Source organism: Photobacterium piscicola, from assembly GCF_900166965.1.
GTDB classification, from domain to species: Bacteria; Pseudomonadota; Gammaproteobacteria; order Enterobacterales; family Vibrionaceae; genus Photobacterium; species Photobacterium piscicola.
Genome location: NZ_FUZI01000003.1, coordinates 346,029 through 403,699, shown reverse-complemented (window position 1 = coordinate 403,699; position 57,671 = coordinate 346,029). Strand labels below are relative to the sequence as shown.

Here is a 57,671-nt window from a genome sequence, read left to right as displayed (position 1 = left end):
TCGCTTTCACTTCGCCACGGATAGTTGCCTTAAAGACACGCTTGCCCATGTACTCAGTCATTACGCGACCTTTACCAGCTTTCTCTAGCCAGCCGTTAACTTCAACTTTCAGCATGTCGCCTTTACGTTCAAGTACAGTGACTTCAGAAGCGGGTAGTAATTTACCTTCTGACTTACCTTTAGCATCGTCAGTGGCAAAGATATCTTTCTCACCTAGAGAGTAAAGCTTCTCAGCTGTTGCGCCTTGAGAGGTCGCTTCAGCTTCTAGTGCTTGGTAGTCTTTTTGGAAACCGCCAGCCATGTTTGGAAGTTCGTGTGCAATACCTTTGTGACATTCAATACAGTTCATGTCTTTTGCAGCAGCGTCTGTCATTGCAGCTGCGGCTTCAGGTGATTGCTTAGCATGGTCCATCGCTGAATAGTTGTGACAACTCTTACATGTGCTTGAGTTTTGTTTTTCCATGCGCTTCCAAACCATCTGAGCTAATTCTAAACGGTGCTCTTCAAATTTTTCAGGCGTATCGATTTTCTTGGTAATGAACTGGTTATACACATCTTTTGATGCCATTAACTTTGTTTCAATCATACCGACTAAATCTTTTGGCTGGTGACAGTCAACACAGTCAGCGCGAACACCCGATGCATTTTTGAAGTGTACAGATTGAGTGTACTCTTCATAGTTCTGTTTCATGGTATGACAACCAATACAGAATTCATTGGTTGATGCGTGTTCAAAACCTTTGTGTACAGCAAAAATGCCACTCACGGCGATACCAATACCAACAAGCACCAGAGCAAGAATTGAGTACTTGCTACTTGGTTTCGTCAACATCTGCCAAATTTTCTTCATTTTGAAAGATTCCATTTAAAAGAATGCTCACCGTAGGCTACGGTGACGGTTAAAATTTTATGGGGTAATCTTATTGTTACGATATGAATAAGGTTAACGCTACGAATGAATAGCAAAGGCATAGTTATGACAAATTGTGAATGGTCTTAGTTTGTGCTACCGTTCAGCTAGAAAACCAAAAACTAAAAAGAGAACGACATGACCCATCACGTACTTGTTGTAGAAGATGAAATTGTTACCCGTACAAAACTGGTTGGGTATTTTGAAAATGAAGGATACAAGGTAAGCCAAGCAGACAGTGGCGCACAGATGCGCGAAGTAATGGCAACGGAAAAAATTGACCTTGTAATGCTTGATATCAACCTACCTGGCGAAGATGGTTTGATGCTAACGCGAGAGCTTCGTAGCCGCTCTGAAGTTGGTATTATTTTGGTGACTGGACGCACTGATAGTATTGATAGAATCGTCGGTTTAGAAATGGGCGCAGACGACTATGTAACCAAACCTTTTGAACTGCGTGAGCTATTAGTTCGAGTGAAAAACTTGTTGTGGCGCATGACGTTAGTAGAAAAAGCACGCGACGAAACTATGGTTGAAATGCAGGAAGATAACATCATTCGTTTTGGTGAATGGCAGTTTGATATTAACAAACGCGCACTGACTCATAATGGTCTTCCAGTGAAGCTAACTAAAGCAGAATATGAATTGTTAGTTGCCTTCTCATCACACCCTAATGTGGTGTTAAGCCGTGAGCGTATTTTGAACATGTTAAGCCACCGTGTTGAAGCGCCAAATGACCGAACTATTGATGTTTTAATCCGTAGAATGCGTTCTAAAATGGAACTTGATCCGAAGAATCCACAGATTTTTGTCACTGTTCATGGCGAAGGATATATGTTTGCTGGTGACTAATATTGGTCTTGTTTGGGTCAGAAAAACATAGTTTTAATAAAATAGTTATGACATAAATTGACATAAAAATGCCCTATTTGAAAAGAATAGGGCATTTTTTTTAGGCTCCATTTGGGGCTTTTTTTGATTTAAATCATCAATTAAAGATATTTTTTTTGGGTCAAAAAGGAACAAAACGTGGTATTGAGAATCATTATTAATAACAAGGCTATTTTGTAACATTATGAAAACATTTATCATCTTGTTGTGACATTGTTATTCACCGTTTAATAACAATGTCGTTGAAAAATGAAATCTTATGAATGCGTATTTTGCGCTATATTTTCTTGCAAAACCGTTTTTTACGAAAACGGGGCTTTTTACTGCTGCTACTTATGCGTATTAATAACATGAAAAAGGGCTCATTTATGGTGCTATTCACACTACAATCATCCACTGTTCATAGTTAAGTCGCGAGTTATTCATAAAATAGACATATATTGACTAGCGTTTTTGTAATGTTCAAAAACGCAAAATCATCAAAAAATGCGATATATCGTTAAATTTAGAAAAATACCGTATAGATATTTGCGCGTTATGTATTGGTTTCAGTTCTTTTTTCTATTATTTGTCCTGTCAATCTAACGATTTCAGGCAAGCTAATAGTGCTTTTTTGTGCAAGTTGCTGTTGTTCGATGAGTACATTTTCTAGAATTTCAGTGGTTGTCAGAGGGTTTGCGAGTACAACGCGAAACACGGTTGTTGCTTTTCGCTGCCACTTTTCTGGAGTAATACGCGTACGAGATACAAATGATTTACCTGATTCTCGTTGGCGTTTTTGAATAAATTGAGTGAGATCATTAAGCAATTCTAGCAATGTTTCACGCTGATCTGGGGTTGCGTATTGCAATGCTTGCTGTGTATTAGCAGGGACATAACGGTAAGTTAGTAAGCATAATTCAGGCTCTGTGACTAACTCAAAATCAGGATGCTGTTTAATACATTGTGCAAAGTAGGCGGCTTTTTCAATGCTGTTATTGATCAATAATTCATAGCCAGGGCGACTAATAATATTCATACTTGCAAACAACAACATCGCCATACCACTGCGTGATCCTTCCAGAGTATGGCTGCCTAAATCTTTTGAACCTTCTCGAAGAATATATTCAGCATGATGCTCAATTGCGGTCATGAGTTCTGGATTTTTAAATATCACCATGCCAGCACCCATCGGAATATAGAGCTGTTTATGAGCATCAATGGTAATGGAATCTGCGCGCTCAATCCCTTTCAATAAATGGCGATATTTATTCGACATTAAGGTTGCACCGCCCCAAGCTGCATCAACATGGAAGTGACATTGATGTTCTGCGGCAATATCTGCTAGTTGTTCTAGAGGATCGATGTTGCCCGTTTCTGTGGTGCCTGCAATACCAATAATCGCAAAAGGTTTAATATTTTTACGCTTTAGATTCGCGAGTGTTATTTTTAATTCATTGAGATCTATGCGATTGTTGTCATCAGTTTTTATGGCAATCAGGCTATCTCGGCCAATACCTAAAACATCTGCGGCTTTCTTTAAAGAATAGTGTCCACGCTCTGATACCAGAATCGCCAGATCATCATAGCCATAGTGCTTCATCGCCCGCAGTAAACCTTGTTGGCCTACACCAGTGAAGTCACCATCTGGTTGCAAAGCAGCATTACGAGCAACCCATAATGCGGTGATATTGGCGATGGTGCCACCCGAACAAAAAGCCCCTAAAGAATGGTCAGCACTGTGCATCCATTGTTGGTAGAAACTTTCTTCTTGATTAAAAATTAATTTATGCAGCATGCCTAATACTTGGCGCTCAAGTGGCGTAAACGCTTTTGATGTTTCTATTTTTACAAGGTTTTGGTTTAACGCGATCATGATTTTAGATAAAGGCATCATGAAGTAAGGCAGAGCAGAGGTCATATGACCAATAAACGTAGGCGCAGCAGTATGAACAGACTGAGCAACAAGTTTATTCAATAAGAACTGGGTATGTTCAGAGACAAAAGAAGGGACTTCAGGAATATCCGCAGTAGAGAAATCTTTTTCAATTTCAGCTAAGGGTTTTTCGATTGCTGCTATGTGGGTTCGCAGAAACTCGTTAAGGTTTTCTGAAAGCTCTTTTTCGATTAATCCTAATGTTGAATCAGGTGCTTCTGGTATTGTGAATATGCGATGCAAAGATTCTAGGGATGCATCTGCTGTACGATTATTAGCCGCCATAATTTATTTAACGTTTCCATAACGTTGGCAAAGTATAGTCAATTTAATCGATATTTTGAGTGATGTCTCGCATTATTTCGGTGTAGTTAAAATATAACTACCCGAAATAAAATCGAGGGTTTAGAGAGTGTGGCTATTTACTACATTGTTATTAGAATTTGTAATTTAAGCCCGCACTAACAAAGAGATCGTTGCTGTCATAGAAATCAATATTTGATTGGGTTGAGCTATAGCCAATCAAAGACACTAAGCCCCATTTTTTCCAATTAAAGGGTTGGTTATATTCATAGGCGAAGAAAGCACTGTATTTATTATCTTGTTGTTTTTGATTAAATACAGGGTTAGTTAAGTCAAATAGAGCACGTTTATAGTTGACGGTAAAGGCAAAACTAGATTGGGGTAATATCTGAATAATCGTTGCAGCCACACCATAAATATTATTACTCATAGCATTACCGTCAGCATCGATGTTGGTATAGTTAACCGCTGTGCGTAACATCAGACTGCGACTAAACGGTTGTACATAAGTACCTTCTGTAAAAAGAACTGTAGCATTACGATTGAGGGCGGCTTTTTCATTGGGTGTAAGTGCAAGTATAGGATCGTTGCCACTGCGTTCTTGATCAACACTAAACTTACCATAAGCTAACTGGCCTGAAAAACGTGAACCGCGAATATCGTTAAGCTTGACGCTAAATGCATTAATACTGGTTTTTGTTTTGCTGCGCTCTACATTTTTAAGGTAAGGATCTTGCCATGTTTTCTGGGTCAGCAAACCGGGTATATAGCTCAGGGTTAGCATGGAATTATCAGCAAACTTTTGTCGATAACCTGCTTCAACATGAAATCGACCCAGAGCAATATCAGAACGGTTAGTACCTAAATACAGTTGTTTATCACCTGCATTAAAGGTGTAACTGAGGCTGCCAATAGGAGCAACAAACATTTTATCTTGTTCATCACCATGGCTGTTTAAGTTTGAGGTAGTGTGGTTGTCGCTATTAAACTGTGAGTTTGATCTATTGTAACCAACCATTAATGAAATATCACCGCCAATTCCCGGGGTCCAATCGACGGGTCTAGCTTGTGTCACGGTGGAGATTATTGCAGTAGCAATTAAGCCGACAGTGAGTAGTGGTTTCATTATTTTTCCTATGAAATAATCCGTTTAATCTTATAGATTATAAGCACAAAAAGAAGATAAGTGAGATATTTATATTCATATTGTAGCATTGGAAAATAAGATGTTTATTGTTGAAAATTAATGGTGCTAAACGGTAACAGGATGTGCTTGATAGCATATGAGGTATCTTGCAATTTAACGATAGTATTGATCATGAAATAATGCGCTAAATAGTGTGATAGCTGTTGTAATTATCGCGATGAAGATTGATTTTATTGATAATCTGACCATAAACTTAAGTTAACATTATGTTATATATGGAGGTCGTGATGAATATTGAATTCAAATTTACACTGATGACGGTAACCGTCATACTCTTTACATTAGTAATTTATGGATTGATTGCTATACATGCATAGTTATTGAAAGAGTAATGTTAGAGAAATTAGGGTGATATTTTCTAACATTATTTCCCATTGGTATGTACAAATTGTATATTCGACTCTCTTAGATATATAAATATATGTTTTGTGCATATTTAACAGGGAGAAGAAATGAATTATCTTCCGTTTAGCTTACGTGACGTTAATGATAAATCCATTGATGATTTTTCTTCGGTTATTCATACCGCATCCACTAAAAAAATAGCCTTAATAGTTCAAGGTGGCGGCCAGCGCGGTATATTTTCTGCGGGTGTGCTTGATAGCTTCCTTGAACATCAATTTGATCCGTTTGAGTTGTATATTGGTACCTCTGCCGGTGCGCTTAATTTATCTTCTTTTATTAGCCGTCAACCACGATTTGGGTATCATTTTATTCGTAATGTTTCGATGGATGATCAATTCTTTAATTTATATAAATATCTCAGTAAACAACAGCCGATGAACTTGGAATGGGCATTACAGCAAGTGTCAGCTTCTGGTTTATACCCGCTTGACATTGCTACCGCTCATAAAACACTGGCCCATAGAACGGCTCTTGCATGTGCTACTCGTAAAGATACCCTACAAGATTATTATTTACCTATGTATCAACAAGACTGGAGTGAAGTCTTGCTGGCAAGCTGTGCGATTCCTCTGCTTTATAACCAGCCCGTTAATATGGATGAACTGCAATGGGTCGATGGTGGTGTGAGTGCAGCTATTCCTGTTAAAGAAGCGTGGCGACGTGGTGCTGACCTCGTGGTTGTTATTCGCACTGAGCCATTAGAAGACAGTGTCGCTGAAATGAACCGTGGTGAGGAGCGGGGGATTTTAGATGATTGGCGAGAAAATATTGAAACACAATTACCGTATTATATTGATAAATTAAGCTTAAATGAGTCGGTTGATAAAATTAAGAATATTCATCAAGAGCTAAGTCAACGGTTTGAACAATGGCGACAACAGCATTGGGACGATAAGGAAGATAATGATCAAAACACAGTCAGTAAAACGAAGACGATATCCAAGAAAAGTTGGTTCTCACCGCTGAATGTTGAACGATTATTAGAGATCACAGGGCAGGGAACAAATTCAGAAATATTAGAAATGTTGGCGCGTTATCATCATACCTATCGTGATGTGAATGATTTTCTTGTCAATCCACCGCAAGGGTTACAGGTTATTCAAATTGCACCAGAAAAAGCATTGAATAGTAGTGCGCTATTAAGTAGCTATGAAGATTTAGAGTTGGATTATCAGCAGGGTAAACAAATTGGAGAACAGTTTGTGACGTCTTTTTCACAGTTATTGAATCAAAAGACTAGTTTGATGCAGCATTTGCGTTAGGCCTAGTATATAAAAAAGCACATAAAATAAAGCCTTGATAACTTGCGTGGTATACACAAGATTATCAAGGCTTTTTGTTAGGCTAGATTATTTATTTAAAAAATCAGCCATATCTTTTTGCATACTCTTTGTTGTTGCTTTAGACGCTTCAATGGTAAAGCTATCATTTGCTGTTGGCATCGTGACATCGAGTAATGATGTATGGCTGCCTGGTGTATATTCTTTCCAACCTTTAGTTGCATTGTTTAATGCTAAATCTAATTGCTTAATCAGTGGTTCAGTACCGGTGAACGGTGAGTAAGGTAGATTGTTTGGTGTAGTAATATTTGGAATCGTACTATCACCTTTAACCATTTGAACATACACGGGAACCGATGCTGGAATGCCGTTAGCTAGGTTAATCGGATCAACGGGATCCATTACTGTTTGTGCCGCATAGGCAAACTTAACGTAAGTCTGCGTCCATGTGGCGAATAGGCTAGGGTTGTTATTTTTAATCGCTGTAATGTTATCAACATAACACTTGTTCAAATCTTTGTGCTTATCATCTTGGGCGATATAACAAGCATTCAACGTTTGCAGAAATTTACCTGTTTCAATGACATCAGGTGTTATTTGTGTTGGATTAGATACAGTACTTTGAAGCACGCCTGCTTTTAGAAGACCACCAAAACTGCCAGAGTTTAATAGTAGGTAAGGGATCTCTGCGCCTGGGTTTGCTAACGCCAGTTTATTAATCGCAAAATATTGTTTATCAAATGCTGGGTTCATCGTTGGACGGTTAGCAATATTACCGACATTGGTACCAACAATCGCACCTAGTGAATGACCCGCAAAACTTACGCCGTTATTAGGATTTAACATCTCTAACGGTGAAACATTGCTTGTCGTTTGATCTTCTTTTTGTTGTTGCTGAATATGAGTAAATAATTTACCAATAGCCGCTCGTAGGTTGACGACATCAATAGTACTTTGACGTAGGTTATCTCGCGCAACGGTTAAGTTTTCAAGATTTAAGTACATTGATGGATCTATTGCGGCATTTTTATATTGGCTATTACCTTGGCTGTCGATGGTATAAATACCACGATCTTCACCGTGTAGTGGTTGGTTTATTGCAAAGATTGCGCGGCATTGATTGCCAATTAACGTTTCAGCTAAAGACGGTAAACCATCGCTGTGCGCTGTTAATACACTCTTATCTGCGGTAATACCGTGTTGGAAAATAGTGACATCATTAGCACCAAGAGTTTGGCATTTTTTACTGTTAGGTAAAACTAATGTGTAATCAATTGTCTGCACTGATTTAAGTTCAGGTACAGCACTGTAGCGGGTAATTAGACGCTTAGGATCGAGTTGATTACCATTCGCTAAATAAAGTGTTTTACCCATTAAGCGAGTGAGCACTTTAATCTGCACTTGTGGGTTTGTCGCCACTTGTGCCATGTCTGCTAATGTAACTTTCACATCCGCCAATTGAGCTAAAATAGTCGCTTTATCCGCCTCACTGCCATTGCTTAATACATATTTAATCTTAGCAAGGCTTGGCATACCACTTTGCCAAGGGGTATTCATGAATTTATTAGCGCGAATATCGAGGTAGTATGGTAATGAAACAGTGCCTTGATAGATTGTGACATTACTTTTATCATCAACTTTATTTGGATCGTCAACTTTTATGGGTTGAGAAAACGTAAATAATGTTGAAAGTTGCTCTGGCGTTACTGTCTTTGCAATAGCAGAGCCTTGCCATACATTATTAGCCCCTAGCGCCATAGCTTCTTCTGTTGCCATCTTCGCTGCAAATAACACATCACCAGATGATAATGTCGTAAACCATGATGAGAAGATAATATCGCGTTGTTGCACAATACCATGGAACGCTTCTTCAGTGGCATGAGTGATCTTTTGTGCTGGTAATAATGCAGGTGCTGGTGGCAGATTATTCGACTTTAATAATGCGTATGAGTTACTCATGCCTACAGCTTGGCCGTTTACATCTTTTAAATCATCAGTAACGGCATACATGTAGTTACTCGCAGGATCTAACGGTTTTAGTAATATCACAATTAAGTTATCACCTGAAACCGTTACCATAAAGTCACCCGCTTGTTGAGTTAAGCGGGTTGGTTTTGTGGTATCTGCAGGGTTAGTCGGATCGCCTGATTTAATTAGATAGAAACCACGCGCAGCTGTCGATGGATCTAAATTCTTACCTGTAAAATTAATTGTGATCGGCTGGGTTGTGCTCCAACCATCGGTTTGCCCCATAGCAACCAAGGGATCTGAAGTATTGGTTTGATCTTGCGCCATTGCTTCTGTTGCAAGGGTACCGTCTTGTACATCCATTGCTAAATATGTGGGTAATATAAGCTTCTTATTAGCAGACAAAAGGTCAAAATTAATTTGAGTTTCAGCCTGTAAACTTGCTGCGATATTCGGATCAATCGGCGCTTGATTTTCTAAGGTACCGTTACCCTTACAGCCAATTAAACTCAGTGCCGAGGTGACTAATAATGCTATTGAACGTATCTTCATTGTTATTCCTAATGATTTTATAGTTTAGTACGCATTAAAAGCGGTAATTAACTTGAGCGGCTGCAAGGTAAGCTTTACCGAATGAAGTAAAACTATCATTTTCACCTGTTGGTGTTTGCTCGATAAAATCAGCTTTCTTACTGTGAATATAAGCAACGCCTAGATCGACAGATAGAGCAGGGTTGTAATGATAAGTCGCACCTGCTGAATACCAATAACGATCAGTATCAGGAATACTCAGTGTTGCTTGTCCTGCATTTTGATCAATGGCAAAACCATAACGCAGTGTCCATGTTGGGTTTAGCGTATAAGTTGTACCTACAGCCCAACGGTAAGTATCTTTGAAGTTTTCTTTTTTAACGAAACAGGTGCCAGTTGCACATTGAGAACTTGTTGCTCTAATTTCTTTAAACTTATTGTATTGCGTCCATTGAACACTATAACTGATAGCCCATTGTTGATTCAGCTGATGGAATCCAGAAAATTCAGCAATGGCAGGCAGCGGAAGGTTAAGCTGTGCTGCAACAGTTTCATTTGGCTTTGAGGTTGCTTGTCCCAAGTAGTCAGTAAAATGGCCATGAAAATTGAGATCGACTTGTGAACGGTAGCTTAGTCCAAAGCGGTTATTATTATCGAGTTCATATAAGGCACCAATATTCCAGCCCCAACTCCAGTCGGTGCCTTCCATATTGATCAAGTTATGGCTAGGCGCGGCATAAGACAAAGAGCCCAAACGACGATTAAATTCTGCTGTGCCATAAACAAGGCTAACACCAGCACCAATACTTAATTGTGGTGTTAGGCGATAAGCAATATTGGGATTGAAGTTAACCGTTTCTAATGATGTTTTACCCGCTAAGCTACCTGCTTGCATTGCTTTAGGGTAATCGGTTGTTACACCATAATTACTGAAAATCGCTAAACCAATGGCAGTTTTATCATTAATCGGCTGAATATAGTAAGCCGCAGGTACAATACTTATTGGCGAAACATCTTTTGCGGTTTCATTATGAGTATGATCATCAATATTAATCGATGGGTTGATGACACTCATTACACCTGAAACTTCAGCATGTTTAAAGCGAGTCATTGCAGCAGGGTTACGCGCTAGTACTGCAGCGGTATCAGCGACGGCAGCTTCACCTGCATATGCACGGCCAAGACCTGCAGCCGAGTGTTCTGATACTTGATAGCCAGCAGCATGTGCTTGGTTTGAAAGTGTGGCTGTAATAATGAAGGCGATATATTTTTTATTTATGGACATTAAACTGTCTCTCTATAATTTCTAGTAGCTTCTTGCTGTCTCACCCTTCAAAGAAGGTTGGATTTAAAAGAGGAAGAATTATAGTTATACCTCAAGAGAATAATAAGCAAATATAGACAAATATCACAATAAAATAGTTTGTTTGGTTATACTTTGTGCATATTGATGCTTTATAGATATATTTCGATTGATAAATAAATTAAAGTATTTGCTCTAATATCGAAAGTGTTGTAATGAATAGTTGACTAAGCGGGGATTATTGAACCGTTGTTGGCGGGATTTTTCAGTGATTAAAACAAAAAAAAGGCTCTAAAAAGAGCCTTTTTTGTTATCAATAATTAGTTGAAATAATTATTTTGCAAGTACTGTTTGTAGCCAAGGCCAGCCTTGTTTTTTACGACTTAGCGTGTTTTCCATCATTAATACACCGTCAGTTGCGTGTGTATCAAGGATGTGATTCCAATCACCAGTGTAAAGTAGGCGAGTTGTACTTGTTGTGATGTCAGTTAGCATTAATGCAGCCATACCTAGGCCTTCTTCGTCGCAACGACGTTGAAGATCAGCTTGAAGCTCTTCAATCATGCTATCTACTTGCTCAAGTGTTGCAAGTTCGATTTGACCAACAACAACATCACGATTGTTGAAAGGGTAACCTTTAAGGTCTTTTTCAACTAATTGTGCAGCGGTTAGACCTTCGATATCAGTCTTAGCAATTAATAGTGCTTTGATGAATGCTTCTAGATCTTGTACGTCAGCGATTTGAGCAAGCTCATGCACTGCATCTTTATCTTTTTGTGTACAAGTTGGAGATGCGAAACCTACAGTATCAGATAGGATAGCTGACATCATTAGAACCGCTAGTTCACGTGTAATTTCGTGACCTTCGATTTTAAATAGGTTAAAGAGTACTGTACAAGTACAACCTACAGGCCAGATCCAAGCTTCCATTGGGTTGATAGTCATCACATCACCTAAACGGTGGTGGTCGACGATACCCACAACTTCTGCTTCAGCTAGGTCATCAGGTGCTTGAGCTAGATCTGAGTAGTCAACTAACCATACTTTCTCACCAGCAACACTTGTACGTAGCTCAGGAGCTGTAACGCCAGCTAGCTCAAGAATGTGTAGAGTTTCACGATTCATTTCGCCTTGACGAATTGCTGTCGCTTCAAGACCACGAGCTTTAAGAAATGCAGTACAAACGAGTGCAGAACAAATACTGTCACTATCTGGGTTTTTGTGACCTACAACTTGGATCATGATATTTCCTTTACTTTATCTGTCACAGCATGTGCTGTGTAACATATATAAGACTAACTTGGTTCTTTACTGATTATACCTAGAAGAGATTGTGTTTTACAGGAATAAGAGTAATCAAGAACTGTGGTGCGGGAAGATTGTAGAGTATTTTGCAGAAATAACAATTATGGATAAAAAATAAAGGCGCAAGTGTCTAATCTTGCGCCTTGTTCGTTATTTGAAGATAAATTTTATTTAGCTACGTAGCTTATGCTTTTTGAGCTTGCTCAATCGCAACAGCAACAGCAACAGTTGCGCCAACCATTGGGTTGTTACCCATACCGATAAGACCCATCATTTCAACGTGAGCTGGTACAGATGAAGAACCTGCAAACTGAGCGTCAGAGTGCATACGACCCATAGTATCAGTAAGACCGTAAGAAGCTGGACCTGCAGCAACGTTATCAGGGTGAAGAGTACGACCAGTACCGCCGCCTGATGCTACTGAGAAGTAAGCTTGGCCTGCTTCTAGACGTTCTTTCTTGTACGTACCAGCAACAGGGTGTTGGAAACGTGTTGGGTTAGTTGAGTTACCAGTGATTGAGATATCAACGTTTTCGCGGTGCATAATTGCAACACCTTCACGTACATCATCAGAACCGTAACAGTTGATGTCACCACGTTGTGTTTTAGAGAAACGACGCTCAGAAACAACGTTTAGTTCGCCAGTAACGTAATCGAATTTAGTTTCAACATAGTTAAAGCCGTTGATACGAGCGATTAGGTAAGCAGCATCTTTACCAAGACCGTTAAGAATAACGCGTAGTGGGTTAGTACGTACTTTGTTAGCGTTTAGGGCAATTTTGATTGCGCCTTCAGCTGCTGCAAATGATTCGTGACCAGCAAGGAATGCGAAACATTGTGTTTCGTTGCTTAGTAGACGAGCGCCTAGACGACCGTGACCAAGACCTACTTGACGTTGGTCTGCAACAGAACCAGGAATACAGAAAGTTTGTAGACCAACACCTAGGTATTCAGCCGCTTCAGCTGCTGTTTTAGCACCTTCTTTAAGTGCGATAGCTGAACCTAAAACATAAGCCCAAGATGCGTTTTCAAACGCGATAGGTTGTGTTTCTTTAACGATGTTGTATGCATCAACACCATGTTCGTTACAGTAATCACGAGCTTCTTCTAGTGAAGCAAAACCATATTGCTCTAGTACTGGAGTGATTTTTTCAATACGACGATCAAAACTTTCAAATAATGCAGCCATGATGGAGTTTCCTCTAATTCGGTAAAAACAATTTCAGTGACGCTGTAACTCTTGAGAGAGTCGAAATAAAAACGTCATTTACTTGTGTGATATAGGTCTATGATTACTCGTGGCGAGGATCAATAGTACGAGCAGCTTCATCAAAGCGACCGTATTGACCAGTAGCTTGTTCCATAGCTTCTGCTGCAGGAACGCCTTTACCAATAGATTCCATCATCTTACCTACGTTTACGAAACGGTAGCCGATGATTTCTTCGTTGTCATCTAATGCAACTTTAGTTACGTAACCTTCAGCCATCTCCATGTAACGAGGGCCTTTTGCACGAGTACCGTAATGTGTACCTACTTGGCTACGTAGACCTTTACCTAGATCTTCTAGACCAGCACCGATTGGTAGACCGTCTAAAGAGAATGCAGTTTGAGTACGACCGTAAACAAATTGAAGGAAGATTTCACGCATTGCAACGTTGATAGCATCACACACAAGGTCAGTGTTTAGTGCTTCAAGGATAGTTTTACCAGTAAGAATTTCTGAAGCCATTGCTGCAGAGTGTGTCATACCAGAACAACCGATAGTTTCGATTAGAGCTTCTTCGATGATGCCATCTTTAACGTTAAGCGTTAGTTTTGCAGCACCTTGTTGAGGCGCACAAGCACCAACACCATGGCTTAAACCAGAAATAGCAATAACGTCTTTAGGGCTAACCCAACGACCTTCTACAGGGATTGGTGCTGACTCGTGTTGTGGACCACGAGAGATAGGACACATGTTTTGAACTTCACTTGAGTATTGCATTGCTCTGCCTCATAGACACCGCATTATAAGCAATAAGATAATACAAATGGTATGTATTAACCTATTACAGTTAGCAGTGTAGAATTGATAATTCGTTATCGTGCAGATAATAAGAAGAGGACGTTATACGCAAACAACGCGACGTGTTTAAAAACAAATATCATCAGATATTAAGTAACAAAATAACACGGTCCTCGACTATTAAAAGCCGAATGTTGTCAGACGTCATTATCCTTAAAGAATCCAATAAGGCGGTTAAAGGAGGAACATCATCTCCCGCTATAAAGATTATTATAATAAGTTATCATTTATAGCAACAAAATAGATTTTATTGCCTATTTTGTGAATGGAATAAATATACGCTTTTTTTTATAAATAAGACTATTTAATTTTTGGAAAAAAGATTTCAAATATGAAATCATTAACTGATAATTATTATTATTAATGTTACTGAATAGCTTTCTGGGAATGGTGAATATTTAACTTATTGATAATTATTGTTTTTATTTATTGATTTTAAAATGAAAGAAAAATACGGAATAATATTATTGTTAAATGTATTATTATTTAGACGATGTTAAATGATAATTGTTTTTATTATGGTAAAGGAGAAAACCATTGCAAGACTTTATTAAGAATAATGAACTTTGCTTTCGAAATATAAATATTAATGTGCCGGTGAATTATGAACAAATAACAGACGGTACCTTGACTATTTTTGCTCGAGAGGTTGTACATAAATCAAACATTGATGCAGATCTTCCGTGGTTGGTTTATTTACAAGGCGGTCCAGGTTTTGCTGCACCACGACCTGAGGCGAACAGTGGTTGGTTAAAAGCCGCATTAAAACATTATCGTGTTTTCTTGCTTGATCAACGAGGCACAGGTGCAAGTAGTGCCATTACTCATCAAACGCTAGCTTCAAAGTCAGCTCAGCAACAAGCTGAATATTTAAGCCATTTTCGTGCAGATAATATTGTTCGTGATGCCGAGCAATTACGTCAACACCTTAATATTAAACAGTGGGCGTTACTTGGACAAAGTTTTGGGGGGTTCTGCGCATTACATTATTTGTCTTTTTATCCGCAAAGTTTATCCAAAGTGTTTATTACTGGCGGAATACCTTCAATTACGGCAACAGCGGATGAGGTATATCAGGCAATGTATAAAAGAGTTGCTGATAAGAACAAGGCATTTTTTAAGCGTTTTGCTGGCGCACAACAACAATGTAATGCCATTGCTGAGTATCTTTCAAATAATCAGACCTATTTGCCAAATGGACAATTGTTCACTGTTGAGCAATTTCAAACATGGGGTATAACATTAGGGGGTACAGGTGGTGATTTAGTCATGTATTACACTATAGAAGGTGCATTTGTTGATATAGAAGGGCAACAAGTGCTGAGTTATGACTTCCTTAATACAATGCTAAATCAACAGAGCTATCAAACAAATCCTCTTTATGCGATTTTACATGAAGCTATTTATTGTCAACAGTGTGCATCTAAATGGGCGGCAGAGCGGGTACGTCAGCACTATCCTCAATACCAATATCAAACAGGTGGTGATGTAAGCTTTACGGGAGAAATGGTTTATCCGTGGATGTTTGATCAAATGACATGCCTGCAACCATTACGTGAAGCGGCACATTTATTAGCAGCAAAAGAGGACTGGTCTCCATTATATTGTGCGCAACAATTAGCTAAAAATACCGTACCTGTTGCAGCAGCTGTGTATGTTGAAGATATGTATGTTGAATATCGTTATAGCTGTGAAACCTTAGCTTTATTGGCAAATGCAAAATCATGGCAAACGAATCAATATGAGCATAATGGCTTACGTGTTGATGGCGAGCATATTTTTGAGCAATTGATGGCCTTAGCCGATAGCATTTAATTATTAGCTTTGCGTGGACATTAAAGATGTATTTGTTTTATCATTTTAACGGTAATACAGTTCATCAGTGAAAATTGTTATAATATAACATTTATATTTAGGGTGCTAAGTGGTAATGTAACGCATTCAGAACTGATAGGATCAATAATCCTGATTGATTTTGTTGTTGTTAGTACCCTAATTTCGGTATTATTTAGTCATAATTAAATATTCCTCTACGACAGGGGTATGAAGAAATGCATAGGAAGAATATGGTAAATGTTAGGGCAAGAGTGCCTTTTAAAGTAGGTCTTAGCAGCAATATCCCCGCTGAATTGCTTTCGTTCAATGGCCTTGAGTCAGGAAAAGAACATGTTGCTATTATTTTTCAAGGTGCAGATAAAACGTTAGCCCCGTTGGTTCGTATGCATTCAGAATGTTTAACGGGTGATGTGTTCCATTCTTCACGTTGTGATTGTGGTGAACAACTTGATGAAACCATCGAAAAAATGGGTAAAGTTGGCGGTATCATTCTTTATTTACGCCAAGAAGGGCGTGGCATTGGTTTATATAATAAAATCGATGCCTATGAATTACAGACTCAAGGTATGAATACCTATGAGGCTAATAATCATCTTGGTTTTGGTGATGATTTGCGTGAGTTCTTTGAAGCTGCGCAGATGTTGCGAGCGCTAGGTATTAATGAAGTACGTTTAGTGACGAACAATCCCAAAAAGATTTGTGACCTAGAAGCAAATGGCATCAACATCGTTGAAGTCGTTGGTACAAAAGCGCATGTTAAAGACGGCAATGAAAATTATTTAAAAGTGAAAGCTTCACATGGTAAGCATCGCTTAAAATTTGACTAATATTTATAAAATAAAATAGCCTCATGATATTTTCTTGTTGTTGAAAGTATTATGAGGCTTTTTTTAACTAAAAATTGCATCTAAAAACCAATATTTGCTATGGATTAGTTTTTCTAATGCACTTCATAATAAACTATCGTGCGTTATCAACAAGATTCACTTGTTAGTTACTGATCAGAAGACTACTATTTGCGCTGATTTTACAGGCATAGATACTATTTAAACGAACCAGCTTCGTCTTCAATAGCAAAGATACTCTATTCTATATTTTTCTTCTTATTTAATATGTTGATTATCAATAATTAACTGACAATATTAATCTTTTTGAGGGTGATGGTTGTGATTAAGCAATCTTCGGCTAGCAACATGGGTAAGTTATTATTCTTACTTATTATTTTAGTTGCTGTGGGACAAATGACACAAACAATGTATGTGCCAGCTATTCCTGACATGGCAACATTTTTCTCGATCAAATCCGCTTATTTACAAGCGGTAATGGCTGTATACCTTATCCCTTACGGGTTGTCACAGTTTATTTATGGCCCATTATCTGATCGTATTGGACGCCGTCCGGTCATTATTTCTGGCATGGTGATCTTTCTTATTGGTAGCCTTGGCGCATTATTGTCATCGAATTTCCATTGGTTCCTTGTTGCTACGTTTATCCAAGGTTGTGGTACCGGTTGTAGTGGTGCAATGTGTCGTACTGTGCCTCGTGATAGTTATGATGGTGATGATTTACACCAAGCAAATAGTTTAATTAGTATGGGGGTTATTTTATCACCACTGATTGCTCCTGTGTTAGGCGGTTATCTTTCTAAGCATTTTGGTTGGGAATCGGTATACGCATTTCTATTAGTCTTTGGTGCTATTGTTACTGTTGCGATGATGAAATACTTTACCGAAACATTGCCACCAGAAAAGCGTCATGCTGAGCGTGTACTTGTAAGCTACCGTTATGTATTAAGTAATCGCCGTTTTCAAGGCTATGTGATTTGTCTTATTGCTACCTTTGCGGGTATTGCGGTATTTGAAGCATCGGCGGGTGTGTTATTGGGTAGTGTATTAAAGCTAGATCCGATCACCGTGAGCTGGTTGTTTATTTTACCTTTACCTGGATATTTAGGTGGGGCATGGTTGTCGGGTCGATTAGTACGACGCCTTGGTATTGATCGAGTGTTGGTTATCGGCATGATTGCACTTGTGCTGGGTGCGGTGACGATTATTATTCCTGGCTTTGCGGGCTTAATTACAATCAAGAGTTTGATTGGTGGTGCGTTCTTGTATTTTGTTGGTACAGGTATGCTATGTCCTGTTGCGACGACAGCTGCAGTACAACCTTTTCCTAATCATGCGGGAACCGCGGGCGCCGTGCTGGGTGGCTTACAAAATGTAGGGGCGGGTGCCGCCACACTAACTGCATCATTTTTAAATGCACAAAGCCAATTTAGCTTAGGTGCTGTTATGACGGTGATGGCGATTATCGTTATCATGAGTTTATGGTGGATCCGTTACAGCAAACAAGACACTACAATTCTTGCTCGTTAATCATATTTACTGGTTATAAAGTTGATTAGCTAATAGCAACGGTTAGATAAATGAAAGGCGCGGAATATGACTTTTTACTAGTTAATATCTAGTTGAAAGTGTATCTCGCGCCTTTTTATAGATAGCGTATTGACTTAGTCACGCTTCCATAAAATATGACAGCCTTTGTTTTCAGGATCGCGGCTGATCAATAAACGAGCAAAAACATCGTCAAGTTCGTCATTTTCTTCGTTAACTAGGCCGACACATACTTCTGCGTAAAGGTCTTTATCGATTTCACACGCTAAATGTTCTTCCCAATCATCACGGGTTTCAACAACCTCAGCAGCGCCGCGATCATCAAATTGCATGGTAAAAAGCAATACATCAGCTGGCTCTAAGTTATCCGCTGCCATTTCTAGAAAAATATCGTATGCAACGTCAATAACATCATCGTATGAAATAAGGTTTTCTGTTTCCATGATACTGATTGATCTCTATCTGTGTTTAGTAGTGTTATTATACCGAAACCCTTGGAATATGCGATATTTAGCGATAATCGTTAGCGAAACTGATGATTGTCATGCTTGAGGTCGATATAGTAGGGGAAAGAGTGGTGTTTATTTAGTAAGTTAATGACCGAGATTGATAATAAAACGTCATTAATATGTGTTAGTTGATGTAATGAGTATGTTTTGTGGCTAAGTTTTTACCTCGGTTGGATAGTCAAACCTCTTTTCAATTAGATTTTATGCCATTGCTTATGGCGGTTGTTACAGATTTACAAGCGCAAGTAACAGCCTTACACAGTATTTATCTGAATGGCAGTATTGCATATCGGCAGGCAACAAGTGGTGTTTCCGATTTGAATCTGACCGTAGTGATCACATCACCGTTAACAGTGGAAGAGCAACATCGTATCGCCTGTGTGTCGCAGACATTAAGTCGTAATTATCCTGTGATCTCAGCGGTTGATATTACATGGGTACTGCTTGATGATGTGTTATCTATTGCATCTATCTTTAAATGGGGTTTTTGGCTAAAACATTGCAGCGTGTGTTTATATGGTACTAATCTCAGTGAACAATTTGGTGATTTTGAACCTTGTTGGGAAATAGCAAAAGCGTTTAATCACGATATTGCCGCGGCTTTAGTTGCTATAGAACAACAGATTAGACGCACTAAAAGTATCACTGAATACCAATATTATTGTCGGTGCGCGGGTAAAAAAATGCTAAGAAGTTGTTTTATGCTGGTGGCTATTGATGTTGATGGTTGGGCATATACTGATCAACAATGTGCGAATTTTTTTCTGGCACGTTATCCAAATAAAGTAACAGAGATTGAACGGCTATTTGTGTTAATTAATGGCCCACAAGTGCCAAAGAAAGCGTCTATTTTTATGCTATCGCAATTTGGGGCATGGATTGTGAGTGAGTTTAATAATATCGAACGAAAAATTGGTTAACACTTATTTTGTCGTATCAAGGTTAGATTGAGGTTTCTTTGCAGTCACATTCAACCGGGTTTGTATTAACTCGTCAAAGTCGAGACATAAAAGGACAAACGGAAATTGTTCTGTGGGTGAAAACCGCCACGGGTCCTTGTCGATTATCTATTATTGGCGACAAACCTGTGCTTTTTATTTGTGCTCATCAGCAACAGCAAGCCATGGATATTATTCGAGCGATTAATATTCAAGTGCAATGGAAGCCATTAACCTTAAAAACATTTCAGCATCAGGATATCGTTGGTTGCTATAGCGATACTATTCGTGATAATTACGCCATTAGTAAAAGCTTACAAGCTGAGGGTATTCAGGCGTTTGAAGCGGATATTCGATTAGCTGATCGTTTTTTGATGGAACGTTTTATTCGCGGTGGGTTGGTTTTTACTGGTGAGGTAAGGCAGCGTAATGGATACCATGATGTATTGTTTACCAAAGCCAAAGCCGCTGATTATATTCCAAATCTGACCTTGGTTTCTCTAGATATTGAGTGTTCAGAAAAAGGTGTTTTATATTCGATTGGTTTTCATAGCCAGATGGACAGTCGCGTCATTATGGTGGGAGATAAGCCCGTTGATTATCAACCTAATTCTGAACTTAATATTGAATGGGTGGCTGACGAAAAAGCATTATTGTTGGCGCTAGAAGCATGGTTTATTGAGTACGATCCAGACATTATTATTGGCTGGAACGTGATTGATTTTGATTTTCGATTACTACTGCATCGCGCGGAATGGAATAAAATTAGCCTTCGTATCGGCCGAGGTAAACAAACCCCGCATTATCGACGTTCGACTCAAAATGCCAATCAAGGCTTTATCAGTATTCCTGGCCGAGTGGTCATGGATGGCATTGATACCTTAAAAACTGCATCTTATAATTTTCGCTCGTGGTCATTAGAAGCGGTGGCGCAAGAGTTATTAGGGGAAGGTAAAGCCATTCATAATGTGCATGATCGTATGGCGGAAATTAACCATATGTTTAAGCACGACAAATTATCACTGGCAACATATAACCTACAAGACTGTAAGTTAGTGACACGCATCTTTAAACTGACACATTTGTTAGAGTTTGCAATTGAGCGAAGTCGTCTTACGGGAGTTGAGCTTGATCGTATTGGCGGTTCAGTGGCCGCGTTTACCAATCTTTATATGCCGCAGTTACATCGTGCAGGCTATATTGCTCCTAATCTTGAAAGTGATAATTGGATCGCTAGTCCTGGCGGTTATGTTATGGACTCTAAGCCTGGATTATATGATTCCGTATTAGTGTTAGATTTTAAGTCACTGTATCCCTCTATTATTCGATCATTTAGGATCGATCCAATGGGGTTAGTGGAAGGATTACTATTAGAAGAAGGTAAGGCTGATCATCAAGCGATTGCTGGTTTTCGTGGTGGTCAATTTCATCGAACACGTCATTTTTTACCTGAGATGATTGAATCGTTATGGGCTGCTCGTGATCGTGCTAAAAAAGAGGGTGATAAAGCTTTCTCACAAGCAATTAAGATCATCATGAACTCGTTTTATGGTGTGTTAGGTTCATCGGGTTGTCGTTTTTTTGATCACCGCTTAGCGTCATCTATTACTATGCGTGGTCATGAAATAATGAAGTTAACCCGTGAGTTAATTGAAGCGAAAGGCTATGAAGTGATTTATGGCGATACCGATTCAACCTTTGTTTCGCTAAAAAAAGCCCATTCTCAGCAAGATGCAAATCATATTGGTAATGCTCTGGTTGAACATATCAACCAATGGTGGCAACAACATTTACAGCAGCAATACGGCTTAGTATCAGCATTAGAAATTGAATATGAAACGCACTATCATAAATTTTTAATGCCAACAATTCGCGGCCAAGAAATGGGCAGTAAAAAGCGTTATGCAGGACTTGTGTGGCGAGGTGATAATGAACAAATGGTATTTAAAGGTTTGGAAACTGTACGCACAGACTGGACACCATTAGCTCAACATTTTCAGCAAACATTATATTCAATGGTCTTTCATGATCTCGATGTTGATGATTATGTGCGTGATTATACCAATCGAACGTTGGCTGGGGAGTTTGACGATCAGTTAATTTATCGTAAGCGTTTACGTCGTAATTTAGATGATTATCAGAAAAACATTCCGCCTCAAGTGCGCGCGGCAAGGTTGGCAGATGAAATGAATACTAAGCTAGGGCGTCCGTTGCAATATCAACATAAAGGTGCGATAGAATATGTGTTTACAACATCAGGTGCTGAGCCTGTTGAATATCGCCAAAACGTGATTGATTATAATCATTATTTAGAAAAGCAATTAAAACCTGTAGCTGACGGCATTCTTATTTTCATAGGAAAATCGTTTGACAACATAACGGCACCACAGTTAGGTTTATTTTAATAAACAAATGAAAACGCGCTATATTGAGTGAGCGCGTTTCTATTTTTAACTATTTCTATTTTGAACTAAAGATATAAAGAAGTTAGTCAAAGTAGGTGACATGTTTTACATTATCACTGCTTGCTAAAATAGGGTCAAAATTAATAACACCACGATTTTGAGTACAAATTTTATAAACATTATCACATTCAAAAATCGCTAAAATTTCGTCATTAGCACGAAAAACTTCAGGTGGTAATTTTCCAATTTCACCAATACATTCAACGCCTTCATGAGTCCAGACTAATTTTTGAATACGTTTATCATTTGTTGGTTTTGGCGCTGATACATGTTCTGCAATTGATGAATAAACAGATTGTGCTTGATCAACATTTTTAGCCAATGGTACGAAAAAATCCATGGTTCCCTCCAGTTAATGTCTTTATTTTCTAATCAATAAATAGAAACATTTAAGTGATAAATAATTATCTGCCGTGATAATGCTAATAACCTTAGCAGAATTAGTGACTAAAAATCAACACACAAAAATAACAATTAATATTAACAATAAACACAATATTACTGCTTTAATAACATTATTTGGTGGTATATACGGTTACGATTTAAATGCGAAGTGATGAGAATGGTTTATGATCAAGAAAGGAGAATAGAGTCATTCAAGAGTGAAGCAACATGGAGCAACTTGATTTTTTTGATGTGCCAAGTCCTTGCGTTGGCTGTTGCCAAGTCAATAATCGAGGTTATTGTAAAGGATGTTATCGAAGTCGGGATGAGCGATTTTATTGGCAACAGATGACTGCAGATCAAAAGATTAACGTTATAAAATTATGCCGACAACGCTATTTACGTATTATGCGTCGTCAGCGAAATACTGATACTCAAGAGAGTAGTATTTCATCACCGCAACAACAATTTATATTTGATGATATTCAAAAATCGAAGCCATAAAAAAAGCACTCCGAAGAGTGCTTTTTTGAAGAGTTTTATGAACACGCAATTAGATGCGTTTAAAGTCCATGTGCTCAACCTTTGGCTTGTACACGTGACGTTGGATGTCTTGAGGCTTAACCTTAACTTCCTGGCCATCGATTACAAGAACAAAACCTTCGTAGAACTCAGGCTTATCCATTTGGTTGATGATATCACTGTGCTTAAGAGTGATAGCTACTGGTGCAGCTTCGCCACCGTAAACGATTGCAGGGAAGTGCTCAGTAAGACGTAGGCGGCGGCTCGCACCTTTACCAAGGTCTGTACGTACAATTGCATTAAATTTCATAATCAATACTCTTTGATTTAATAATTTACTAAGTAATGCGACCTTACTTAGTATCGTAAAACGAGCGCGCATACTAACAACCAATATTGTTATATGCAAGAACATTGGCTGCGATTTTATCAGTTTTTATTGTTTTCGTCTGCGACAAATGGATATGTAATCAGCTGGTTTATTTTCATTCATTCAAATAGTTAATTAGTTTAAGAATCTGCTTATTTTTAATCGATAATACCAATGATAATGATAGTAATTATCATTTAGATATGTATAATCATCGTCGAATTACATTGTTGGATTATTGTTAAAGCAGGGAATTATGAACAAACAACTGACACTTATCGCTAGCTCACTCGTTATGGCATTTTCTTCACCATCACTTTATGCGCAAGATAGCGTTTCTCAATTTGATGAAATTGTTGTTTCTGGTACTCGAACAGAAGAGTCGATAAAAAATATACCCGCCTCTGTTGCTAAAATTACTTCTGAACAAATGAATAAAAATTTAGCGACTGATGTAAAGCAAGCATTGAAATATGAACCCGGGGTTTCAGTCAATGGTCAGGGTCGATTTGGTATGGAAGATATTACTATTCGCGGTATGAAAGGCAGTCGCGTTAAAGTATTAGTTGATGGTGTTGAACAACCAACATCTTATAACCCCGGCGCAAATGCAATGCGTAAAAATAGCAACAATTATGAAATTGATACATTAAAGGCAATTGAAATCAATAAGGGGCCAACATCAACCTTGTATGGCAGTGATGCTTTGGGTGGCACAGTGATCATGCGTACTAAAAATCCTGAAGACTTATTAAACGGTGAATCATCGCATGTAGGTTTAAAGAGTGGTTACGCAAGTGCTGATGATCAATATAAGTTAGGTGTTGAAGTGGCTAAGCAAATTGGTGACTTAGAGACAATGTTCATCTATACCTACCGTAATGGCCATGAGACCGATGCTTATGATACTCATGACAACAGCAAAGGGATAAACCGTAAGTCAGCTGATCCATTGAATATAGAGTCGCATAATGTGTTAGCGAAAGCGTTTTATCAGATTAACAACGCTAACCGCATTGGATTTACGGGTGAGTATTATACGCGTAGTGCTAATGGCGATATTTTGTCTCGTGATGGTTATAGCGTTATGCCTGGGTTTACTTATACTAAAACTCGCGGTGTCGATGAGGATAATCGTAAACGATTTGGTTTTGAGCATGAATGGCTAGCAAATAATGCCGTGTTTGATTCATTAAAATGGCAAGTCAATTGGCAACAACAACATAGCCAACATGATAATTATGATCATACCGATATGTTTGGTAATCGTAACCGTTATCGTGAAGGGGAAGATACCAGTAAGCAATTTGATATTCAGTTTGCTAAAGCCATTGAGTTAACGCAATCACGCCACAAACTGACTTACGGTGCGACGATCGTCAATGATGAGTTTGATTTAAATTACATTGATTATAATGTAGACAATGGTACTTCTAAGCCTGGGCCGACGGAAGTGCCGAAGGCGAAATCTGAAAAACGTGGTGTGTTTATTCAAGATCAGATCTTCATGCTTAATGATAAAGCCGTGGTAACAGCTGGCGCACGTTATGATGAATTTGAAGCTAAGCCCGATTCAAATTCTGGTTTGGAAGATCATAAAAGTGAAGCGTTTACTGCCCGTTTAGGTGCGGTATATCATTGGAACGATAATTTCAGTACTTATGCTCAATACAGTCAAGGATTTAGAGCGCCAACACTGTATGAAATGTATTACGATAAAAATAATATTGCACATGGGTACATTATTAAATCAAACCCTAATCTTAAACCTGAAGAAAGTAATTCTTATGAGTTAGGATTACGTGCAGAAAATCGTATCGGTAATGTAACGGCATCTGTTTACTATAATGATTATTCTAATTTTATTCAGAAAGTGACAACAAACTCTAATAATATCGATATTACGACCAATGAAAATATAGATAAAGCCCGTATTTACGGTGCAGAACTATCGGCAAACGTGTGGTTAGATGAAATTATTAATGCCCCTATGGGTACCTATGCTAAAGCTACTATTGCCTACCAAGATGGTGAAGATAAAGAAACGGGTAAAACACTTGATACAATCACGCCGTTAACATCCGTTGTTGGTGTGGGTTATGATGCACCAAATGAAACGTGGGGTACTGCGGTAGATATTAAGATGGTTGCAGCAAAAGATAATTGGCAAGATAAAAATAATCTAAATGTTGCTGGCTACACCGTAGTTGATTTAACGACGTATTATCATCCAGTAAAAGATATGACTATTCGTGCGGGATTGTTTAATGCGTTAGATAAAGAGTATTGGGAATATCAAGATCTGGCAGGTGCAAGCAAAACGACTGATGGTATCGATCGTCGTAGTCAGCCTGGACGTAACTTTGGTATCAACCTTAACTACGATTTCTAAGCTTTTATGGGCTAAAAAACAATAAGAATAAAGCCGTGTTATGATCTTTTTAATGTAAAGTTCATTAACACGGCTTTTTTGATTTTAACAATTAAAGTGTTATAGATTTTTTAGAAATGCACTGTCTTCGAGAACAATTAATGGTTCAATATCACTGTCTTTTTTGATGACCAATGAATTATCAGAACGCAAACAAACACCACCGTAATTACCATCGACAGTAAAAGTACAGACTTGAATATATTTATTAGCGACTTTTGGTAAACACCATAATTGCTGATAAATGTTCTTCTGGTCGTTAAATTGACCATCGGTTTTATCTAACACAGATTCATTATGGCTGACTAAATCGATATTACTGCCACAACGTCCTGCAATTGGTTTAATCGCATAACCTGTTTGGCTGAGTTCATCAGTGATACTAAAATCGGTATCCAATAAGTAATGATGATGAGGGAATAATGACCACAATACGGGCAGAATCGCTTTATTGCTTGGGATCACCGTCCATAGTGGCTCAAATACTTTGATTTCAGGGCGCAATAACACGTCAATTAAACGTACTTTTGTATCTGGATAGCCAGTATGAATCGGCACTGCTGCATATTCGGTAGAGCTAACTTCACGCACTTGATCTATGGCTGTTTCCCACGCCCATGTTTTCCAGACACATTCAATTAAACGTTCATTATCATCAATTAATTGTCCGGCTGGATTCCAGTGAATACCGTCTAATCCTTTCAGTATTTTGCTATCAATGCCTGCTAAGGTCAGTGCTTTTTGCATGAATAAAGCATGATAATCTTCCTCGTCATCATCGTCTTGCATTATGTGGACGAAGGAATATTGTTGGCTATATTTCCATACACTGGCAAGCTCATTGAGCAAATCTTCTGCTGGGCTATTTTCAGTCAGGTCGCCACCTTGTTCGGCCCACTTTTGAATTATCAAACAAGCTTCAGTATGACAAGAAGCTGAGTCAGCATTGTATTCATAAACTTTTAAGCCATTTTCATCCATACAGAAATCTAAACGACCTGTTAGCATGCTATGGCGGTGTTTTTGCCATGATAAACGTAGCCGTGGCCATAGGATTTCTGGAATATCAAACAGTGCTAATAAATTATCATCTTGCAGCACTTTATCTGTTGCATGTAAGTACATCAGATGCAATTCATTGGTTGCTTTAGCCAGCTCTTGTTCCGCACTTTCTGAAATAGTGAAATAGCGGTAGATATCATCATTGAGTAACTTGTTAGCATTAACGCGCGAGTACGTTTGTTCTAGCTCGTCATTGCTATCTAACCAGTCGTTTGCAAACTGACCGCTATTTAATCGCCAAGCTGCTTGAATGTTAAGTAACTCAGGGGTAGGTGAGGGTTGGGGTAGGCTATAAGTTGCATCTGCATTGTAAGCCATCCAACCTAAAATTTCGGTATCATCAAAGGTATCTTCAATGGTGTAACCACCATCTTCAACATGTAACGTAAGTTCACGGGTCCATTGTTGACCTAGTGGTAAGGGAGCAAAAGTCACATTCTGTTCAGCAATCATTATTTTATTATCTTCAATATGAGTAATAATCGCAACGTGGCCTGTGTCTTGGAATTCCCCTCCTTTTTGCCAAATCAATAATGATCCAACAACTGGTTTTTGACGTGAACCATTTTCAAAAGCATATAAGGGTAAAATTTTATCGTTAACCACTTGGCGTAAGAACCGTAACGAGAAAATTTCATACGCCATTCCTACATCGGTAAACACCAATCCATAGTTGATATATAAAAAACGACGCGCAAACTCAACACACTGCCATTTATATCCCATGTATTCACCATGAACATAACTCCTCATTGCAGAGTCATCAGCATATTCATCTTCATCTATCGTACTGTAATCAGAAGAATAAATAGCGATACCCCCCGCTGCATAGCCGAGTAAAGTACCGAAAGGGGCATTGTTAGGATTATCTATATTCATGTTCTTGGCCTAGTTGATGGTTTAACCTTTTTCGACCGATGATGTGGCTCAGAATAGTGAGCGTTATTGAATGCATACGCATCAGGGGAGTGTTGAAAATAAAGGCTTTTCTATAAGCTAAAACTTTTATGAAGCGTTTTCAATACAGAACATAGGCTTGTAAATATATTTCAATGATATGGACGTTTTACGCAATATGATGGGTGTGTGGAATTGTTAAAAATAGAAGTGTGGTCGCAGTTTATTAGCTTGTTTTTTCTTATGATTCATTAAGGTGATGTGTTGCGTGAAAAATAGACGTGGCGATGCTTATTGTTATTTAACGTTATTGGTTTTGATATAGGTTGAGAGGAGCTAAAAAATGACAGATAAAAAACAAAGAGACATTGAAAAACATTACTCAAATGCTGAGTTTGCGGCCAAATTACGCCGTTTAGCCGATGCTGTAGAAAGTGGTAGCCGGTTTGAAATCCAAATTGCAGGTGAGCGTATTTATGTACCTGTTCGTGCGGAATATAGCGTAGAGCATGAACGTGAAGGTAACGAAGAAGAAATCGAATTTCAAATTAAGTGGTGTAACAAAGATTAAAAGATTAATGGACAGCCATAACCTTGCAAGTTACGTCGTCTTGCTGATGCGGTAGAAAATGGCACTCGCTTTGACATTCAAATTGTAGGTGAGCGTATTTATGTGTCCGATCGTGCGGAATACAGCATTGAGCATGAGGGCGAAGGGATGGAGAAGAATCGCATTCAAAATCAAATGGCGCAACGAGAAGCTATAAATACTCAACCTCAAGGGTTGTGTTTGGAGCGAGTAACCTTTTTAATATCTAGATATTTATCCATGAGCAATAATCAATTTCAAATCCCATTCTCCTATAATTTGATTCAAGTATGGGAGAAATAACATACGCTGTCACTCGTTTTATTGTTGTGTTATTGGTTCGTATATCTCTAATAATGCTTCTAATATTATCCACACTGGCTCTTTTTACTGCGCCTTGTAGATTTAATCTATTTTTTAAAATGTTATCTGGGTTTGACATCACTAGGTCTACTTCAAGTGTATTAACATCGCTCAAATCTTCATCTATTTCTGTCCTTGAAATTATTACATTTTCATCATTAACCTTAGTAAGGTAATAGTTAATATTACTTTCTATTTTATTTTCAGTGAAATCTTCATATGATGATTCTAAAAAGCGTTGATTGTTAATAAGATCACGCTTAGTATCAAATTTTAAATCATCATCGGGTATAACGATTTCGCCACTGTTGATTTTTTTTATTAACTCTCTATTTCTTGCAATATAAGATTTAATTTTTGTTTTCAACATTCGGCGTGATTCATTTTTTTCGTTTGGTTTATCTAATGAAACCTTCTCGCTAATAAATAGCGTGTCTAAAATAATTTTATCACCATTACTATCTAATGTTATCGGGTTGATAGAATGAATACTTTCTTCCGAAACCTTAGTGAGATCTAGAAACAATGAATTGTTTACTGCAAAGCATAGTGAGGGATTAAAAATTAATATTACTAAAAAGTATTTTAAAAATTTGGCCATAATTATTACTCATTTTTATTGATGTGTGTGTGCATGTTCTCTTTACATATTTATAGTCGAGGAATTAATAGTTATCTGTTAGGCGTTTTAATTACAATATAATGATGTCTTAAACCCTATTCTTCTAAAATTGGTGATTTTACATAAGCAGATAAATGTCTAATTGATGGATAATTAGAACGTATATCTCTGGCGATACTTCTGACATTTTCAATACTTGCACGTTTTATTGCTCCAGCACGATTTAGTCTGGTATCAACGATGTTATCAGGATTTGACATAACCAAATCAATATCAAGTGTGTCTAATGTATCTATAGAACGTGTAAGAACAACAGGTTTATTGTTATACTTTGTCGTGTAGTATCTCACTTCAGTGTTAATTTGATCATATTTAAAATCTTCATATGCTGCTTCCATGAGTACTTTATTTGTTTTTAAAGTCGATTTAATTTCATTTTTTAGTGCTATATCTTCTATAAATATTTTTTTCTTTTTTATATTGTTTAATAATGCTTTTGTTCTCTTAATATATGAGCCTAATATGTCTTTTAACTCTTTCCTTGCTGGAGATTCTGCTTCAACACGATTCAAAAAAAACACTTCATTACTGAAGGGTGTTGTTGAAATTACTTTTTCAGCATTGCTATCAATAATAACCGGATACATCAAAGCAATATCATTTTCTGATAAAGAGCTTAGTTTTAAGTTAAGTACTTCATCTATAGCAAAACTTTCTATAGAGAATAAAAGGATTATTAAATATAAAAATATTTTATAGTTGTATCTTAACATTTGATCACCAAGATATTAAACACAGCATGAAGTTGGAAAATTAACATCCCTGCTGAATATGTTTAAATCCCATACGTCTCAAATTTGATTCTAAAATAGGGGAGACGACATAGGCTTCAACTCTACCGACAGAGGAACTATTTTTTTAAATCACGTATTATATTTCTGATGTTTTCAACACTGGCTCTTTTAATTCCTCCCTCCATAGATAAATTATTTTCGAACCATTTTTATCTATTACCAACGGCATAATGGTTGAGATATCTTGATCTGATACTATTCTTATATCTAGTACTAGTGTTTTACCATTACCATTACCATTACCATTACCATTACCATTACCATTACCATTATAGACAAGTAAATTCAGTGAATCCTAACCTTCGGTAATTAGCCTCTAATGTTGATGATACTACATAAGTTTTCATTTTTTTTATTACCGGATTATTAGATATTACATCACGTCCAATACTCCTAATGTTTTCAACGCTTGCTCTTTTTATAGCGCCTTCATTATTTAAAATTGTATTTAAAATATTATCAGGGTTTGACATGACAAATTCTATATTTAATTCACTTCCAATTAATTCTGCCTGTGTAATAACAACGGCCTCATTATTAAACTTTGTCACATAGAAAACATTTGCCATATCAGTTTTTTTTAAATAAAGATCATTGAAAATATTTTTCAGGAAAGACTTATTCAATTTTAGTTTATGTATTATTTTACTTTTCGTTACTTGATTAGGAATTTCAATAATGTTATTCATTATTTTATTTATGATAACATTAGATTTCGATATATATTTATCAACAGTTGCTGTTAGTAACCTACGAGCTTCATTTTCTGCAGGTATTTTATTAAGTAAAACTTTTTCATTAGTGAAATTAATATCAGAAATAATTTTTTCTCCATTCTTTCCTATTAATACTGGGGGCATTGTTGTAAGACTCTCTGGTGATAATTCACTTATATCTAATTCTAGATCAACTGCTGCCTGTAATAAGGTAGGAATTAATAATATAAGATATAAAAATTTTTTTAATAGAAACCTAGCGCTCATATAAAATACCATAGCTGTATTAAAACATTATAATTAATGATAGTTATATTTAATAAATCAGTATCTTAATTCCTTAATGTGTGGTATCTTAAATTTCTTTTTTTTACTTTTTTCTACTTTTTTCTACTTTTTTCTACTTTTTTCTATAGTATCTTTAATCAAAGCATCAAGAAATGACAATAGCATTCGATGTTCTGTTTCTACGTATGGTGTGCTAGTAAATGTCAACCAATCAAAATTAGTTTTGGTATATTTATGAATTTCAGTTGATGTATAATTTACATTGTTATGATTTTTATGTATGGCAATTAAGCGTTCACGTAGCTCACTGAGACGTGTTGCTGCGAACATCTTATCATTGCTATTTTTAATTTCTGATATTGTGCGATTAATATTATCTACAACAACTTTAAAGTAATTATTCTGAATTGAACTTGCACGTTGAGCAAGATCTAACAGTCTGTATGAGGTATTAATATTATTACCACCAAATGGAAGTTTTAAAGAAAGTTGTTCTTTAAGTTCTTTATTAATTTTCTTTTTTAGGTTTCCATTTTTTATGTTTTCATCTATCTTTTTTAGTAAAGCATTTAACTTAGTTTGGTTAATTGGTACTAAATTAATGTCAGATTTTGAAACTAGTTTCTTTGTATATTTGTCAGCGGCTGTCTTATGAGCTTTAACCATCTTATTATAAACATCATGCGAAATATCACTTCCACCAGAGTTGAACCATTTATTTAATATTTCCATAAACTTATCCTTGTCAGTTATATCAACATTTTGGTCTATAAATAACTTGGTAATTGTAAAGACTTGTGGTGCTAGGTTAACGTCATTTGAAATTCTTTTGACTAATGGAATTTCGACAACAGAACCTATGATAGGGTTGAGTATATTTACCATGTCAGCAATTGCTTCAGTTGTTTTAGCATCGCTGTAATCTAAAGTGTTAAGTACTTGGTAGCCAAACTCTTGCCAAGCAACGTATTTTGTAATTGCTTCATTATATGGTGCTATCATTGAATTTTGAATACCATTTAGAAAACTGGTATCTGTTAGTATTGTCTTAAAATCATTCATAATCTGTGCGTGATCATCATAGATTTTATCCACAATAACATTAAGAACAGGATATAAGGTATTGTGAACCCATATAAAAGCATGATTAAAGGCATTCTTAAAGGCTTCAGATTTGTAGATGGCATAAACACCATCTTGAAACGCTGTCCAATTAACATTATTTAACTGTACGTAAAGCCCGTTACCGTAAGGTACAAATTTTTTAGTAGTATAATATATAAGGTCTATTTCATTCGCCACCCATTCTAGCTGTCCAGTAATTGAACTGATATCTGTATATTTTCTAATTTGATAGTTAGGATAGGTTACAAGTGGCTTTATATTTTTTTTTAAACGGTACTGAATACGCTTTGTAAAGTACTCGTTCATTAAACGGTTACTAAGTGTCTCAAAACTATTTTTATGAAGTTTTACTACAATTTCTCCAAAATCGTCATATTCATAATTATATATTTGGTCATAGTTACCAACGATAATTTTTTTTAATTTGTCTAACTGTTGGTCAGTTTTTCTTATTGAATTTTTGTATATCTTCATGAGGTTATGATCAGCTTCGATCATCTGATTGACCTTCGATGCTAATTTTATTTCTTGATTAATAGTAAGTGCTTCAGCAACGATTACCGCTGTAACAGGGTTTACGGCCTCAGCTATTGATTGAGAAAATAAAGTACCAATGACTTCTCCCGCGACTTCTGGTGCGATATAAGTACTTATCGTAACTATACCTTCTGTTGTTTTATCTGTGTTGCCTGTTTCAATACCTTTAATTAGGTCGAATCCTCCAATGGAAAGACTAATAGCGGCAGCAAATTTATTCGCAAATTCTGTCACTCCGGACGCAAAATTAGGTAATTTCTCATTCACGTTTTTTTCAAAATTATCTGGAATAGAAGCGATAAATTCAACTTTATATATATCAGCAATATCATCTTGGAAATCCATTAATTCCATTTCTAGTTCAGGAACTTTGCAAGTGCTGCTAACTGGAAAAAATTCTTGTGCACTAACTGTCGTATTAAAAGTGTTAGCTAAAAGTATTGCAGTCAATACCGTGTTGTATTTTTTCACCATGCTAATACCTCCTAATGTATTAACAGTGATACTAGATTGATATTTTTAAAAGTGTTAATTTTATTTATAATAAATAACTTGATATTTTATTTATAATTTTATGTTTCAAGAGTGGGGAATAAATAAATTATTATAGATTTATAAATTACTTTGTATTTATTAATAGTGTTATTTTTTCTTTTGAATTAATTAATAAATGCCTTATTAATTTTTGAGGAATATTAATGAGACATATAAGAACTACTAATGATATCTGCTTAATTTGATTGTTTTACTGGTTGTGAGGCGATGATGATGAGATCTTTTTTCTCAAGCTAAATTTACCGCTTGTTAGTCCTTTATATCGGGACATTGCAGTCTCAGAAGATTAATCAGAGATTAATGGACAGCCATAACCTTGCACATCAACCATGAGCTACTATAGTTAAGCTTCAAGTTGCTTATGGTGAAACGAATGACAATCTCAAGACGAAAATTGATAGAGCCTCAAATTACCCCTTTTTATCATGTAATTAATCGCTGTGTACGGCGTGCATATTTGTGTGGGGATGATCCGTATAATGGCAAAAACTATCAGCATCGTCGTGGTTGGATAGTAAATAAAATCAAACAATTAGCCGCTGTGTTTTGTATTGATGTGTGTGCTTATGCTGTGATGAGTAACCATTATCATTTAGTGCTTAAAATAGATACAGAGCAGCAGCAAAAGTTAACTCCAGAAGCGGTAATATCACGCTGGTTACAGCTATTTAATGGTCATCCAATCGCGGTCGATTTTTTAAAAGAGGGTCAAATAGGCGCAGATAAGCAACAAGCACTATCAAAGTTAGTGGCTGAATGGCAGCAACGATTGGGTAGTATTAGCTGGTTTATGCGCTGTCTTAATGAAGAAATTGCGCGAAAAGCCAATAAAGAAGATCAATGTAAAGGTGCATTTTGGGAAGGGCGGTTTAAGTCTCAAGCATTACTCGACGAACAAGCGTTATTATCATGCATGATGTACGTTGATTTAAATCCGATCAGGGCGGGAGTTACACCATCACTAGAGCAATCAGATTTCACCTCAATTCAGCAGCGTATTCGTGAATATAATCAAACGAAAACTCCCTTTAAACCATCCTCATCAAACAAAAGTCATTTCCAATTATTACCCTTTGTTGGCGGAGAACATCAAGCTAAAACCGTAGGGATAAACTTTGCTTTTGCTGATTACCTGGAACTAATTGACTGGACTGGTCGGTGTATTCGAAATGATAAAAAAGGCTTTATTGCACCTAATCAACCCAAGATTTTACAGCAAATGGGAATAACAGCAGATGCTTGGCTTGAGCACAGTGAACAATTTATGGAACATTATGCCAATGTAAGCGGTAAATGGTCCCAAATGTGTGCTTTCAAACAACATGTAGGTGGGCATTGGTGTAAAGGGAAGTCAGCGAGTTATCAGTTACATCCTAATTAAATATAGCTTCTTTGAATGAGATAAAAATACTGCAATAACCATCAGGATTGTAGGCGTTGTTGATCCTGAAATATGGGAATAGAATCGATTTAACCAAGAATATAAAAATAAGCGGTAATTTTCACAGTAAAAGAGTCTGTTGTTGGTGGAATAGTTTATTTTTTAGAGGCTCGATTTAGAAACTAAAATATTTGGCTGTCCAAATTGTTCTTCAAATTATTAAAGTAATGACTAACACAGTGAGATCATAGTTTACGAAATCGGACCGTTTTATTTAGTACATTAATCAGGTTTAATAAGACGTATTTTATTCATAGATTATTCTATTTACACAGTTTTTGGGATTGAACATGCTTTCAGTATTCAACGCAGCAGAATTGTTCTCACTTATTCTTACTCTTGCGACCTTAATAACAGGTATTGTGTTCGCGTTAGATAAGTTTGTATGGCAACCTAAACGAGCAGAGCTAACACAGGAGAGTGCATCAGGTTGGGTGACTCAAGCTCGCTCATTGTTTCCTGTATTGTTTGCTATTTTGATTATTCGATCATTTATTATCGAACCTTTTCAAATTCCAAGTGGTTCAATGCAACCAACCTTGCTTCCTGGTGATTTTATTGGCGTAGAAAAGTTCGCTTACGGACTACGCGATCCTATCTTCCATAAAACATTAATTCCAACGGGTAAGCCACAACGTGGTGACATTACCGTATTTATTGATCCGTCTAACCCAAAGATCGATTTAATTAAACGTGTAGTTGGTTTACCTGGTGACACCGTTATTTACCAAAACAAAACTCTGTATATTAAACCGGCTTGTGATGGTCGAAAAGTATGTCCTGTCGCGCAAGAAGTACCCAAACAATATGTTGGTTTAACTAATTTTACAGAGCAAGGGGTGCGATTAGATGAATACAACGAGCAACTAGGCAAAGTTAATCATCACATTTTGCGAGATCCTGCATTACCTGAACAACTTTACCGTTATTACCAACAACCAGGTTCACCAATGGGCGTATGGGTTGTACCAAAAGGTCATTACTTTGCGATGGGTGATAACCGAGATAACAGCTTAGACAGCCGTTACTGGGGCTTTATGCCAGAGCAGAACTTAGTTGGTAAAGCGACCTTTATTTGGATCAGCTTTACCTTCAATCATGATGCAGGTTCAATGTGGCCGCATTGGTTACCTAATGGCGTTCGCTTCAACCGTATTGGTCGTATTCATTAGAACGACGACAAACAGTAAGCTCAGATAATAAAACCGACGTGCAAATAACTCGTCGGTTTTTTTGGATTATATTTTATTTCAAATAAAAATATATGGCTGTCCAATGTTTTCATTAGATTTTGGTGTTTAAGGAGGTAAAATTCAGGTTGGTTTGTGCAGTAGCAAACGTGTTATTACAGCGTTAATTCTATTTTGGTAAGTGTAATGGTTTTTAAAATTATAAGTTATATAGTTATTTTTTTACTTGGTGTGCTAATTGAAGCTACTGATTATCAAGCTTTGGTTAAGGATGTTTCATGGACTGATATAGTAGCAGCAATATCAACGTTCGCTACAGCTTTAATTGTATACAAAACATACTCAATGTGGCTTGAATCAAGAAAAAGGGAAGATTCTTATCAAACTTCAAAAGATTATATATCGGCTTTGGTTGCAATAGGGGATCACGTTGTTGAACTAATGTACCCGTTTAATCTATCAGTCCCACAAGCTGGAGGCATACCTATTGATTCTGAGCAGTGCCAAAAGTTATTAACAATGAGTAGCATTGCATTGCATAAACTTGTCACAGAAAGAAGAAAATTGTTTCTAGTTCATGCTGAACTCGCTTTTTGGGGAGTTTCCTTAACCTCACAATCTGAAAAAACGCATCAAAAAATATTACAAGAGCTGCAAAGTATTATTGTAATTACCGAGTCATTGCAAAGCCAGATTAATTATTACTATACTATGGATACAAAAGATATATTAGGAATGGTGGATGAGTTTTCTTTATTAAATGAAAAAGTTGAAAACTTAACGAAACTCCTGAATAGTCGCTATAATAATAAATATTCTGATTTTTTTGTATATAAAAAATAAAGTTAACAGATAAGGATATGTGTCGCACAGCCGACACCTATTCAAGTGTTGGACAAGACAAATATTACGAATATCATGAAGGGTGATGCTGAAAAGAAGCGAATGTTATCCTTAGCGTGAATCAATCAATTTAATTTATTGATTTATAATTAGATCCTCTTTAATTATTACGCGTTAATGCCATTATCCTTATTTTTTTATGTTTTTATGTTTTTATGTTTTTATCTGGGTCGAAAAATCCCCGACAATTGCATGACATGCTGACAGCATGGACAAAAGGGTTATGCAGTTAAACGGACAATTTTTGTTGTGAGAGTAACGTTAACATAAAGGCATATTGGATCAGTTGAAGTTTTTTCTTCTCATGCCCTCGTAATATCACTAACTAACTTCTAGCCAACTATAAACTTCAAAAACAGTAAATTAGCTGTAAGACGAGTAAAAGTCAGTACAGCTAATCAGTTATTACTTCAGCCTTTCTGATACTGATCCAAATCGAATAATTTATCACGAATAGCCCAAAACCGACCGCTTTTACGGGCAATAATGATTTCTGGTGGGCGTAATCGATGTTCGTTATTTGCCACTTTTGTCGGGGCGGTATCAGTAAAGGGGCGATGCCTATCCACTAAGTGCGGATTAATGAACTTGGCGAGAAAGTCACTTTTTTGGGTCTTGGTTGATAACTGCCAAATCTCGTTAATTTCGTTGTCTTCATCGCCAATATAAACCACTTTAAGTTGTGGTTTACCAAACTTATTCTTACCCGGTTCTAAGCGCATATCGGTGCATTTCATTATCATTGCATCTTTGAGCTTTAATGCTTCACGTAGCTTTTTATCAGGGTCAACCATCACCGCATCACATTGATGACAGCGGCGAGCGGCAATGTCGTTATCTGCGCCACATTCTTCGCAATATTTTGCGCGGAAACGGTAGCCACATTCTTCACGCTCACCCGTATCGTCATCTTCAAAATAGCCTTGGCAACGACGACCATAATGCTCAACGAGGAAGCCAGCAGGATCAAGCTTGCCCCAAAAGCTATTATTGAAACCACATGCAGGGCAGGGAACCATTACCACTTCACTGTCGCCATTCGGTTTAGGATCACCTACTTCAGGTTGATAGAGATCGTAACAGTTACCCGCATATTCAAGAATAAGGCAGTCTTTTTTACCTTCAAATAACCGTAAACCACGGCCGACGATTTGTTGATAAAGGCTAATTGATTCTGTTGGGCGTAATACGGCAATAAGATCAACATGGGGCGCATCAAAACCGGTGGTTAATACGGATACGTTAACAAGGTATTTGATTTTTTGTGCTTTAAAATCATTAATGATTCGATCGCGTTCATCAAGAGGAGTGTCGCCAATAACAAGCGCGGCATTTTCATGTGCGAGATAACCCATGATCTCTTGAGCATGATTAACGGTAGAGGCAAAGATCATAATACCGCGGCGATCTTTGGCGTAATCGATGACTTGTTCGATGATCATTGGTGTAGCGCGGCCTGATTGTTCGATCACACTATCAAGATCTGATTCTTTATAATGACCTGTATTGGATGGTGTCAGTGATGAAAAGTCATAACCTAATACCGCCATATCCATTACTTTAGGTTCAGTTAAAAAGCCTTCATCAAGCAAGTAACGAATAGGTAATTCAAAAATACAATCGCGAAAGAAACGCTCGGTTTCCGTTTTTACTTGACCACGGGTATGGTATTTATAGATCCAGCCTGTACCTAATCGATAAGGGGTGGCAGTTAATCCAAGCACTTTGATATTGGGATTAACGGTTTGTACATGTTTGATAACTTTGCGGTAAGCGCTATTTTCATCATCAGGCACGCGATGACACTCATCAATAACCAGCAATGAAAATTGTTCATGAAATTTATTAAGACTGTTTGCCATTGATTGAACTGAAGCAAATACCACTTGTTGATCGGTTTCTTTTCGTCCTAATCCCGCAGAGAAAATAGCCGCTTTAAGACCATAGCTTTCATATTTAGCGTGGTTTTGTTCCACCAGCTCTTTTACATGAGTGAGCACCAGAACGCGGCCTCTAGCAATACGTGCTAATTCTGCGACGACGAGGCTTTTTCCTGCGCCAGTAGGCAGAGCAAGAACGGCGGGTGTGCTATGTTTGCGAAAGTAATGAATAGTAGCGTTAACGCTATCTTGTTGGTAAGGACGTAAAGTATACATACAGCAAATCTATGACAAATGAACTGTTACTAGTGTACATTTAACCAGTATTTTGGCAAGTGCTAACGGTTGCTAAACAGAGAGCAATAATTTACTGAATGAACGTCCAATTGGTTAGAGTGCGTAAAATAAAACTTGTCAAGGAAATAAGGTTTATTTTGAAGTAATAGCCGTGGTCGTTATTGAATTTATATATTGCATAAATAGGGCAATGTAGCACTAATAATAATGTTACATTGTAACTTAGCTATAATCTTTACTTATAATTAAAAATTCGACCAATGCTTTATATTTTCAGAATTATTATCGTTTTATCGGCATTTTTATCATGGTATGCCGCTGCGTCGACGACGCGAACGACTGCTCATGTAACAGTGCATCATGCTCGTATTCATCGTCATTACTTACATAAAAGTAAGCGACAAGGGCACACATTACACTATAAACACCATGTACGTAAGGCTCATCACCTTACAAAGGCACAAGAACGACGACATGTTCGCTTGGTGAAACGTAAAATTTTCCATGCTTATTATGGATGGAAAGGGACACCTTATCATTTTGGTGGCTCAAGCCATCGAGGGATTGATTGCTCTGCATTTGTGATGAAGATGTACCGTCAGGTATTTCATCGATATTTACCTCGAACAACGTTAGGACAGGTAAAGCTAGGTCGACGAGTGCGTAAGGATCAAGCCAAGTTAGGGGATTTAGTCTTCTTCAAAACAGGACGTAATGAACGTCATGTGGGGATTTATCTTTCTAATGGTGATTTTATGAACTCAGCAAGCTCGCGAGGGGTGTCTATTTCAAATTTACATCATACTTTTTGGAAGCGGCATTTCTGGCAGATTAGACGATTAGTTGCCATATAATATGTAATAAAAACGGAAGCATTGAGCTTCCGTTTTTTTATGGCTGCAATCTATGACAGGTTGTTATGGCTTTGTCCAGATTCGAGTATTGAGGTCGAGTTCATCAACGATATTAATAACAAACTTTAGATCGTAATAAATAGAAGCAATAAATGTTAGTGAGTCAGCTTGTTGGAACAATTTAGGTTCAAAATAATTTTTAGAGCTTGAAATTGCAATATACAGATGATCATTAACAAATGAGAAGGCTATCGTATGATCTGAGCGGTTACTGAAATTGATCAGCCGCTGCACCATTGCTGGCGACAGTAAATAACGTGCTTCTACTTGATCGTTACTGTACACATTGAACAGTTGCGTAAACTCTGGATCTTCAAGAATAACTTGTTGTTGGTTATTGCTGAAAATATCGGAGAGTTTTTGTCCCATCGCTGAAAAAATACTATGATTTTTCGGCATGATGGTCGTTTGACCTGAGAAATGTTTATTCGCATCAGCAACGAAAAAGAGCCCTTTAAAAATCGTGTGCCATTGGTCTTGGCTTTTGCCATTGTTATCTCGACCTTGGGTTTTATATTCCGTGTGTAACTCAGAAAAACGTAACGATGTTTTATCAATTTGGCCTTCAATAAAATCTTCACCGCGATAGCGATCATAGTGGCGACCAAAGAGGGCACTATTTTTATAATCTAGTTTATCAATACATTGTGTTGGCTTATAACTAAAGCTGCTATCAATAGAACTGATTAATTTGGTGACAATTTTATGCTTATAGTCTTTTTTATATTGATCCCATCGCTTGCTGTATAAACGGTGCATAACGATGGCAATAATAATCGAAAAAATAATACCAAAAGCTTGAAAGTTATACATAAAGCTTAATGGAATGATAATAGCGGCAAACCCGACACCAAGCAGTAATGATAGCCAATATTGTTTGATGACTTTTTTACGATCCTGATCAAGCGCTTCTAATTGAGGTTTAAGATGGGTTTCGTAAAGTACAGTAAGTTTACTATCCATAAATACTGATGTCCTACTGCTTAAATAAACGTGCCGCATCAATGTTAGTGCGTTCTACGTCTGTAATTTCAAATAACGGTAAAGTGGTTAACATCATTTGATTGGCGATAAAGCTTGATGGAAACATTTCAATGGCGTTGTTATAACGTGTTACTGCGGCATTAAAACTACGACGAGCGGCTGAAATTTGCTCTTCCGTTTCATTAATTGAACGCATTAACAGGGCTGTATTCTCACTTGCTTTTAAATCAGGGTAGGCTTCAACCGCAATTTTAAAGTGAGAAACAGCTTCTGATAGCTGTTTATCTAATTGTGGTTTATTTGCCGTATCGACATGCTGTGATTGTTGTCGTAATGCGGTTAACTCAGTTAGAACCGACTGCTCATGCTTCATGTAAGCTTTAGTGGTTTCAATTAAGTTGGGGAGTAAATCAAATCGCTTTTTCAGCATGACATCAATGCTTGCCTCTGCATTTGCTACTTGGTTCTTTTTACCAATAAGGCTGTTGCGCATTGCAATATATAACCCAGCAACCAGTGCTATAAAGACGATTATACTTATTAACATTGTTATTTTCCTTTATATAAACCAGTAGCGAGGAACAAGGGGTGTGGCTACCTGTATTTAGGTTTCCTTTAGTTATAACGAAAAAAGCCTTGTCAAAACAAGGCTTAAATGCAGATTAATCGTCATTATTAGGTTAATTTATGAGGCAAGAGTGGCTGGTACTGGAGATTCTGTTAAGTTTTTTGTCATCATGCAAAATTGACGACGTGGTGTAAAGCCATGCTTTTCATAGAAATTACGTGCACCCGCATTACCGATATTGACCTCAAGTGATAATGCTTTAACGCCATCTTGAATGACCAATGCTTCAAGTTGTGGTAATAATTCAGTTCCAATGCCATGTTGACGCCAATCTGCTTTTAAATAGAACTGATCGATTAAACCAATTTTACCACCATGCTCAAGACTGAAGCTGTAGCTAACAATAATATGCCCAGCAATATGTTTAACGCCGTGCTGTTCTACTTCAATGAACCATGCCTGTCCCAATTCTGGATTACTTAGCAGTTGCTTCGCCGCGATCATGGTCTGCTCTGCCTTTTGAGGTAAGGCCTCATAATCAAATAATTCATCGATTAACTGAAGAAATTTATCTAATGAAGAAAGTATTGGTGTGCGAAGAGAAATGTTCATACTGAGTCCCTAAGTTAAAGCCTTATCTTGAAAGCTTTATTGATTACAACGTGTGAGTAAGTTGTTGTATTTGCATAGAGTGAATATTTTTTTAATTTGTAATCTAGCAGATATATGACAATTGAGTCATAGAAATGTTCATATTTTTAATTAAATAACGGCAGCGTTAACTATTTTTATTGTTGTTTGTTGCCGTTTCAATGTGTTTAAAGCATGAATGTGTTCGAAAATGAAGTTTTTAATGCATATCTGTGATTTGCTTCCTATAATACCGAATCTTTTGTAAGTAGCGGAGCCAGTCAATGAGGCTTGATAAATTCTTAGGTACCACTTTAGGTATCACCCGTAGAGAAGCCGGTAAACTTCTTCGTGATAAAATGATTGAAGTTGATGGCGAAATTGTTCGCAGTGCTTCTTTCTCTGTCGGTGACGATAACAATGTAGAATTTAACGGTCGTCCACTTCGCCTGCAAGGGCCTCGTTACTTCATGTTGAATAAACCACAAGGTTTTGTGTGTTCACATGTTGATGATTTCAATCCGACTGTTTTTGTATTGTTTGATGAAGTTAGCCCTGAAAAAATGCATGTGGCTGGACGTTTAGACAGTGATACAACCGGCTTAACATTATTAACAGATGATGGCCAATGGTCACACCGTATTACTTCACCACGCCATGTGTGTGAGAAAGTATATTTTGTAGAAACGGCTGATCCTATTGTTGCTGAAAATATTGCGCAATTTGAAGCTGGTGTACAACTGAATGGTGAGAAAGAGCTTACTCGACCTGCAAAGTTAGAAATTGTAGGTGAACGTGAGGGTGTCTTAACCATCACTGAAGGTAAGTATCATCAGGTTAAGCGTATGTTTGCTGCGGTAGGTAATCGTGTTGTCGGTCTACACCGTGAGCGCGTAGGTGCGGTTGAACTAGATGAAGATCTTGAACCTGGTCAATACCGTCCATTAACGGATGAAGAGATTGCATCATTTCTAGCTAAATAATCTTAATGATTGTTTTAAAAACTAAAAAGCATAAATAGCCTTATTTGTGCTTTTTTTATAAGTGATATATTAAACAACAACATCTCTTTGGGTTACAACCGTTAGAAATTTTTTATTTCCTATTAGGAAAGAATGATTGTTGTTTTTTAGCGTACAATAGGGTCATTGTCTCTTCAATAGCAATTATATTCGGCCTATCGTTGTTATTTTTATAAAAAAGAATCCTTATGACTCAACAAGCCTCATCTAAATTGAGTTTACAGCTCATTCTCATTCTCGGTGCAATTGCCGCTTTAACTCCTTTTGCTATTGATATGTATTTACCGGCAATGCCCAATATTGCCAAAGACTTTTTAGTTTCTCCTGGTGCTGTTCAAGTCACCTTAACCGCTTATACCGCAGGTTTTGCTTTTGGTCAGTTAATTCATGGCCCATTAGCTGATAGTTATGGTCGTCGTCCGATGCTCATTGCTGGTACGGTGAGCTTTTTAGTGTTAACTATTTTAGGTGCATTAAGTACTAATATTACCGAGTTAACTATTGTGCGTGTAGCGCAAGGTTTTGCTGGTGCGGCTGCGGCGGTTATTATTGGCGCACTTGTGCGTGATATGTTTGAACGCGAAGAGTTCTCTCGAACCATGTCATTTGTGACACTGGTTATGACTATCGCACCATTAGTTGCCCCAGTGTTGGGTGGTCATCTTTCCGTTTGGTTTGGTTGGCGTGCGGTTTTTTGGGCGTTAGCTGTTTTTGCTGTTATTGTTTTAGTGTCTATTCTTTTCCAAATTAAAGAAACGTTGCCCAAAGAAAAACGGATGCCGTTTCATTTATCGTCAATCATAAAAAATTACAAACGACTACTATCTAATCCAGTTGCATTTGGCTTAGTGTGTTGCAGTGGTTTTTCTTTCGCTGGTATGTTTACATTCTTAACCGCTGGCTCTTTTGTCTACATTGATATTTATGGCGTCAGTGTTGAGAATTTTGGTTACTACTTTTGTTTGAACATTCTTTGCATGATTTTGTTTACGAGTATCAATGGCCGTTTTGTGAAACGAAAAGGTACCCATTGGATGTTGCGGTTTGGGTTAGCGATACAATTAACCGCTGGTGTGTTGCTATTTTTGGGGCAATGGCTAGGGTTAGGCTTATGGGGTGTTGTTATTCCGGTTGCGTTATTTATCGGTACACTCTCTACTATTGGTAGTAACACCATGGCGTGTTTATTATCGAGCTATCCACAAATGGCGGGTACTGCTTCTTCTTTAGGTGGAACGTTCCGGTTTGGTATTGGTTCTATTGTTGGTGGTCTGGTTGCATTAATGCCGGATAGTAATGCATGGCCAATGGCATTGACCATGGCATCATGTGCTATATTATCGGCTGGTTTTTATTGGTTCCTTGCCCGCACAGCTTAAAGGTTGTGTGGTGATTTGATATTTTTGGATTGTTTGAAATAAATCATGACCATTTTTTTTAATGAAATTTACAATGTAGTTAACAGCGGGTTAGTGGCTTTACAAGAGGCACAAGCAACAGGTAAAGCACAGAAGAACCCTGTCAGTGAAAGTATTTTTTTGAGTGCTTGGGTAACAAAAGTGCTTAAACAACATAGTTTTGATCGCTGTGTAGTGAAAACATTGCAGGAATGGCAGCAACAATCACGAACCATGGGTAAAAATGCACAGTTAAAATTGCATTTTGAACGTTTAGCGGAAACTTACGCTAAAGTCACTGATGAGCAAGGACAATCAATTGCGATTACATCAGCAGTAATGACAACGTTTTATACCGCGTTAGAACAGCAAGATTGGCTAGTGACTAATGAATACGAAGTGAATCGTAAAGTGAGTCACCATACAGACGGTAAAGCATCATTAGTTGTTTGTTCAGCGCAATATGCAGCATCAATGAGTGATGAGGGTGAGTTAGTTAAACCTCTATCTTTGTACGTACGTGGTAATGTGCAGCAGTTTATTGATACGGCTTACCAACATGGAATTTTGTTATTCAAAATTACTGACTATAAGTCTAAAGTTAAATTTCATGGGGAATACATTATTTACCCATCAAATACCGGTACTCATTTGCCAGAGCTACCGACTCGAATCTTATAAACTAAATTGATTTTACCCCCTAAGCCGCATTATTGCGGCTTAGTTGTATTTGAGATAAACGAAGAAAGAGAGGGTAAATAGCGTTAGGTGGTTATCGTGCTGGTTTTATTAAAGCCATCTATTAATATGATGAAAGAGTGCCAGTGTTATCGCAAGGATGGCACAGACGATAAGTGTGATACCAAGATCGCCCACTATAGCGGCTTTATGTAAACCTGCTCCAATGACGAGATAATAAAATAACCCCAGTAATGCGCCAGCAGTGCCTAAATGATCACGGTAATTATTTAATGCGGTACTTAATAAATTAGGTAAAGCCAAACCAAATGACAGTGATATAAAAATCATCGGTAAGAAAAACCAAATTGAGGTTTGTAATAGATAAACGCCAATACTACTTATGAGCAGTATGATAGATGCAATGGTGATGATAGTTTGTGACATAACGTGTCGACGCAGTAACCGCATATTAAGCATTGCGCCAAGGATTGAGCCTAACGCCAGTACAGCGCTGGTATAGCCGAATAATTTAATGCTGACATGTAATTTTTCAAACATAAAAGGGGCAAGGCTATAATAGGAAAATAATGCAATGTTAAAAATGGCAACCATCAACATGATGTACCAAATGTGAAGATCTTTCAGCATTTTGGTGCCGATAAAGAGCAAGCTATCTCGTTGGGTTTGAGTTGGTTTTGTTTCGGGTAATTGCAATAAGCTCCAGCAGAGTAAGCCACTGGTTAGTATTATCATGCCGATAAACACCCATTTATAGCCGCCATTAACGGTTAACCAACTACCCGTTATCATGCCAATAATAGGGCTGATGCCAATGGATGTTCCAATAATAGAAAATACCCGTCCGAGCTCTGGACCTTGGTAACAATCACGAAGGATCGTTTGAGTACAGACTGAACCCACCGCCGCTCCAAAGGCACAACAACCAAAGCCTATAAGAAGTAATGTAAATGTCGATGCGTATAAAGTGAAAATAGCAGAGCTGATAAAAATAATGAGTCCAATCAGTGTCGAATAACGACGACCGATGATGTCACACATTCTACCCCAAAAAACGACCCCAACAGCAAAGGTGATAAAGAACACCGACATGCCTTGTGCTGCAGTTGAACCCGTAACGTTAAAATGGGTTTTAATTGACGTTAATGCTGGGCTATACATGGTTTCGATGATTTGTGGAAACATTAATAATGTCACCGCTAACGGCATTGATATTTTATTAATATTGTTATTCATATGATTTTTTATAAATTCCATGATGTCGTTCTAAAAATATAAGCGAAAACGATTCTTTTTATTAATGCGTAGGATTGCTATCTTGAATATACGTATTGTTTCAATATGGTAATTATTATAAGGTGCTCATTTTTGAACTTATATTAATATAAAGACTATATATATTAAATTAAGGACAGGTGACGTCAGTAATGGCATATATTGAAGAAGGTCAACAATTTTGTCCCAATGACTTTGATGGTTTAGTTGTCGGTCTGGCGGCGAATGTTGGTGATCATAATTCTGGCGAGCATCGGCATGACAAAGATCAACTATTATTCTCACACCATGGTTGTATGGTAATCACTCTTGAAGGGGTTAAGTGTGTATTGCCTCCTATGCGCGCAGCTTGGATCCCTGCTGGGATGTTGCATAATGCGCAGATGACCAATGTAACTCAGTATCGCTCGTTGTATTTTGATCTAGCTTTACAGTCACAACTAAGTCGTGAAATGAAGATTATTGATATTAATCCATTGATGGCGATACTGCTTGAAAGAATGTCAATGTGGCCGTTTGATAAACCCAATAATGAACAATTAAACTCAGTTAACCTATTGATAGAAGAGCTTAATTCTGCTACTGAAAGTCATTTAAATCTGCCGTTACCTGATGATGTTAGATTATCTAAGTGGCTTGAAGGGATTAATGATCCCGATTTTATTGCACCGACGTTAGCTGATCTTAGTCTGTTAGTGGGGGCGAGCCAGAAAACCATTACCCGCATTTTTAATAAAGAAACAGCAATGCCATATCAGAGTTGGCGTCAACAATGGCGATTGTTAACCGCAATTGAATTATTATCGCAACATCAGCGTATTACTGATATTTCATACCGTTTAGGTTTTGCGAATGATAGTGCTTTTATTAGTTTCTTTCGTCAAAAAACAGGATTCACGCCACTGAATTTTATGCTTGAATCTAAATCGTAATTTTTAGAGATGATATATTTTAATTGTCATCGCGGTAAGATGAATATTTGTTATTATTGACTCGTTTTTTGCGAAGATTTAACGCCAAATAAACATTTAAATAACCTGTAATATTGTAGAATATCTATTCTACGCAAAGCTCTCATCTTGATATTTTTTAAGTTGAATATTGATATTAATAAGTCATGATAGACTTATTAATTACCGCAGTAATACAGATAGTATTAAGATAATAATTATTGTCACTGTGAGAGGGATAACAGATTAATAGGGACATCTATGCCTGTTTGTTGTACTGAACATCAGTCTACTCATATTTCTACACCTTTGATCTTATCGTTTGATGAGACATTAACTTTCTTTCCATTTGTATTGGAGTTCTATGATTGGCGAGATGGTTTGATTATGTATCGTGCTTATCGTGATGGACACCGTGAGTTATTAGAAGGCAGTTGTTCGTTTTATATCGAACATATTGAATCACTGGCTGGTGGTAAAGCGTGGATTGAAAGTATTCCCGCAGGATTGGTTGATAAAGCCCGCGCTTATGCTGATTTGGGGGTGTACATGCTCAAGATGGCGGCAATGAGTGATAAAGCTCGCCATTTATTAGCCCAACGTCCAATATTACTTTATCTGATGTGTGAACGTTATCCATTAGATCATGAACAAGTATTAGCTTTATGTGAACTAGGCCAACGTAAGATATTAGCTCATTTAGGCTTAGCATCGTGCCGTTCAGCGTTGCGTTTTATTGATCGTATTCAAAGTGATTTTTCCACCCGTTCTGTGGTGATTGTGATTCATCGTTTGCTCGATCCTGAAATGATGACATTTAAACTGTTTCGGCATTATTCAGCAATCACGACTTTAACGTTGCAAGTGTATTTACAATGGCCAACATTAACGGGCACAAAATTAGGCTTTTATTTAATTAAAGCGTCACCGCGAGAACGACTGCGAATTAATCAGATATTATCGGATGTGTTTCAGTTAGGTTATCGTGTGCTTGATGTTGATTCAGTGCGACGTATTCATGCTGTAACATCGTATGATGAATTGAAAAAATTACATGATCGATGGTTAATTGCTCAAAAAACAGCAAAAGTTATACCAGATCCAAGTTGCGACAAGGAGTATGAGATTCCTTATGATGGCAATAGTAATATTGTACCGATTCGAAATTATCAGCAGCTTGAGCTTGAAGGTATAGAACAAAATCACTATGTCGCTATTTACCATCATCGGATTATTAAGGGTGAGTATTTAGTGTATAAAATGCATATGCCAGAACGCGTCACCATAGGGTTAAAGCGACACTATTTAGCTAATGGACGGGCGAGTGATATTTATACGGTTGATCAAATTCAAGCGCGCAATAATCGTTTACCATCGTATGAAACCTTAGAAACGGTGTATAGCTGGCTTGATAGCGTTAGAAAATAATGCCGAGATTATTGTCGGTATATTAAGCATAAAATTTAAATCGCATATCATGTATTTATCAATATGCGATTTAAGCTTTAGCCGTTAATTTTTAATCAAGATCGGATCGTTTAAGAATCAAATTAGGGTTAGGGCAGTTATTGCGGTAAAAATCTAATTCAATGGGATTAACAACGCCAATATAATCATCAGTGTTAGATTCCATATTCTCAATGATCTGTAAATGAAGATGCGGAGCCCAGCCGCCATTTTCTGCTGTGGTGCCGATTGCCGTAAATTGTTGACCTGCATTTATAAGATCGCCAACCTGCAATTGTGTATGTGCGGCTTGGTGAAGATGACCATATAAAGTAAAAAAGGTTATTCCCTCAAGCTGGTGGCGTAAAATAATAGTGGGACCGTAATCACCTTCATTTTGATGATTAGCAATACTATGGATTTTGCCATCAAGCGGTGCAAAGACAGGTGTTAAAGAGGGGACACCCAAATCGATTCCCATATGAACGGTACGATTTTTACTGTCACTAAAATTTTCTTTATCTTGATAAATTAGCCGTTGTTCTGCATAACGACCAATCACTATTTGTGCGTTCATTGCTGTTGACTGACGGGCTATTTCATCAGCAAAACTGTGATTGGTGCTAACACTTTGCCAAAGCGCACTGGCAGGGGAAAGATCAACAATGAGTCCACGCCCAAATTGAAGTGGCTCTGGGATCACCGCATGAAACTGATGAGCTTGAAGTGCACTGGTTAATGGTGTCATGTATGTTGTCCTATTCATCATCTTAATTAGCCGCCGTAATGAGCGTTGCTGCCTTTTTAGGGACGATAATCATCGCAATCACATAACCGATGGCGGCAATCGCTGTCGGTAGAATTAAATCAATATTGACAAATACACTGGTTAAATAGCCGCTTAATGTCCACGCAAGGCCTACCATTGCACTCGACATTGCCATAACCCAGCCTTGATCTGCTTCACTGGCTCTGTCTGATAACGCCGTAATGTAAAATGGAAATGCAATCGCCACCATAACGGCGGTAAATATCATCGCAGCAATATGTGTATTAGGTGTAGGCGTTATTGCTAATAAAATCATACCAATCGCAGCAAATAGGGTCGTGATCCGCAATGCTGAGAGTACGTTAATACGCGCTAGAATGAGTCGAGGAAGCAGTAATAGCGAACAGATCATGACTACACCGATAGCCATCATAAAATATTGGTAGAAGCTGCTTTCTACACTAATGCCCCATTTTTGAGGGAAAATAAACGCGATATTTTGAAAGTATAAACTCCAACTAAACTGGCAAATAAAAACGATCGCTAAACAAGCCAATAAGCCCGGTTGGCTACGTTTTAATGGGGCAACAAAAGAGAGTGGATTTTCATTGTGTAAGGCGATTTGCGGCGGTAACCGAACAAGATTTAGTAGTATTAAACAAAAGATAGCAATAATAAGACAAGCGTAAAATGGTGCTTGAGTGCCATAGGTTGCTGACAATTTACTGCCTAATGCTGGGCCAAATGACATCGCCGCTGTCATTACGATCGCCACCATACTCATTAATGTCGCTTTGGTTTTGCCACTGCTATTATCAGCAAGAATCGCTTGTGCAATCGGCTGGCTAGCAGAGCCAAGGCTATTGATCATGTTACCTGCAAATAATAATGCAATAGATCCGATGACAATGGCATAGATAGGTATCGCAAAACCAACCGCAGCAATGATCAAACATAAGACCATGGTTACTTTACGGCTAAAGCGGTCAGCAAAACGGGCAATGAATGGGGTGAAAAACATGGAGATAAAAGGAGCGGCTGACATTACCGTACCAAATAAAGTACGACGTTGTTCGATTGGCATATTTTGTGCGATAGCAAGTGAGTGATCAGTTAAAAATAAACTCACATACGCTGGGATCGTAATAAAAAAGCCCGCAGAGCCAAGGAAGATAATGCAATAGAGCGTAAATAAGGTGGTAGGTTTTAACGCCAAATGGTGAGTTGTCGTTGGCATATGCTGTGAGATCCTGACTGCGAGAATAATCGACTATTTTAATCAGGTATTACGATGAATCAAGTTATTACTGGTTCAGATATTAATAAATAAACAACGCCTTGTGGGTAAAGACCAATCACAAGGCGTATGTTTAAGCGACTAACGAGAAGAATTACTGGTTAATAGTAATCTCATTGTCCAAGTCTTTTAATGCCATTTTTTGAATGTTAATGCCAAACATCATCATGATTAGGCACCAGTTTAAGTAAGGTAATTTACCTGCACCTAAACTTTCAGTGACGTTCTCTGGTTTCCAGTTAAATAATGCCGCGATATTTTCAGTGGTCATTTCTGCAAATAAACCGCTGTCGATCAATTTTGCGAACTGATCGCTAGTCGGGCAAACAAACGTATTTTGACTGCCAAATGCAGAAGGCTTAAATAAGCGTAATACACGTTTGATTTCGTCAACTTCAATCACTTTACCATTGGTTGCGATGTTAGGTCGGCCAATCAGTGCGGCAATAAAACACCAGCAAGGGTAAGGAATTGAAGAAACATCTAGTGGCTCTTTTTTATATTTAGCAGTCCAATTACAGATGTTTTTTTCTTGTAGACCTGTTGCTAAAGTAAGTTGCTTGGCATCATACCCATTATCTTTTAATAGGTTAATTGCTTCTGCAACTTCAGAAACTAAAGGTTTGCTCCAAGTTGCAAAAGGGGTAAAGACATTTTCTCTAATCAAAACGATATTCCAATTGACAGTGTAATACAGGTGTTTTGCTAATTGTTGATGATCATACGTGTTCAGCGCTGTATGTCTATTAATATCCGTCGATATAAATAAGATAGAAACAAGTTATTCATTACCAGCGGCAACTGTACTATTTAAAATAATTAGGCCATAGGACTAGACGACTGGTCTAGTCGCGTTTATAGTTATCACATGAAAACAAAAACAAACGATACACGTCAGCATATTTTAGATATTGGTTACCAACTTGTGGTCACCAAGGGATTCACGAATGTTGGCCTGTCTGAAATTTTAAAAACAGCAGCGGTACCAAAAGGTTCTTTTTATCATTATTTTAAGTCAAAAGAGCAATTTGGTGAGGCGTTAATTCAACACTATTTTGAGCAGTATTTAGAACACGTTAGCGCAATTTTAGAGCAAGGCACTGGAACCGGTTTTGATCGCGTAACTGATTATTTTTCACGTTGGTTAATTATTGATAATGGCACCTGTAACGTCAATAAATGTGTGGTGGTTAAGCTCAGTGCTGAAGTTTCTGATTTGTCTGAACCAATGCGTGAGGCCTTGAAAAAAGGAGCTTATAGCATTGTAAACTTGATTGCATTATGCATTGATGATGGTATTAAAGACGGCTCAATTACGGTAGCCGACAGTCAATTAACGGCTCAAACCTTATATCAATTATGGCTGGGTGCGAGTTTGTTTTATAAACTTAGCCAAGATGTCACAGTATTACAGCAAGCGTTAATCACGACTAAAACGCAGCTACAGCTAGTCGTTTAATGGCGGTTGCTTATTAATTATCCCATTATTTTATGATGGGATTTTTTAAAACCTAAAACTAGACGACTGGTCTAATATTTAATAAAAAGAAAAGGATAGCTCAATGACAAACCTAAACCGCAAAATCGTATTAGCATCTCGCCCTGTTGGTGCTCCAACAGCTGATAATTTTCGTCTAGAACAAACCGTTATTCCTACGATAGCGGCAGGGGAGATTTTATTGCGTAGTGTGTATTTATCATTAGACCCTTATATGCGTGGTCGTATGAGTGATGCTAAATCCTATGCTGATCCTGTTGCGGTAGGTGAGGTTATGGTTGGTGGTACGGTATGTCAAATTGAGCAGTCTAATCATGCTGATTTTGCACAAGGTGAGTGGGTGTTATCTTATTCAGGTTGGCAAGATTATGCTGTTTCAAATGGTGACGGATTAATTAAATTAGGCATGCAGCCAACACATCCATCCTATGCGTTGGGTGTGATGGGAATGCCGGGTTTTACCGCTTATATGGGTTTGCTTGATATTGGTCAACCTAAGCCTGGCGATACGATTGTTGTGGCGGCTGCAACAGGTGCCGTGGGTTCAATGGTGGGCCAGATTGGTAAAATTAAAGGTTGTCGCGTTGTGGGTGTCGCAGGTGGCGAAGAAAAATGTCGCTATGCCAAAGACGTGCTAGGTTTTGATGATTGTATTGATCACAAAGCTGATGATTTCGCAGTACAATTAGCAGCTGCTTGTGATAAAGGCATTGATATTTATTATGAAAATGTCGGTGGTAAAGTCTTTGATGCAGTATTACCGCTACTTAATACGGGCGCTCGTATTCCATTATGTGGTTTGATTTCTCAATATAATGCCACTGAATTGCCGCAAGGGCCTGATCGCATGTCGATGCTAATGGGCACGCTATTGATTAAGCGTATCAAGATGCAAGGTTTTATTATCTTTGATGATTATGCAGATCGTTATGATGAATTTGCCACAGATATGAGCCAATGGTTAGCGGAAGGCAAAATCCATTATCGTGAAGATTTAGTGCAAGGGCTAGAAAATGCTCCTCAAGCGTTTATTGGTTTATTAGACGGTAAGAATTTTGGCAAATTGGTTATTCAAACCAATCAAGCTCAATAATAAGGTGAATAGAATATGATCACACTTCATCACTTAAATAAATCACGTTCAAAGCGCATTATTTGGTTATTAGAAGAACTTGACTTAGCATATGAAGTTAAGCTTTATTTACGTGACGCTGTCACGTTTTTAGCGCCACCAGAATTGAAAAATATTCACCCGTTAGGAAAATCGCCAGTTATTGAAGACAATGGGGCGGTGATTGCTGAATCTGGCGCTATTACTGAATATTTAATTCAGACTTATAATCCTAATTTAGCACCTAAAGTGGGAACACCAGCTTATATTGAATATTTACAATGGCTTCATTTTGCTGAAAGTTCAGCTATTTTACCGTTATTATTAAAGATGTTTGTTGCTAAAGATGGCGCGAAAACTAATTTCTTAGAAGTCTATGCAGACGTAGAAGCTGAAAAAGTTATCAGTTATTTTGAGCAGAGCCTTGAAGGCAAAACGTATTTAGTTGAAGAACGACTCACCGGAGCAGATATCATGATGTCGTTTATTGCTGAAATACTGCAAAATAACGGAATGATTGTGAATTATCCTAATATTCAACGCTATCAAGCTCAATTAGCAACGCATGATAAGTTTATTAAAGCGGATCAGATTGAGCAGCAATTGGGTTAACCGTTATTATGGTTTATTAAAGGTCACTTTTGAGTGACCTTTCTTGTTATAAGGAGTCATTAAATAATGTAGGCTCGATTAAGACTGATGTCGGGGGTGGGTATTATCGATAATAATATCGTTGCCTGTTTGTGTGCGTATAATAATTTGGGGTCGACCTGCATACAATGCCAATAAAGCCCATACCACACAAACACTTGTGGTCATTAATAAGGGCAATGACCAACTGGCTGTCATTTCGTGTAACGAACCAAAAATGAGAGGACCACTGGCCGCTAATAGATAACCCATACATTGTGCCATGCCTGATAATGCTGCGGCTTGATGTGCATCGTGAGTACGAATACCAACAAAAGACAGACCAAGAATAAAGCCTCCACCACAACTAAAACCAATACAAATCACCCACACAATAGCGTGTTCAGGCATCAATAACAGTCCTAGAATACTAGAGAATGACAATATTGCGATTATGACACTCATTGTGCGTTTATCTTTTATTTTTGCCATTAATGGAATAAGGATCAGTGCCGGCATTGCTGTTGATAATTGAAGAATACCGTGAATATAACCCGCTTGATTCTCTGTATAGCCATTATCAACTAATATGCTTGGTAACCAACTGATAAATATATACATAATAAATGAGTTAAGGCCGAGAAATATTGTCACTTGCCACGCAGCAGCTGAACGCCATAAATAACTATGGCTATCTATATCTGCCGTATCGACTGATGGTCGAGTATGAGTACTTAATTGTGGCAACCACATCAAGATAGAGACTACGGGAAAGATAATAACGCTAGCTAATGAAAATGCCCACGATGGTATTGCTGTAATGTGGAGTTTTTCTGCTAAGTTCAACAGCGGAATAGCAGTACTAGAACTGATGGTTGAGCCAATCCCCATAACAAGTACATAGATGGCTGTTAATGTTGGTACTTGAGTTGGAAAGTCTCTTTTAAGCAAACTGGGTAATAAAACATTACCAATAGCAATACCTATCCCAATAATACAAGTCCCTAAAAAAAGTGTTGCTATTGAGCCTGATGAACGAATGATAATCCCTAATGAAATCACTGTCAGGGCGATCATCAACGAAGATTCAAGGCCTATTTTTCTTGCTAGCCCAGAAGATATAGGTGAAAAAAGCGCAAAGGCAAGCAAAGGTAGTGTTGTTAACATGCCTGCTTGTGTGGGGGATAAGTGAAGATCATGCGAGATAAACTCTAGAATAGGACCTAAACCGGTAATCGGGGCGCGAAGGTTACTGGCAATTAATAAAATACTGATAATCATTAACGCGGGGTGCGCGACTTTACGAATGGAGTGTGACATATCTGCCTCCTATAAAAATATGAAGGTCATAATAGACTTTACATTTATTTCTTTATTTGGTTGTATTGACATTTTATAGCCTAAAACGGTCATATTATGAATGTTAAAACCAATCTTATGGGGTTTGATACCGATCTATACCCACAAAAGGTACTAGCATTACGGGTTGCAGGTATTGAAAAAGAAGAGGAAGCGCCATTCCACCATCATCATAAAGGGCAATTAGTGATGCCGTTAACTGGGTTTGCTAAATGTTATATTGACGATGCAGTGTGGATGGTGCCAGCACATTGCGCTGTTTGGATTCCGAGTCAAGTACCGCATAGCAATCAAATTTCGATGGATGCTGATGTGTGTATGCTGTTTGTTGATCAAGATATTATTGGAATGCCAAATAAAGCGTGCTCACTGTCTGTTACCCCATTATTGCGTGAATTAATTATTCGTTTAGCACAAGAGCAGCAAAATTATGCTAAAGAAGGCGCAGTAGCACGTTTAGTTGATGTGTTGGTTGATGAATTGATAGTAATGCCAACCGAGCAGTTTGATTTTCCTATTCCATCTGAAGCTCGGTTATACCAAATTGCGCAACGTTTACTCACAAATCCTGGTGACAGAAAAACCGTGGGTGAGTGGGCGGCACAATTTGCAATGAGTGAACGAACATTAGCACGCTTGGTTAAACAAGAAATCGGCCTCACTTTTGGTCGCTGGCGTGGGCAGTTACATATTGTAGTGGCATTACAAAAGCTTTCGATGGGGGAGTCGGTACAACGGGTAGCGGAAGATTTAGGTTATGAATCAGTGAGCGCATTTATTTTGTTTTTTAAAAAAACCTTAGGGCGACCGCCAAAGCAATACATGAAGCAACGATAATTAATGACTATTATGATGAATATGCGTATTGAAATAAGTGGGTTGTGATAAACGATATAAGCATAGTGATCAGTGGTTGTGCGTGGTAAATTAAGTAACTTGTTTAGTCTGTATTGTTTTGAGTAAGGAATACGTTATGTCCCGATGGTTAGCCTATCATGGTGATAGTATCTATTTGGATGAATTGATTTATCAGCCAGAGCATTCATTAATTCAGCAAAGTGTCGAATCGAATAAAAAGCGCACTGTTCGTGCGAATGGCGACGGCTTTGGTTTAGGTTGGTATTCTCATCGTGCATTGCCGGGCTATTATCATGATATTTTACCCGCATGGGGTGATGAGAATTTACGCTCACTAGCGCATCATATTAGTTCACATCGTTTTATGGCACATATTCGCCATTCAACAGGATCCCAAGTATCTCGAGTTAATTGTCATCCGTTTGTGCTCGATAATTGGATGTTTTTGCATAATGGTCAGATCAGTGGCTTTGATCAGGTAAAATTCACGTTAGTACGTCAATTAACGGAAGAATTATTTTTAAAACGAGTTGGCACGACTGATAGCGAATTAATTTTCTTAATGATGATTAAAAATGGACTTCGCATTGATCCTATTGCCGCGATTAATCAGACTTTATATGAAATTGAACAAGCAATGGAAGATAAGTCGATAACGGGGCCGCTAAAAACGTCGCTTTGTATCTCTGATGGTGAGCAATTTTGGGTGGTGCGTTATAGTTCTGACCATCAACCACCACCAGTGTTTATCCAGTGTTCAAACAAAAAAACTATTATTGCTTCTGAGCCATTAGATCATTCTGGTTCATGGCAAAAAATTCCGCGTCAAACCATTACACATATTGTTAATCATCACTGTACGCAGTATGACTTAATTATTGATTAACCTGTGGTGTGTAATATTGAAAAGGCAGTCTAAATAGGCTGCCTTTTTAATATCGGTGGTAATCGTAATCAGCGATGTTTACTGTTCTATTATATTTATTGTTCAATTATAAATATTAAACAGTGTT

50 protein-coding genes and 1 riboswitch (1 of these 51 only partly in view) are annotated in these 57,671 nt (G+C 37.7%); of the genes, 25 read left to right on the top strand and 25 right to left on the bottom strand.

Annotated elements, in window-relative coordinates:
• Positions 1-850, bottom strand: partial view of a pentaheme c-type cytochrome TorC gene (torC, locus tag CZ809_RS10785; protein ID WP_080157636.1) — the 5' portion only. It extends 317 nt beyond the left edge of the window; 850 of the gene's 1,167 nt are visible here — the first part of the coding sequence; it begins with the start codon at positions 848-850; the stop codon falls past the left edge of the window.
• A gap of 198 nt (positions 851-1,048) precedes the next feature.
• Between torC and torR the strand changes: the two genes are divergently transcribed.
• Complete coding sequence (gene torR / locus CZ809_RS10780) at positions 1,049-1,762, top strand: two-component system response regulator TorR (protein WP_036794308.1); 714 nt, start codon at positions 1,049-1,051, stop codon at positions 1,760-1,762.
• Between the two features lie 574 nt (positions 1,763-2,336).
• On the opposite strand, the gene panP is transcribed toward torR, so the two are convergent.
• Together panP and CZ809_RS10770 are read right to left on the bottom strand one after the other, a co-directional pair.
• A complete protein-coding gene (gene panP, locus CZ809_RS10775; protein ID WP_080157635.1) occupies positions 2,337-4,001 on the bottom strand; it encodes a pyridoxal-dependent aspartate 1-decarboxylase PanP in 1,665 nt (554 codons plus the stop codon).
• Positions 4,002-4,152: 151 nt separating this feature from the next.
• Positions 4,153-5,145, bottom strand: coding sequence for a DUF2860 family protein (locus CZ809_RS10770; RefSeq protein ID WP_080157634.1), 993 nt, complete (start codon positions 5,143-5,145; stop codon positions 4,153-4,155).
• 287 nt (positions 5,146-5,432) lie between these two features.
• On the opposite strand from CZ809_RS10770, the gene CZ809_RS21610 reads away from it, so the two are divergent.
• On the top strand, positions 5,433-5,543 hold the full coding sequence (locus tag CZ809_RS21610) for a hypothetical protein (protein ID WP_498179146.1): 111 nt from the start codon (positions 5,433-5,435) through the stop codon (positions 5,541-5,543).
• 135 nt (positions 5,544-5,678) lie between these two features.
• The gene (locus CZ809_RS10765; RefSeq protein WP_080157633.1) at positions 5,679-6,893 is read left to right on the top strand and encodes a patatin-like phospholipase family protein; all 1,215 of its coding nucleotides are present in this window, start codon (positions 5,679-5,681) and stop codon (positions 6,891-6,893) included.
• 87 nt (positions 6,894-6,980) lie between these two features.
• On the opposite strand, the gene CZ809_RS10760 is transcribed toward CZ809_RS10765, so the two are convergent.
• The 5 genes from CZ809_RS10760 to CZ809_RS10740 all read right to left on the bottom strand — a co-directional run bounded on the left by CZ809_RS10760 (position 6,981) and on the right by CZ809_RS10740 (position 14,003).
• Positions 6,981-9,431, bottom strand: a complete 2,451-nt coding sequence (locus CZ809_RS10760; protein ID WP_080157632.1) for a VolA/Pla-1 family phospholipase — start codon at positions 9,429-9,431, stop codon at positions 6,981-6,983.
• Positions 9,432-9,465: 34 nt separating this feature from the next.
• Positions 9,466-10,695, bottom strand: a complete 1,230-nt coding sequence (locus tag CZ809_RS10755) for an outer membrane protein transport protein (RefSeq protein ID WP_080157631.1) — start codon at positions 10,693-10,695, stop codon at positions 9,466-9,468.
• A gap of 351 nt (positions 10,696-11,046) precedes the next feature.
• Entirely contained in the window at positions 11,047-11,955 is a 909-nt protein-coding gene (locus CZ809_RS10750) for a manganese-dependent inorganic pyrophosphatase (protein WP_080157630.1), read from the bottom strand.
• A gap of 247 nt (positions 11,956-12,202) precedes the next feature.
• A complete protein-coding gene (locus CZ809_RS10745; RefSeq protein WP_080157629.1) occupies positions 12,203-13,207 on the bottom strand; it encodes a GGGtGRT protein in 1,005 nt (334 codons plus the stop codon).
• 103 nt (positions 13,208-13,310) lie between these two features.
• Positions 13,311-14,003 (bottom strand): iron-sulfur cluster assembly scaffold protein, encoded by a 693-nt coding sequence (locus CZ809_RS10740; protein ID WP_080157628.1) that lies wholly within the window; start codon positions 14,001-14,003, stop codon positions 13,311-13,313.
• Between the two features lie 212 nt (positions 14,004-14,215).
• A riboswitch (Fluoride riboswitch) is annotated at positions 14,216-14,289 on the bottom strand.
• Positions 14,290-14,621: 332 nt separating this feature from the next.
• Between CZ809_RS10740 and CZ809_RS10735 the strand changes: the two genes are divergently transcribed.
• The 3 genes from CZ809_RS10735 (at position 14,622) to emrD (ending at position 18,295) form a co-directional block, all read left to right on the top strand.
• The gene (locus tag CZ809_RS10735) at positions 14,622-15,899 is read left to right on the top strand and encodes an alpha/beta fold hydrolase (RefSeq protein WP_080157627.1); all 1,278 of its coding nucleotides are present in this window, start codon (positions 14,622-14,624) and stop codon (positions 15,897-15,899) included.
• A 251-nt stretch (positions 15,900-16,150) separates the two neighbouring features.
• Positions 16,151-16,747, top strand: a complete 597-nt coding sequence (locus CZ809_RS10730; protein WP_080157626.1) for a GTP cyclohydrolase II — start codon at positions 16,151-16,153, stop codon at positions 16,745-16,747.
• 333 nt (positions 16,748-17,080) lie between these two features.
• On the top strand, positions 17,081-18,295 hold the full coding sequence (gene emrD, locus CZ809_RS10725) for a multidrug efflux MFS transporter EmrD (protein WP_080157625.1): 1,215 nt from the start codon (positions 17,081-17,083) through the stop codon (positions 18,293-18,295).
• A 134-nt stretch (positions 18,296-18,429) separates the two neighbouring features.
• Here the strand turns inward: emrD and CZ809_RS10720 are convergent, their stop codons facing one another.
• Entirely contained in the window at positions 18,430-18,756 is a 327-nt protein-coding gene (locus CZ809_RS10720) for an HI1450 family dsDNA-mimic protein (RefSeq protein WP_036794328.1), read from the bottom strand.
• A gap of 215 nt (positions 18,757-18,971) precedes the next feature.
• Between CZ809_RS10720 and CZ809_RS10715 the strand changes: the two genes are divergently transcribed.
• On the top strand, positions 18,972-19,742 hold the full coding sequence (locus tag CZ809_RS10715; protein WP_235865901.1) for a nucleotidyltransferase domain-containing protein: 771 nt from the start codon (positions 18,972-18,974) through the stop codon (positions 19,740-19,742).
• A gap of 38 nt (positions 19,743-19,780) precedes the next feature.
• Positions 19,781-22,165 (top strand): DNA polymerase II, encoded by a 2,385-nt coding sequence (locus CZ809_RS10710; RefSeq protein ID WP_080157624.1) that lies wholly within the window; start codon positions 19,781-19,783, stop codon positions 22,163-22,165.
• A gap of 82 nt (positions 22,166-22,247) precedes the next feature.
• Here the strand turns inward: CZ809_RS10710 and CZ809_RS10705 are convergent, their stop codons facing one another.
• Entirely contained in the window at positions 22,248-22,565 is a 318-nt protein-coding gene (locus tag CZ809_RS10705) for a hypothetical protein (RefSeq protein ID WP_080157623.1), read from the bottom strand.
• Positions 22,566-22,837: 272 nt separating this feature from the next.
• Here CZ809_RS10705 and CZ809_RS10700 point away from each other — a divergent pair, with 272 nt between their 5' ends.
• The gene (locus CZ809_RS10700) at positions 22,838-23,113 is read left to right on the top strand and encodes a DUF1289 domain-containing protein (RefSeq protein ID WP_080157622.1); all 276 of its coding nucleotides are present in this window, start codon (positions 22,838-22,840) and stop codon (positions 23,111-23,113) included.
• A gap of 49 nt (positions 23,114-23,162) precedes the next feature.
• Here CZ809_RS10700 and rplY read toward each other — a convergent pair whose 3' ends face one another.
• Positions 23,163-23,441 (bottom strand): 50S ribosomal protein L25, encoded by a 279-nt coding sequence (rplY, locus tag CZ809_RS10695; RefSeq protein ID WP_036794333.1) that lies wholly within the window; start codon positions 23,439-23,441, stop codon positions 23,163-23,165.
• A 316-nt stretch (positions 23,442-23,757) separates the two neighbouring features.
• Here rplY and CZ809_RS10690 point away from each other — a divergent pair, with 316 nt between their 5' ends.
• Positions 23,758-25,893 (top strand): TonB-dependent hemoglobin/transferrin/lactoferrin family receptor, encoded by a 2,136-nt coding sequence (locus CZ809_RS10690; RefSeq protein WP_080157621.1) that lies wholly within the window; start codon positions 23,758-23,760, stop codon positions 25,891-25,893.
• A 99-nt stretch (positions 25,894-25,992) separates the two neighbouring features.
• Here CZ809_RS10690 and gss read toward each other — a convergent pair whose 3' ends face one another.
• Complete coding sequence (gss, locus tag CZ809_RS10685) at positions 25,993-27,873, bottom strand: bifunctional glutathionylspermidine amidase/synthase (protein ID WP_080157620.1); 1,881 nt, start codon at positions 27,871-27,873, stop codon at positions 25,993-25,995.
• A gap of 361 nt (positions 27,874-28,234) precedes the next feature.
• On the opposite strand from gss, the gene CZ809_RS10680 reads away from it, so the two are divergent.
• The gene (locus CZ809_RS10680) at positions 28,235-28,462 is read left to right on the top strand and encodes an amphi-Trp domain-containing protein (protein ID WP_080157619.1); all 228 of its coding nucleotides are present in this window, start codon (positions 28,235-28,237) and stop codon (positions 28,460-28,462) included.
• Positions 28,463-28,706: 244 nt separating this feature from the next.
• On the opposite strand, the gene CZ809_RS10670 is transcribed toward CZ809_RS10680, so the two are convergent.
• From CZ809_RS10670 to CZ809_RS10655, 4 genes are all read right to left on the bottom strand, one after another.
• Complete coding sequence (locus tag CZ809_RS10670; protein ID WP_080157618.1) at positions 28,707-29,444, bottom strand: hypothetical protein; 738 nt, start codon at positions 29,442-29,444, stop codon at positions 28,707-28,709.
• Positions 29,445-29,560: 116 nt separating this feature from the next.
• The gene (locus tag CZ809_RS10665; RefSeq protein ID WP_080157617.1) at positions 29,561-30,238 is read right to left on the bottom strand and encodes a hypothetical protein; all 678 of its coding nucleotides are present in this window, start codon (positions 30,236-30,238) and stop codon (positions 29,561-29,563) included.
• Between the two features lie 350 nt (positions 30,239-30,588).
• Entirely contained in the window at positions 30,589-31,302 is a 714-nt protein-coding gene (locus tag CZ809_RS10660; RefSeq protein ID WP_080157616.1) for a hypothetical protein, read from the bottom strand.
• 123 nt (positions 31,303-31,425) lie between these two features.
• Positions 31,426-33,459 (bottom strand): hypothetical protein, encoded by a 2,034-nt coding sequence (locus CZ809_RS10655; protein WP_080157615.1) that lies wholly within the window; start codon positions 33,457-33,459, stop codon positions 31,426-31,428.
• A gap of 454 nt (positions 33,460-33,913) precedes the next feature.
• On the opposite strand from CZ809_RS10655, the gene CZ809_RS10650 reads away from it, so the two are divergent.
• The 3 genes from CZ809_RS10650 to CZ809_RS10640 all read left to right on the top strand — a co-directional run bounded on the left by CZ809_RS10650 (position 33,914) and on the right by CZ809_RS10640 (position 37,014).
• The gene (locus CZ809_RS10650) at positions 33,914-34,921 is read left to right on the top strand and encodes a transposase (protein ID WP_080157614.1); all 1,008 of its coding nucleotides are present in this window, start codon (positions 33,914-33,916) and stop codon (positions 34,919-34,921) included.
• 350 nt (positions 34,922-35,271) lie between these two features.
• A complete protein-coding gene (gene lepB, locus CZ809_RS10645; RefSeq protein WP_080157613.1) occupies positions 35,272-36,153 on the top strand; it encodes a signal peptidase I in 882 nt (293 codons plus the stop codon).
• 204 nt (positions 36,154-36,357) lie between these two features.
• Entirely contained in the window at positions 36,358-37,014 is a 657-nt protein-coding gene (locus CZ809_RS10640) for a hypothetical protein (RefSeq protein ID WP_080157612.1), read from the top strand.
• Positions 37,015-37,484: 470 nt separating this feature from the next.
• Here the strand turns inward: CZ809_RS10640 and radD are convergent, their stop codons facing one another.
• Positions 37,485-39,230, bottom strand: coding sequence for a DNA repair helicase RadD (gene radD, locus CZ809_RS10635; protein ID WP_080157611.1), 1,746 nt, complete (start codon positions 39,228-39,230; stop codon positions 37,485-37,487).
• A 281-nt stretch (positions 39,231-39,511) separates the two neighbouring features.
• Here radD and CZ809_RS10630 point away from each other — a divergent pair, with 281 nt between their 5' ends.
• Positions 39,512-40,105, top strand: a complete 594-nt coding sequence (locus CZ809_RS10630) for an NlpC/P60 family protein (RefSeq protein WP_080157610.1) — start codon at positions 39,512-39,514, stop codon at positions 40,103-40,105.
• A gap of 63 nt (positions 40,106-40,168) precedes the next feature.
• On the opposite strand, the gene CZ809_RS10625 is transcribed toward CZ809_RS10630, so the two are convergent.
• The 3 genes from CZ809_RS10625 to CZ809_RS10615 all read right to left on the bottom strand — a co-directional run bounded on the left by CZ809_RS10625 (position 40,169) and on the right by CZ809_RS10615 (position 42,329).
• Complete coding sequence (locus tag CZ809_RS10625; RefSeq protein ID WP_158258939.1) at positions 40,169-41,128, bottom strand: DUF3137 domain-containing protein; 960 nt, start codon at positions 41,126-41,128, stop codon at positions 40,169-40,171.
• A gap of 13 nt (positions 41,129-41,141) precedes the next feature.
• Complete coding sequence (locus tag CZ809_RS10620) at positions 41,142-41,696, bottom strand: LemA family protein (RefSeq protein WP_080157608.1); 555 nt, start codon at positions 41,694-41,696, stop codon at positions 41,142-41,144.
• 138 nt (positions 41,697-41,834) lie between these two features.
• Positions 41,835-42,329, bottom strand: coding sequence for a GNAT family N-acetyltransferase (locus CZ809_RS10615; protein WP_080157607.1), 495 nt, complete (start codon positions 42,327-42,329; stop codon positions 41,835-41,837).
• A gap of 302 nt (positions 42,330-42,631) precedes the next feature.
• Here CZ809_RS10615 and rsuA point away from each other — a divergent pair, with 302 nt between their 5' ends.
• The 3 genes from rsuA (at position 42,632) to CZ809_RS10600 (ending at position 45,447) form a co-directional block, all read left to right on the top strand.
• Complete coding sequence (gene rsuA, locus CZ809_RS10610) at positions 42,632-43,330, top strand: 16S rRNA pseudouridine(516) synthase RsuA (RefSeq protein ID WP_080157606.1); 699 nt, start codon at positions 42,632-42,634, stop codon at positions 43,328-43,330.
• A gap of 227 nt (positions 43,331-43,557) precedes the next feature.
• Positions 43,558-44,748, top strand: coding sequence for a Bcr/CflA family multidrug efflux MFS transporter (locus tag CZ809_RS10605; RefSeq protein ID WP_080157605.1), 1,191 nt, complete (start codon positions 43,558-43,560; stop codon positions 44,746-44,748).
• 45 nt (positions 44,749-44,793) lie between these two features.
• The gene (locus tag CZ809_RS10600; RefSeq protein WP_080157604.1) at positions 44,794-45,447 is read left to right on the top strand and encodes a DUF2913 family protein; all 654 of its coding nucleotides are present in this window, start codon (positions 44,794-44,796) and stop codon (positions 45,445-45,447) included.
• A 108-nt stretch (positions 45,448-45,555) separates the two neighbouring features.
• On the opposite strand, the gene CZ809_RS10595 is transcribed toward CZ809_RS10600, so the two are convergent.
• Positions 45,556-46,701: an MFS transporter gene (locus tag CZ809_RS10595; RefSeq protein ID WP_080157775.1), complete on the bottom strand. Its 1,146-nt coding sequence runs from the start codon at positions 46,699-46,701 to the stop codon at positions 45,556-45,558.
• A 191-nt stretch (positions 46,702-46,892) separates the two neighbouring features.
• Between CZ809_RS10595 and CZ809_RS10590 the strand changes: the two genes are divergently transcribed.
• Complete coding sequence (locus CZ809_RS10590) at positions 46,893-47,672, top strand: AraC family transcriptional regulator (protein ID WP_080157603.1); 780 nt, start codon at positions 46,893-46,895, stop codon at positions 47,670-47,672.
• A 279-nt stretch (positions 47,673-47,951) separates the two neighbouring features.
• Positions 47,952-49,118, top strand: coding sequence for a PcfJ domain-containing protein (locus CZ809_RS10585; protein WP_080157602.1), 1,167 nt, complete (start codon positions 47,952-47,954; stop codon positions 49,116-49,118).
• 91 nt (positions 49,119-49,209) lie between these two features.
• Here CZ809_RS10585 and CZ809_RS10580 read toward each other — a convergent pair whose 3' ends face one another.
• The 3 genes from CZ809_RS10580 to CZ809_RS10570 all read right to left on the bottom strand — a co-directional run bounded on the left by CZ809_RS10580 (position 49,210) and on the right by CZ809_RS10570 (position 51,869).
• Positions 49,210-49,884 (bottom strand): peptidoglycan DD-metalloendopeptidase family protein, encoded by a 675-nt coding sequence (locus CZ809_RS10580; protein WP_080157601.1) that lies wholly within the window; start codon positions 49,882-49,884, stop codon positions 49,210-49,212.
• Between the two features lie 22 nt (positions 49,885-49,906).
• Entirely contained in the window at positions 49,907-51,142 is a 1,236-nt protein-coding gene (locus CZ809_RS10575; protein ID WP_080157600.1) for an MFS transporter, read from the bottom strand.
• A 154-nt stretch (positions 51,143-51,296) separates the two neighbouring features.
• Positions 51,297-51,869 carry a hypothetical protein gene (locus CZ809_RS10570; RefSeq protein WP_080157599.1) on the bottom strand — a complete coding sequence of 191 codons (573 nt, stop codon included), beginning with the start codon at positions 51,867-51,869 and terminating at the stop codon, positions 51,297-51,299.
• Positions 51,870-52,070: 201 nt separating this feature from the next.
• On the opposite strand from CZ809_RS10570, the gene CZ809_RS10565 reads away from it, so the two are divergent.
• From CZ809_RS10565 to CZ809_RS10555, 3 genes are all read left to right on the top strand, one after another.
• Entirely contained in the window at positions 52,071-52,661 is a 591-nt protein-coding gene (locus CZ809_RS10565) for a TetR/AcrR family transcriptional regulator (protein ID WP_080157598.1), read from the top strand.
• 103 nt (positions 52,662-52,764) lie between these two features.
• Positions 52,765-53,793, top strand: coding sequence for an NADPH-dependent curcumin/dihydrocurcumin reductase (curA, locus tag CZ809_RS10560; protein ID WP_080157597.1), 1,029 nt, complete (start codon positions 52,765-52,767; stop codon positions 53,791-53,793).
• 15 nt (positions 53,794-53,808) lie between these two features.
• A complete protein-coding gene (locus tag CZ809_RS10555; protein ID WP_080157596.1) occupies positions 53,809-54,423 on the top strand; it encodes a glutathione S-transferase family protein in 615 nt (204 codons plus the stop codon).
• A gap of 78 nt (positions 54,424-54,501) precedes the next feature.
• On the opposite strand, the gene CZ809_RS10550 is transcribed toward CZ809_RS10555, so the two are convergent.
• Positions 54,502-55,761: a CynX/NimT family MFS transporter gene (locus CZ809_RS10550; protein WP_080157595.1), complete on the bottom strand. Its 1,260-nt coding sequence runs from the start codon at positions 55,759-55,761 to the stop codon at positions 54,502-54,504.
• 96 nt (positions 55,762-55,857) lie between these two features.
• Here CZ809_RS10550 and CZ809_RS10545 point away from each other — a divergent pair, with 96 nt between their 5' ends.
• Together CZ809_RS10545 and CZ809_RS10540 are read left to right on the top strand one after the other, a co-directional pair.
• Positions 55,858-56,637 (top strand): AraC family transcriptional regulator, encoded by a 780-nt coding sequence (locus CZ809_RS10545; RefSeq protein ID WP_080157594.1) that lies wholly within the window; start codon positions 55,858-55,860, stop codon positions 56,635-56,637.
• Positions 56,638-56,773: 136 nt separating this feature from the next.
• Complete coding sequence (locus tag CZ809_RS10540) at positions 56,774-57,544, top strand: class II glutamine amidotransferase (protein WP_080157593.1); 771 nt, start codon at positions 56,774-56,776, stop codon at positions 57,542-57,544.
• Positions 57,545-57,671 lie beyond the last annotated feature (127 nt).

Bases quoted from the DNA above. Each gene is read 5' to 3' on its own strand.
- torR (WP_036794308.1), top strand. From the start codon at position 1,049: ATGACCCATCACGTACTTGTTGTAGAAGATGAAATTGTTACCCGTACA.
- panP (WP_080157635.1), bottom strand. From the start codon at position 4,001: ATGGCGGCTAATAATCGTACAGCAGATGCATCCCTAGAATCTTTGCAT.
- CZ809_RS10770 (WP_080157634.1), bottom strand. From the start codon at position 5,145: ATGAAACCACTACTCACTGTCGGCTTAATTGCTACTGCAATAATCTCC.
- CZ809_RS21610 (WP_498179146.1), top strand. From the start codon at position 5,433: ATGTTATATATGGAGGTCGTGATGAATATTGAATTCAAATTTACACTG.
- CZ809_RS10765 (WP_080157633.1), top strand. From the start codon at position 5,679: ATGAATTATCTTCCGTTTAGCTTACGTGACGTTAATGATAAATCCATT.
- CZ809_RS10760 (WP_080157632.1), bottom strand. From the start codon at position 9,431: ATGAAGATACGTTCAATAGCATTATTAGTCACCTCGGCACTGAGTTTA.
- CZ809_RS10755 (WP_080157631.1), bottom strand. From the start codon at position 10,695: ATGTCCATAAATAAAAAATATATCGCCTTCATTATTACAGCCACACTT.
- CZ809_RS10750 (WP_080157630.1), bottom strand. From the start codon at position 11,955: ATGATCCAAGTTGTAGGTCACAAAAACCCAGATAGTGACAGTATTTGT.
- CZ809_RS10745 (WP_080157629.1), bottom strand. From the start codon at position 13,207: ATGGCTGCATTATTTGAAAGTTTTGATCGTCGTATTGAAAAAATCACT.
- CZ809_RS10740 (WP_080157628.1), bottom strand. From the start codon at position 14,003: ATGCAATACTCAAGTGAAGTTCAAAACATGTGTCCTATCTCTCGTGGT.
- CZ809_RS10730 (WP_080157626.1), top strand. From the start codon at position 16,151: ATGGTAAATGTTAGGGCAAGAGTGCCTTTTAAAGTAGGTCTTAGCAGC.
- emrD (WP_080157625.1), top strand. From the start codon at position 17,081: ATGGTTGTGATTAAGCAATCTTCGGCTAGCAACATGGGTAAGTTATTA.
- CZ809_RS10720 (WP_036794328.1), bottom strand. From the start codon at position 18,756: ATGGAAACAGAAAACCTTATTTCATACGATGATGTTATTGACGTTGCA.
- CZ809_RS10705 (WP_080157623.1), bottom strand. From the start codon at position 22,565: ATGGATTTTTTCGTACCATTGGCTAAAAATGTTGATCAAGCACAATCT.
- CZ809_RS10700 (WP_080157622.1), top strand. From the start codon at position 22,838: ATGGAGCAACTTGATTTTTTTGATGTGCCAAGTCCTTGCGTTGGCTGT.
- rplY (WP_036794333.1), bottom strand. From the start codon at position 23,441: ATGAAATTTAATGCAATTGTACGTACAGACCTTGGTAAAGGTGCGAGC.
- CZ809_RS10690 (WP_080157621.1), top strand. From the start codon at position 23,758: ATGAACAAACAACTGACACTTATCGCTAGCTCACTCGTTATGGCATTT.
- gss (WP_080157620.1), bottom strand. From the start codon at position 27,873: ATGAATATAGATAATCCTAACAATGCCCCTTTCGGTACTTTACTCGGC.
- CZ809_RS10680 (WP_080157619.1), top strand. From the start codon at position 28,235: ATGACAGATAAAAAACAAAGAGACATTGAAAAACATTACTCAAATGCT.
- CZ809_RS10670 (WP_080157618.1), bottom strand. From the start codon at position 29,444: ATGGCCAAATTTTTAAAATACTTTTTAGTAATATTAATTTTTAATCCC.
- CZ809_RS10665 (WP_080157617.1), bottom strand. From the start codon at position 30,238: ATGTTAAGATACAACTATAAAATATTTTTATATTTAATAATCCTTTTA.
- CZ809_RS10660 (WP_080157616.1), bottom strand. From the start codon at position 31,302: ATGAGCGCTAGGTTTCTATTAAAAAAATTTTTATATCTTATATTATTA.
- CZ809_RS10655 (WP_080157615.1), bottom strand. From the start codon at position 33,459: ATGGTGAAAAAATACAACACGGTATTGACTGCAATACTTTTAGCTAAC.
- CZ809_RS10650 (WP_080157614.1), top strand. From the start codon at position 33,914: ATGACAATCTCAAGACGAAAATTGATAGAGCCTCAAATTACCCCTTTT.
- lepB (WP_080157613.1), top strand. From the start codon at position 35,272: ATGCTTTCAGTATTCAACGCAGCAGAATTGTTCTCACTTATTCTTACT.
- CZ809_RS10640 (WP_080157612.1), top strand. From the start codon at position 36,358: ATGGTTTTTAAAATTATAAGTTATATAGTTATTTTTTTACTTGGTGTG.
- radD (WP_080157611.1), bottom strand. From the start codon at position 39,230: ATGTATACTTTACGTCCTTACCAACAAGATAGCGTTAACGCTACTATT.
- CZ809_RS10630 (WP_080157610.1), top strand. From the start codon at position 39,512: ATGCTTTATATTTTCAGAATTATTATCGTTTTATCGGCATTTTTATCA.
- CZ809_RS10625 (WP_158258939.1), bottom strand. From the start codon at position 41,128: ATGGATAGTAAACTTACTGTACTTTACGAAACCCATCTTAAACCTCAA.
- CZ809_RS10620 (WP_080157608.1), bottom strand. From the start codon at position 41,696: ATGTTAATAAGTATAATCGTCTTTATAGCACTGGTTGCTGGGTTATAT.
- CZ809_RS10615 (WP_080157607.1), bottom strand. From the start codon at position 42,329: ATGAACATTTCTCTTCGCACACCAATACTTTCTTCATTAGATAAATTT.
- rsuA (WP_080157606.1), top strand. From the start codon at position 42,632: ATGAGGCTTGATAAATTCTTAGGTACCACTTTAGGTATCACCCGTAGA.
- CZ809_RS10605 (WP_080157605.1), top strand. From the start codon at position 43,558: ATGACTCAACAAGCCTCATCTAAATTGAGTTTACAGCTCATTCTCATT.
- CZ809_RS10600 (WP_080157604.1), top strand. From the start codon at position 44,794: ATGACCATTTTTTTTAATGAAATTTACAATGTAGTTAACAGCGGGTTA.
- CZ809_RS10595 (WP_080157775.1), bottom strand. From the start codon at position 46,701: ATGAATAACAATATTAATAAAATATCAATGCCGTTAGCGGTGACATTA.
- CZ809_RS10590 (WP_080157603.1), top strand. From the start codon at position 46,893: ATGGCATATATTGAAGAAGGTCAACAATTTTGTCCCAATGACTTTGAT.
- CZ809_RS10585 (WP_080157602.1), top strand. From the start codon at position 47,952: ATGCCTGTTTGTTGTACTGAACATCAGTCTACTCATATTTCTACACCT.
- CZ809_RS10580 (WP_080157601.1), bottom strand. From the start codon at position 49,884: ATGACACCATTAACCAGTGCACTTCAAGCTCATCAGTTTCATGCGGTG.
- CZ809_RS10575 (WP_080157600.1), bottom strand. From the start codon at position 51,142: ATGCCAACGACAACTCACCATTTGGCGTTAAAACCTACCACCTTATTT.
- CZ809_RS10565 (WP_080157598.1), top strand. From the start codon at position 52,071: ATGAAAACAAAAACAAACGATACACGTCAGCATATTTTAGATATTGGT.
- curA (WP_080157597.1), top strand. From the start codon at position 52,765: ATGACAAACCTAAACCGCAAAATCGTATTAGCATCTCGCCCTGTTGGT.
- CZ809_RS10555 (WP_080157596.1), top strand. From the start codon at position 53,809: ATGATCACACTTCATCACTTAAATAAATCACGTTCAAAGCGCATTATT.
- CZ809_RS10550 (WP_080157595.1), bottom strand. From the start codon at position 55,761: ATGTCACACTCCATTCGTAAAGTCGCGCACCCCGCGTTAATGATTATC.
- CZ809_RS10545 (WP_080157594.1), top strand. From the start codon at position 55,858: ATGAATGTTAAAACCAATCTTATGGGGTTTGATACCGATCTATACCCA.
- CZ809_RS10540 (WP_080157593.1), top strand. From the start codon at position 56,774: ATGTCCCGATGGTTAGCCTATCATGGTGATAGTATCTATTTGGATGAA.